The sequence below is a fragment of the Mycolicibacterium celeriflavum genome, from assembly GCF_010731795.1.
Lineage (GTDB): Bacteria > Actinomycetota > Actinomycetes > Mycobacteriales > Mycobacteriaceae > Mycobacterium > Mycobacterium celeriflavum.
Genome location: NZ_AP022591.1, coordinates 2103858 through 2159463 on the forward strand (window position 1 = coordinate 2103858; position 55606 = coordinate 2159463).

Annotated in this window: 58 protein-coding genes and 2 pseudogenes (2 of these 60 only partly in view); 32 read left to right on the forward strand and 28 right to left on the reverse strand. The window is 67.3% G+C overall.

What is annotated here, in order from left to right; genetic code table 11:
• Nucleotides 1-616, forward strand: partial view of a glycosyltransferase family 2 protein gene (locus G6N18_RS10305; protein WP_083006416.1) — the 3' portion only. It extends 269 nt beyond the left edge of the window; the window shows 616 of its 885 coding nt (coding positions 270-885); the start codon falls outside the window, past its left edge; the stop codon is at nucleotides 614-616.
• A gap of 5 nt (nucleotides 617-621) precedes the next feature.
• Here the strand turns inward: G6N18_RS10305 and G6N18_RS10310 are convergent, their stop codons facing one another.
• Both G6N18_RS10310 and G6N18_RS10315 read right to left on the reverse strand, forming a co-directional pair.
• Nucleotides 622-1848, reverse strand: coding sequence for a glycosyltransferase (locus G6N18_RS10310; RefSeq protein ID WP_083006418.1), 1227 nt, complete (start codon nucleotides 1846-1848; stop codon nucleotides 622-624).
• 23 nt (nucleotides 1849-1871) lie between these two features.
• Nucleotides 1872-2846, reverse strand: coding sequence for a glycosyltransferase (locus G6N18_RS10315; protein WP_083006421.1), 975 nt, complete (start codon nucleotides 2844-2846; stop codon nucleotides 1872-1874).
• 163 nt (nucleotides 2847-3009) lie between these two features.
• Here G6N18_RS10315 and G6N18_RS10320 point away from each other — a divergent pair, with 163 nt between their 5' ends.
• From G6N18_RS10320 to mbp1, 6 genes are all read left to right on the forward strand, one after another.
• Nucleotides 3010-3210, forward strand: a complete 201-nt coding sequence (locus G6N18_RS10320) for a hypothetical protein (RefSeq protein ID WP_083006422.1) — start codon at nucleotides 3010-3012, stop codon at nucleotides 3208-3210.
• The gene (locus G6N18_RS10325; RefSeq protein ID WP_234806250.1) at nucleotides 3207-3704 is read left to right on the forward strand and encodes a hypothetical protein; all 498 of its coding nucleotides are present in this window, start codon (nucleotides 3207-3209) and stop codon (nucleotides 3702-3704) included. Before G6N18_RS10320 ends, G6N18_RS10325 begins: the two co-directional genes overlap by 4 nt.
• Nucleotides 3704-4933, forward strand: coding sequence for an Nramp family divalent metal transporter (locus G6N18_RS10330; RefSeq protein WP_083006424.1), 1230 nt, complete (start codon nucleotides 3704-3706; stop codon nucleotides 4931-4933). Before G6N18_RS10325 ends, G6N18_RS10330 begins: the two co-directional genes overlap by 1 nt.
• On the forward strand, nucleotides 4930-5325 hold the full coding sequence (locus G6N18_RS10335; protein WP_083006427.1) for a hypothetical protein: 396 nt from the start codon (nucleotides 4930-4932) through the stop codon (nucleotides 5323-5325). The genes G6N18_RS10330 and G6N18_RS10335 overlap by 4 nt, the downstream gene beginning before the upstream one ends.
• Nucleotides 5312-5665: a PRC-barrel domain-containing protein gene (locus G6N18_RS10340; RefSeq protein ID WP_083006428.1), complete on the forward strand. Its 354-nt coding sequence runs from the start codon at nucleotides 5312-5314 to the stop codon at nucleotides 5663-5665. Before G6N18_RS10335 ends, G6N18_RS10340 begins: the two co-directional genes overlap by 14 nt.
• An 83-nt stretch (nucleotides 5666-5748) precedes the next feature.
• Entirely contained in the window at nucleotides 5749-5985 is a 237-nt protein-coding gene (gene mbp1, locus G6N18_RS10345; RefSeq protein ID WP_067214599.1) for a microaggregate-binding protein 1, read from the forward strand.
• Between the two features lie 63 nt (nucleotides 5986-6048).
• Here mbp1 and G6N18_RS10350 read toward each other — a convergent pair whose 3' ends face one another.
• On the reverse strand, nucleotides 6049-6237 hold the full coding sequence (locus tag G6N18_RS10350; protein ID WP_083006430.1) for a hypothetical protein: 189 nt from the start codon (nucleotides 6235-6237) through the stop codon (nucleotides 6049-6051).
• 249 nt (nucleotides 6238-6486) lie between these two features.
• Here G6N18_RS10350 and G6N18_RS10355 point away from each other — a divergent pair, with 249 nt between their 5' ends.
• Together G6N18_RS10355 and G6N18_RS10360 are read left to right on the forward strand one after the other, a co-directional pair.
• Nucleotides 6487-8064 carry a histidine phosphatase family protein gene (locus G6N18_RS10355; protein WP_234806251.1) on the forward strand — a complete coding sequence of 526 codons (1578 nt, stop codon included), beginning with the start codon at nucleotides 6487-6489 and terminating at the stop codon, nucleotides 8062-8064.
• A 159-nt stretch (nucleotides 8065-8223) separates the two neighbouring features.
• Nucleotides 8224-9081 (forward strand): IclR family transcriptional regulator, encoded by an 858-nt coding sequence (locus G6N18_RS10360; RefSeq protein ID WP_083006467.1) that lies wholly within the window; start codon nucleotides 8224-8226, stop codon nucleotides 9079-9081.
• A gap of 7 nt (nucleotides 9082-9088) precedes the next feature.
• Here the strand turns inward: G6N18_RS10360 and G6N18_RS10365 are convergent, their stop codons facing one another.
• On the reverse strand, nucleotides 9089-10195 hold the full coding sequence (locus tag G6N18_RS10365) for an acyl-CoA dehydrogenase family protein (RefSeq protein WP_083006432.1): 1107 nt from the start codon (nucleotides 10193-10195) through the stop codon (nucleotides 9089-9091).
• 60 nt (nucleotides 10196-10255) lie between these two features.
• On the opposite strand from G6N18_RS10365, the gene G6N18_RS10370 reads away from it, so the two are divergent.
• Together G6N18_RS10370 and G6N18_RS10375 are read left to right on the forward strand one after the other, a co-directional pair.
• On the forward strand, nucleotides 10256-11236 hold the full coding sequence (locus G6N18_RS10370) for an acyl-CoA dehydrogenase family protein (RefSeq protein WP_083006434.1): 981 nt from the start codon (nucleotides 10256-10258) through the stop codon (nucleotides 11234-11236).
• Nucleotides 11237-11644: 408 nt separating this feature from the next.
• Entirely contained in the window at nucleotides 11645-12325 is a 681-nt protein-coding gene (locus G6N18_RS10375; protein ID WP_407663579.1) for a cutinase family protein, read from the forward strand.
• Between the two features lie 35 nt (nucleotides 12326-12360).
• On the opposite strand, the gene usfY is transcribed toward G6N18_RS10375, so the two are convergent.
• From usfY to G6N18_RS10395, 4 genes are all read right to left on the reverse strand, one after another.
• Nucleotides 12361-12669 (reverse strand): protein UsfY, encoded by a 309-nt coding sequence (gene usfY / locus G6N18_RS10380; RefSeq protein WP_059099061.1) that lies wholly within the window; start codon nucleotides 12667-12669, stop codon nucleotides 12361-12363.
• 100 nt (nucleotides 12670-12769) lie between these two features.
• Nucleotides 12770-13402, reverse strand: a complete 633-nt coding sequence (locus G6N18_RS10385; RefSeq protein WP_067214585.1) for a flavodoxin family protein — start codon at nucleotides 13400-13402, stop codon at nucleotides 12770-12772.
• Complete coding sequence (locus G6N18_RS10390) at nucleotides 13399-13749, reverse strand: hypothetical protein (protein ID WP_234806252.1); 351 nt, start codon at nucleotides 13747-13749, stop codon at nucleotides 13399-13401. Before G6N18_RS10390 ends, G6N18_RS10385 begins: the two co-directional genes overlap by 4 nt.
• Before the next feature lie 104 nt (nucleotides 13750-13853).
• Nucleotides 13854-14534 carry a PAS and ANTAR domain-containing protein gene (locus G6N18_RS10395; protein WP_083006440.1) on the reverse strand — a complete coding sequence of 227 codons (681 nt, stop codon included), beginning with the start codon at nucleotides 14532-14534 and terminating at the stop codon, nucleotides 13854-13856.
• Nucleotides 14535-14667: 133 nt separating this feature from the next.
• Here G6N18_RS10395 and G6N18_RS10400 point away from each other — a divergent pair, with 133 nt between their 5' ends.
• Complete coding sequence (locus G6N18_RS10400; protein ID WP_083006442.1) at nucleotides 14668-15228, forward strand: restriction endonuclease; 561 nt, start codon at nucleotides 14668-14670, stop codon at nucleotides 15226-15228.
• A 146-nt stretch (nucleotides 15229-15374) separates the two neighbouring features.
• Nucleotides 15375-16214: a glucose 1-dehydrogenase gene (locus tag G6N18_RS10405; RefSeq protein WP_083006444.1), complete on the forward strand. Its 840-nt coding sequence runs from the start codon at nucleotides 15375-15377 to the stop codon at nucleotides 16212-16214.
• A gap of 17 nt (nucleotides 16215-16231) precedes the next feature.
• On the opposite strand, the gene G6N18_RS10410 is transcribed toward G6N18_RS10405, so the two are convergent.
• The gene (locus tag G6N18_RS10410) at nucleotides 16232-16651 is read right to left on the reverse strand and encodes a hypothetical protein (RefSeq protein ID WP_083006446.1); all 420 of its coding nucleotides are present in this window, start codon (nucleotides 16649-16651) and stop codon (nucleotides 16232-16234) included.
• A gap of 68 nt (nucleotides 16652-16719) precedes the next feature.
• Here G6N18_RS10410 and G6N18_RS10415 point away from each other — a divergent pair, with 68 nt between their 5' ends.
• The 5 genes and pseudogenes from G6N18_RS10415 to nei2 all read left to right on the forward strand — a co-directional run bounded on the left by G6N18_RS10415 (nucleotide 16720) and on the right by nei2 (nucleotide 24146).
• Nucleotides 16720-17370, forward strand: coding sequence for a TetR/AcrR family transcriptional regulator (locus tag G6N18_RS10415; RefSeq protein WP_083006448.1), 651 nt, complete (start codon nucleotides 16720-16722; stop codon nucleotides 17368-17370).
• Nucleotides 17371-17510: 140 nt separating this feature from the next.
• Nucleotides 17511-17771 (forward strand): annotated as a pseudogene (locus G6N18_RS24530) (helix-turn-helix domain-containing protein); the annotation flags it as partial.
• Between the two features lie 122 nt (nucleotides 17772-17893).
• A complete protein-coding gene (locus G6N18_RS10420) occupies nucleotides 17894-18682 on the forward strand; it encodes an integrase core domain-containing protein (RefSeq protein WP_244960079.1) in 789 nt (262 codons plus the stop codon).
• Between the two features lie 124 nt (nucleotides 18683-18806).
• Nucleotides 18807-23384 (forward strand): ATP-dependent helicase, encoded by a 4578-nt coding sequence (locus G6N18_RS10425; protein WP_083007384.1) that lies wholly within the window; start codon nucleotides 18807-18809, stop codon nucleotides 23382-23384.
• A 3-nt stretch (nucleotides 23385-23387) separates the two neighbouring features.
• The gene (gene nei2, locus G6N18_RS10430) at nucleotides 23388-24146 is read left to right on the forward strand and encodes an endonuclease VIII Nei2 (RefSeq protein WP_083007382.1); all 759 of its coding nucleotides are present in this window, start codon (nucleotides 23388-23390) and stop codon (nucleotides 24144-24146) included.
• 88 nt (nucleotides 24147-24234) lie between these two features.
• On the opposite strand, the gene G6N18_RS10435 is transcribed toward nei2, so the two are convergent.
• Together G6N18_RS10435 and G6N18_RS10440 are read right to left on the reverse strand one after the other, a co-directional pair.
• Nucleotides 24235-25338, reverse strand: a complete 1104-nt coding sequence (locus tag G6N18_RS10435; RefSeq protein ID WP_067214557.1) for a fatty acid desaturase family protein — start codon at nucleotides 25336-25338, stop codon at nucleotides 24235-24237.
• A 20-nt stretch (nucleotides 25339-25358) separates the two neighbouring features.
• Nucleotides 25359-26435, reverse strand: coding sequence for a ferredoxin reductase (locus G6N18_RS10440; protein ID WP_083007379.1), 1077 nt, complete (start codon nucleotides 26433-26435; stop codon nucleotides 25359-25361).
• 70 nt (nucleotides 26436-26505) lie between these two features.
• Between G6N18_RS10440 and G6N18_RS10445 the strand changes: the two genes are divergently transcribed.
• Nucleotides 26506-27195, forward strand: coding sequence for a TetR family transcriptional regulator (locus tag G6N18_RS10445; RefSeq protein WP_067214548.1), 690 nt, complete (start codon nucleotides 26506-26508; stop codon nucleotides 27193-27195).
• 26 nt (nucleotides 27196-27221) lie between these two features.
• A complete protein-coding gene (locus G6N18_RS10450; protein ID WP_067214694.1) occupies nucleotides 27222-28007 on the forward strand; it encodes an enoyl-CoA hydratase/isomerase family protein in 786 nt (261 codons plus the stop codon).
• Here the strand turns inward: G6N18_RS10450 and G6N18_RS10455 are convergent.
• Nucleotides 27976-28746 carry an SDR family NAD(P)-dependent oxidoreductase gene (locus tag G6N18_RS10455; RefSeq protein ID WP_067214546.1) on the reverse strand — a complete coding sequence of 257 codons (771 nt, stop codon included), beginning with the start codon at nucleotides 28744-28746 and terminating at the stop codon, nucleotides 27976-27978. The genes G6N18_RS10450 and G6N18_RS10455 overlap by 32 nt on opposite strands.
• Before the next feature lie 38 nt (nucleotides 28747-28784).
• Nucleotides 28785-29105, reverse strand: a complete 321-nt coding sequence (locus tag G6N18_RS10460; RefSeq protein ID WP_163689859.1) for an RNA-binding protein — start codon at nucleotides 29103-29105, stop codon at nucleotides 28785-28787.
• 651 nt (nucleotides 29106-29756) lie between these two features.
• On the opposite strand from G6N18_RS10460, the gene G6N18_RS10465 reads away from it, so the two are divergent.
• Nucleotides 29757-31670, forward strand: a complete 1914-nt coding sequence (locus tag G6N18_RS10465; RefSeq protein ID WP_067225227.1) for a glycoside hydrolase family 2 protein — start codon at nucleotides 29757-29759, stop codon at nucleotides 31668-31670.
• 1 nt (nucleotide 31671) lies between these two features.
• Here the strand turns inward: G6N18_RS10465 and G6N18_RS10470 are convergent, their stop codons facing one another.
• From G6N18_RS10470 to G6N18_RS10480, 3 genes are all read right to left on the reverse strand, one after another.
• Nucleotides 31672-32529 (reverse strand): pseudouridine synthase, encoded by an 858-nt coding sequence (locus tag G6N18_RS10470; RefSeq protein ID WP_109749346.1) that lies wholly within the window; start codon nucleotides 32527-32529, stop codon nucleotides 31672-31674.
• A 10-nt stretch (nucleotides 32530-32539) separates the two neighbouring features.
• On the reverse strand, nucleotides 32540-34279 hold the full coding sequence (locus tag G6N18_RS10475; RefSeq protein ID WP_067225216.1) for a glycerol-3-phosphate dehydrogenase/oxidase: 1740 nt from the start codon (nucleotides 34277-34279) through the stop codon (nucleotides 32540-32542).
• Nucleotides 34280-34348: 69 nt separating this feature from the next.
• Nucleotides 34349-35764, reverse strand: coding sequence for an NAD(P)H-quinone dehydrogenase (locus G6N18_RS10480; RefSeq protein ID WP_082999769.1), 1416 nt, complete (start codon nucleotides 35762-35764; stop codon nucleotides 34349-34351).
• A gap of 65 nt (nucleotides 35765-35829) precedes the next feature.
• Here G6N18_RS10480 and G6N18_RS10485 point away from each other — a divergent pair, with 65 nt between their 5' ends.
• Nucleotides 35830-36309, forward strand: a complete 480-nt coding sequence (locus G6N18_RS10485; RefSeq protein WP_067225214.1) for a gamma-glutamylcyclotransferase family protein — start codon at nucleotides 35830-35832, stop codon at nucleotides 36307-36309.
• Between the two features lie 63 nt (nucleotides 36310-36372).
• On the opposite strand, the gene G6N18_RS10490 is transcribed toward G6N18_RS10485, so the two are convergent.
• The 3 genes from G6N18_RS10490 to G6N18_RS10500 form a co-directional block, all read right to left on the reverse strand.
• Nucleotides 36373-37260, reverse strand: coding sequence for a type IV toxin-antitoxin system AbiEi family antitoxin (locus tag G6N18_RS10490; protein ID WP_082999994.1), 888 nt, complete (start codon nucleotides 37258-37260; stop codon nucleotides 36373-36375).
• A gap of 182 nt (nucleotides 37261-37442) precedes the next feature.
• Nucleotides 37443-38615, reverse strand: coding sequence for an amidohydrolase (locus G6N18_RS10495; RefSeq protein ID WP_067225213.1), 1173 nt, complete (start codon nucleotides 38613-38615; stop codon nucleotides 37443-37445).
• Nucleotides 38612-39793, reverse strand: a complete 1182-nt coding sequence (locus tag G6N18_RS10500) for a M20 family metallopeptidase (RefSeq protein ID WP_082999770.1) — start codon at nucleotides 39791-39793, stop codon at nucleotides 38612-38614. The genes G6N18_RS10495 and G6N18_RS10500 overlap by 4 nt, the downstream gene beginning before the upstream one ends.
• A gap of 56 nt (nucleotides 39794-39849) precedes the next feature.
• Here G6N18_RS10500 and G6N18_RS10505 point away from each other — a divergent pair, with 56 nt between their 5' ends.
• Together G6N18_RS10505 and G6N18_RS10510 are read left to right on the forward strand one after the other, a co-directional pair.
• A complete protein-coding gene (locus tag G6N18_RS10505) occupies nucleotides 39850-40644 on the forward strand; it encodes a purine-nucleoside phosphorylase (protein ID WP_082999771.1) in 795 nt (264 codons plus the stop codon).
• A gap of 53 nt (nucleotides 40645-40697) precedes the next feature.
• The gene (locus tag G6N18_RS10510; protein ID WP_082999772.1) at nucleotides 40698-42326 is read left to right on the forward strand and encodes a phospho-sugar mutase; all 1629 of its coding nucleotides are present in this window, start codon (nucleotides 40698-40700) and stop codon (nucleotides 42324-42326) included.
• Between the two features lie 5 nt (nucleotides 42327-42331).
• Here G6N18_RS10510 and upp read toward each other — a convergent pair whose 3' ends face one another.
• On the reverse strand, nucleotides 42332-42955 hold the full coding sequence (upp, locus tag G6N18_RS10515) for a uracil phosphoribosyltransferase (RefSeq protein WP_082999773.1): 624 nt from the start codon (nucleotides 42953-42955) through the stop codon (nucleotides 42332-42334).
• A 49-nt stretch (nucleotides 42956-43004) separates the two neighbouring features.
• Here upp and G6N18_RS10520 point away from each other — a divergent pair, with 49 nt between their 5' ends.
• The 3 genes from G6N18_RS10520 (at nucleotide 43005) to satS (ending at nucleotide 45801) form a co-directional block, all read left to right on the forward strand.
• Nucleotides 43005-43295, forward strand: a complete 291-nt coding sequence (locus G6N18_RS10520; protein ID WP_082999774.1) for a type VII secretion target — start codon at nucleotides 43005-43007, stop codon at nucleotides 43293-43295.
• 2 nt (nucleotides 43296-43297) lie between these two features.
• Nucleotides 43298-44443 carry a C40 family peptidase gene (locus tag G6N18_RS10525; RefSeq protein ID WP_067225207.1) on the forward strand — a complete coding sequence of 382 codons (1146 nt, stop codon included), beginning with the start codon at nucleotides 43298-43300 and terminating at the stop codon, nucleotides 44441-44443.
• 80 nt (nucleotides 44444-44523) lie between these two features.
• Nucleotides 44524-45801 (forward strand): protein export chaperone SatS, encoded by a 1278-nt coding sequence (gene satS / locus G6N18_RS10530; protein WP_082999775.1) that lies wholly within the window; start codon nucleotides 44524-44526, stop codon nucleotides 45799-45801.
• 2 nt (nucleotides 45802-45803) lie between these two features.
• Here the strand turns inward: satS and G6N18_RS10535 are convergent, their stop codons facing one another.
• Genes G6N18_RS10535 through G6N18_RS10550 form a run of 4 tightly spaced genes read right to left on the reverse strand, consistent with a single transcriptional unit; the run spans nucleotide 45804 to nucleotide 49007 of the window.
• Nucleotides 45804-46151 carry a VOC family protein gene (locus G6N18_RS10535; RefSeq protein WP_082999995.1) on the reverse strand — a complete coding sequence of 116 codons (348 nt, stop codon included), beginning with the start codon at nucleotides 46149-46151 and terminating at the stop codon, nucleotides 45804-45806.
• 25 nt (nucleotides 46152-46176) lie between these two features.
• Nucleotides 46177-47265: an adenosine deaminase gene (locus G6N18_RS10540; protein ID WP_082999776.1), complete on the reverse strand. Its 1089-nt coding sequence runs from the start codon at nucleotides 47263-47265 to the stop codon at nucleotides 46177-46179.
• Between the two features lie 12 nt (nucleotides 47266-47277).
• A complete protein-coding gene (locus G6N18_RS10545; RefSeq protein ID WP_082999777.1) occupies nucleotides 47278-48582 on the reverse strand; it encodes a thymidine phosphorylase in 1305 nt (434 codons plus the stop codon).
• Complete coding sequence (locus G6N18_RS10550) at nucleotides 48582-49007, reverse strand: cytidine deaminase (protein WP_082999778.1); 426 nt, start codon at nucleotides 49005-49007, stop codon at nucleotides 48582-48584. The genes G6N18_RS10545 and G6N18_RS10550 overlap by 1 nt, the downstream gene beginning before the upstream one ends.
• 242 nt (nucleotides 49008-49249) lie before the next feature.
• Between G6N18_RS10550 and sdhC the strand changes: the two genes are divergently transcribed.
• The 4 genes from sdhC (at nucleotide 49250) to G6N18_RS10570 (ending at nucleotide 52753) form a co-directional block, all read left to right on the forward strand.
• Nucleotides 49250-49690 carry a succinate dehydrogenase, cytochrome b556 subunit gene (gene sdhC / locus G6N18_RS10555; protein WP_082999779.1) on the forward strand — a complete coding sequence of 147 codons (441 nt, stop codon included), beginning with the start codon at nucleotides 49250-49252 and terminating at the stop codon, nucleotides 49688-49690.
• A gap of 95 nt (nucleotides 49691-49785) precedes the next feature.
• The gene (locus G6N18_RS10560; RefSeq protein ID WP_059164153.1) at nucleotides 49786-50205 is read left to right on the forward strand and encodes a succinate dehydrogenase hydrophobic membrane anchor subunit; all 420 of its coding nucleotides are present in this window, start codon (nucleotides 49786-49788) and stop codon (nucleotides 50203-50205) included.
• A gap of 14 nt (nucleotides 50206-50219) precedes the next feature.
• Complete coding sequence (sdhA, locus tag G6N18_RS10565; protein ID WP_082999780.1) at nucleotides 50220-51974, forward strand: succinate dehydrogenase flavoprotein subunit; 1755 nt, start codon at nucleotides 50220-50222, stop codon at nucleotides 51972-51974.
• The gene (locus G6N18_RS10570) at nucleotides 51974-52753 is read left to right on the forward strand and encodes a succinate dehydrogenase iron-sulfur subunit (protein WP_067225201.1); all 780 of its coding nucleotides are present in this window, start codon (nucleotides 51974-51976) and stop codon (nucleotides 52751-52753) included. Before sdhA ends, G6N18_RS10570 begins: the two co-directional genes overlap by 1 nt.
• Nucleotides 52754-52841: 88 nt before the next feature.
• Here G6N18_RS10570 and G6N18_RS10575 read toward each other — a convergent pair whose 3' ends face one another.
• From G6N18_RS10575 to G6N18_RS10580, 3 genes are all read right to left on the reverse strand, one after another.
• The gene (locus G6N18_RS10575; protein WP_244960080.1) at nucleotides 52842-53756 is read right to left on the reverse strand and encodes an integrase core domain-containing protein; all 915 of its coding nucleotides are present in this window, start codon (nucleotides 53754-53756) and stop codon (nucleotides 52842-52844) included.
• Nucleotides 53693-54013, reverse strand: coding sequence for a helix-turn-helix domain-containing protein (locus G6N18_RS24535; protein ID WP_244960081.1), 321 nt, complete (start codon nucleotides 54011-54013; stop codon nucleotides 53693-53695). The genes G6N18_RS10575 and G6N18_RS24535 overlap by 64 nt, the downstream gene beginning before the upstream one ends.
• 128 nt (nucleotides 54014-54141) lie before the next feature.
• On the reverse strand, nucleotides 54142-54537 hold the full coding sequence (locus G6N18_RS10580) for a hypothetical protein (RefSeq protein ID WP_083007289.1): 396 nt from the start codon (nucleotides 54535-54537) through the stop codon (nucleotides 54142-54144).
• A gap of 210 nt (nucleotides 54538-54747) precedes the next feature.
• Here G6N18_RS10580 and G6N18_RS10585 point away from each other — a divergent pair.
• A pseudogene (locus G6N18_RS10585) lies at nucleotides 54748-55347 on the forward strand (carboxymuconolactone decarboxylase family protein); the annotation flags it as partial.
• On the opposite strand, the gene G6N18_RS10590 reads toward G6N18_RS10585, so the two are convergent.
• Nucleotides 55325-55606, reverse strand: partial view of a PPOX class F420-dependent oxidoreductase gene (locus tag G6N18_RS10590; protein ID WP_109749598.1) — the 3' portion only. It continues 207 nt past the right edge of the window; only the last 282 of its 489 coding nucleotides appear in the window; the start codon falls outside the window, past its right edge — the gene reads right to left on this strand; the stop codon is at nucleotides 55325-55327. The pseudogene G6N18_RS10585 and the gene G6N18_RS10590 overlap by 23 nt on opposite strands.

A 55606-nucleotide genomic window follows, 5' to 3' on the forward strand; every position in this document is an offset into this window, starting at 1 on the left:
GTTCTGCGACGACGATTCGTGGTGGGCGCCCGAGGCGCCGGCGATCGGGGTCGAGGCCTTCGAACGGCATCCGTCGGTGGGGCTGTTGGCTGCCCGAACGATCGTGCTGCCGCAGCGCCGCGAGGACCCCTTCTCCACACTGCTGGCCGACAGCGCGCTGGGTCGCCGGCCGGATCTGCCCGGACCGTCCATTCTCGGCTTCATGAGCTGCGCGGCCATGGTGCGTAAGCGGGCGTTCGAGCAGGCCGGCGGCTTCAGCGACATCCTGCACTTCCGCGGCGAGGAGCAGCTGCTCGCGCTCGACCTCGCGGCGGCCGGCTGGGACCTGTGCTATTACCCCCGGCTGGTCGCGGTTCACCAACCGTCGTCGGTTCGCGCCACCACCGCGGCCCAGGCCGCCCGGGTGCTGCGCAACGATGTGCTGACCACATGGCTGCGTCGCCCGATCCGACAGTGCCTCAATGCAACCGGCCGACTGGCCGCGGCCGCGCTGCGTGACCGCGACCATGCCCGCGGTGCGGTGGAAGCCGTCGGCCGGCTGCCCGCGGTCATCGCCCGGCGGCGTCGACTTCCTCGCGCGGTCGAGCAGGCGGCGGCCTTGCTGGAGTCGAGTTGAGCCGGTCATCCGGACGACAGACTGGCCGCCGGTTCGGTGTGCGGGACCCGCACCGGTACCAGCCGGTCGTAGATCCGCTGGCTGTCGGCGGCGATCCGGTCCCATGAGTAGCGCGCCCGGGCGCGGTCACGCCCGGCGGCTCCCATGCTCTGCCGCAGGAAGTCGTCGTGCAGCAGATGGTTGATGGCCTTGGCGACCTCGTCGGGCCGCTTGGGTTTGACCAGCTGCCCGGTGACGTCGTGCACGATGGTGTCGAGCATTCCGCCGACCGCTGAGGCCACCACCGGCACACCGCACGCCATCGCCTCCAACGGCACGATGCCGAACGGCTCGTACCACGGAGTGCAGGCCACCACGTCGGCCGAGCGCAGAATCGCGGGCATGTCGTCGCGGGCGACCGAGCCGTACAGCCGCACCCGGTCGGCGACGCCCAATTCCTTTGCCAAGCCCATCAATCGGCGCGCTTCGGGATCGGAGTCGAGCCCCGACTCGTCCGGCCCGCCGACGATCACCAGTTCGGTGCCGGGCATATGCGGGAGCGCGCGGACGACCACATCGAAACCCTTGCGCGGGACGAACCGGCCGACGCTGACGATGCGGTGCAGGCCGCTGCGCGGCGCCACGGGACCGTCGGGGCTGAACAGGTCGAGGTTCACGCCGCAGGGCACCACTGAGATCCGGTCGCGGGAGCGCCCCAGCCGCATCAGCTCGAACACCTCGTCGGTGCAGGTGGCCGCGACCCACGTGGCGGTACGGGCGACCATCGCCTCCAAGCGCAGCCGATCCGGCGGACTGGTGTCCTTCACTCCCTGGTGGCGACGTTTGACCACCCCCAGTGCGTGAAATGTCTGCACCGCAGGCAGATCGAGGTGACGCGCCGCGAGTTGTGTTGCGATGCCGGACATCCAGAAATGGGCGTGCGCCACGTCCGGCCGGTCGGCAGCCCATTCGGCGTCGAGGAACTGCGCGAACGGGCCCATGTGGGGCAGTAATTCGTCCTTGGGTAACTGCGCAGCCGGTCCCGCCGGCACGTGCACGACGGTGTAGCCCTGCGGCGTTTCCACGCGGTCGGGCAAATCCGGATCGTCCCTGCGGGTGTATACGGTCACGTGATGGCCGCGTCTGGTCAGTGCCGCCGACAGTTCAGCGACGTGTACGTTCTGCCCGCCGGCATCGACCCCGCCGAGCGCAGCGAGTGGGCTGGCATGCTCGGACACCATCGCGATCTTCATCGCGGTCCTCCTTCCGTCCGTTCTCATCGGCAGCACTCGTCGACGAGGTCGTCCCATTCCGCGAGGAACCGTTCGAGACCGAACCGGGCCTTCGCGAAGTCGCGCGCCGCCTTCCCGGCCGCCGAGGCGGCCGCACCGTCTGCGATGAAGCTCTCCAATGCGCGGGTGAGGGTGTCGAGGTCGGCGCTCACCACGCCGGCCTCGGGCGGCACCACAAGCGGCGCCATCGTTGATGCCACGGCCACCACCGGCATCCCCAGGAACATCGCCTCGATCATCGAGAGGCCCAGGGACGTCCATCGGGCGGTGTGCAGGAATACCCGGCGGCGCGCCACTTCGGGCAGCAACCGCGCGCTGGGCAAGTCGCCTCGACCCTTCACCCGGGTGCTGGTGATGCATTCGCTCAGCACATCGGTGTCGATGCCCCACACGTCGATAGGGACGTGGTCGCCGAAGACCGTCAGCAAATCGGCGCCGACCGTGCGCCAGCGGCGGCACGGCTCGTTGATCATCGCGGCTGCGGCCGAGATCTCCCCGCTGTAGAGCAAACCCGGGTCGGCGATCCCGTGGGTGATGACGCGGGTCGGTGCGACGCCGTTGTTCCACATCAGCCGGTTGAAGTCGGTCACGTGCACGATCGGGATGTCGGCGCGGTCGGCAACCGGGTGCACGCTGTCCACCGCGAACGGTCGCGGTGCGTTGTGCTCGACGTAAACGGCGGGCACGTCGACACCAGGGCGACGTCCGAGCCATCGGGCCGCGAGGTCGATTTCCTCCGGGCGCTGCAACACCACCACGTCGACCGGCTCGTCGCGCAAGGCGTCTGACGAAACCTCCTGCGCACGTGGCCAATTCCGACCGCACAGACCGCGGCCGTTCGCATCTCTCTCGGGGTTCACCGGTATCAGATAGCGGTGGCCACCTGAAACCAGGGACTCCGTCCAGGACCCGTGCACATGCCAGAGCAGCACCGAACGCGGAGCCTGCAGGATCGACATGCGGTGCGCCTACCCGAGCACTTCGCAGGCAAAACGGTTCTCCGCTCGACTTTTCGCATAGCGGATAGCCGCCGATTCGCAAACTGGATTCCTCACTTCGCTACCCGGATGAGGGTCCGCCGCGGCACCGTTTCACCAGCGGTTCTCCGGGTACCCGACCGGCATGCCAGACAGCGAAGCCCTCCCCGACGACGTTCCCGCCGCCGACGCGCTGGAACAGCAGCGCGCTGTCAGCGAACCGAAACCGGATGAGGAGGCGTCCGCCGAGCCGGGACAGGATCCGCCTCTGGAGGCGCCGCCCGCCGACTGGCAGGAGCAGCTGGAAACCGTTGACCTCGACCCGGAGGACGATATGGTCGAGTGACGACGGCTCCACCAGCGGAGGTGAGCGGCGCGATGGCCGACTACCAGCGGCGGAATCGATACCGGACGTCACTTGTCCTCGTTGTCTTGTTCGTCGCGCTGGGCTTCCTATTGACGCGCTGCCCCGCCAATCGTGACGGGATGCCCGGCCAACTCGCCACCGCCATGGAGGAGACGACGTCGGCGGCGCGAAGTGGCGCCGCGGCACTGGACATGTGGTCGCAGCGGCGTTCGACGGCTGAGCTTGCCGCCGTACAACTTTCCGATGCCCGCGACCAGATCGTCGAGGCGTACCAGGGCATAGCGGAGCTACGGGCCGAGGATTCGGCCGACATCGCACGCCAGCGATTCCTCACCGACGCGATGACCGACCTCATCGGAACGCTCAACGCCGCCTCAGCGACGATCCGGCAGGTCAGCATCGAGCCGACCCCAGAGAAGGTGCGCGCCGAGCTGCTGGCTGCGGCCGACACCCTGGAAAGCCGCTACCGCTGATGAAGAAGGTCTTGGCGGTCGGACTCGGAATCCTCACCGCAATAGGCGGATTCGTCGACATCGGGGATCTTGTCACCAACGCCGTGGTGGGGTCGCGATTCGGGCTGGCGCTGGCGTGGGTGGTGGTCGTCGGCGTGGTCGGCATCTGCCTGTATGCAAACATGGCGGGCAGGGTGGCCGCGGTCAGCGGTCGCGCGACCTTCGAGATCATCCGTGAGCGGTTGGGTCCACGCACCGCAGCGGCCAACCTGGTGGCGTCCTTCTTCATCACGCTCATGACGCTTACCGCTGAGATCGGCGGCGTCGCGCTGGCACTGCAGTTGGCCACCGATGTGGGTCCGATGATGTGGTTTCCGGTCGCCGCATTCGCGGTCTGGGTCGTGGTGTGGCGGGTCAAGTTCTCGATAATGGAGAACGTCGCCGGCATACTGGGCTTGTTCCTCATCGTCTTCGTGGTGAGTGTGTTTCTGCTGCAACCCGATTGGGGTCAACTTATCGATCAAGTCGCGTCACCGGCCGTTCCGGAGGAGGAGTCCGCGGCCACCTACTGGTACTTCGCGATCGCGTTGTTCGGGGCCGCGATGACACCGTACGAGGTGTTCTTCTTCTCCTCCGGTGCCGTCGAAGGGCATTGGACAACACGGGATTTGACGACGGCGCGGCTCAACGTGCTGGTCGGATTCCCGTTGGGCGGCCTGCTTTCACTCGGCATCGCCGCCTCGGCCGCGATCGTCCTGCTACCCCAGCAGATCGAGGTGGCGTCGTTGTCGCAGACCGTCATGCCGGTCGTCGCCGCCGGCGGTAAACTGGCCCTCGCGTTCGTGCTCGTGGGCATCGTGGCGGCGACGTTCGGTGCGGCGCTTGAGACGGCGCTATCCAGCGGCTACATCATCGCGCAATTTCTCGGATGGCCGTGGGGCAAGTTCCGTCGTCCCGCCGAGGCCGCCCGGTTTCACGTCGTGATCTTCGTCGCTATCGTCGCGGGTACGGCCGTGCTGTTCACCGGCATCGACCCGATCATGGTCACCGAGTATTCGGTCGTCTTCTCGGCGATCGCACTGCCCTTGACCTATCTGCCAATCCTGATCGTGGCCAACGACTCTCAATACATGGGCGAGCGCGTCAACGGGAAGGTGACCAACATGTTCGCCTCGGTCTACCTCGTGATCATCCTGGTGGCCGCATTGGCGGCGATCCCGTTGATGATCGTGACGGGAGCGGGACAATGAGTGATCTCCCGGTGATACGACACCGCGGGCGGCTGTTGGACGCCCGGCTTCATCTGCTCGACCGCCAGATGTTGGACAGCCACGGCGATCCGATCGGCATCGTCGACGACATCGAACTGACTGGGCTCGAGATCGACGGGGACATCCCGGAGGACGCGCAGCCGCCACGGGTCAGCGGACTGCTGTCGGGGCAGGTGGTGACCACCCGGATCTTCGGCGGCACACCTCCGCGGTCGCGGTTGCAGGAGATCCCGTGGAAGTTGGTGGCCTCGGTCGATGTGGTGGTCACGCTCAAGCCCACGGAGATGACCTTCGATGTCGGATGGGTCGAACGGTGGCTTCGTGATCACATCGTGAAACACGTTCCGGGAGGCCGACATGCAGCTGAGTAGCCTGTTGGGCCTGCGCGTCGTCGACGCCGGCTCGCATCCGGTCGGCACCGTGGTCGACGTCCGCCTGGTCACGACCGGCGACCCCGCTGATGACCCGCCCGCCCCGCGAGTCCTCGGGCTTGTCGTCAGCCCCAAGACCCGGTCGTCGTATCTGGGCTTCGAGCGATCCGGCGCCACTGCCCCGGCGATGCTGGCCAGGCTCGCCCGATGGCGACATCGCGGCACCTTCCTCGCAGCGTGGGAGGACGTCGCGCGGGTGGGCCCCGATACCGTCCGGCTGAGGCCCCGCTACCGCTGCTATTCGGCCGCCCTCCGCGCCCCCACCGGCCGACACGTTTAGCCCCTCAGAGGGTCGGGAATTCTCTCGGGGAGCGGGGAAGTTCCCCGTGGTTGGACCAATCCACTGCACTGCGGAAGGTGAGCATGACCGAGAAGAACAGTGGCCCTGAAGAAGGCATCAAGGGCGTCGTCGAGGACGTCAAGGGCAAAGCCAAAGAAACGGTCGGCACCGTAACCGGTCGTGACGACATGGTCCGTGAAGGCAAGGCTCAGCAAGACAAGGCCGACGCCCAGCAGGACGCCGCACGGAAGGAAGCCGAGGCGGAATCGGCGCGGGCCGGCGCCAAATCTGCCGAGAAGCGTCAGGAATCCGAACAGTAAAAAAACAGCCCAGCATCACGCTGGACGGCGGCGGCGCGCTGAAAGGGCCGAGTTTCGGGTCGTTCAGACCTTGAGCACAAGCCCTGGAAGTGCGCCGCCTGCCGTTTGCAAGTAACGGCCGACGGCGTCGGCATCGAATTCGATCGGAATCGCCGTTGTGAGCGCGATCGCCGTACCCGCTCCCGCAGCACGTCGCAACTGATTCATCTCCCGTTCTTTCCGCAGGTCGCGTTCCAGGTGCTGGGAGATCACGGGTATCCGCCCGCCGCTTGTCGGCTGTCGAGACGATCCGTGCCCCAAACGTTTTCCGCCGGTCAGAAAAGCGAAGTCCCAGTGAATGAGACTGACGCTTGCCCGCCGTCCGTCGTCGGTTCACCGTGAGCGAACCATACCGACGGCGGGAGGAACTGCCCGATGAACGCTGCGTCTGAATGCGCCGTGCCAACGTATCCACCGGCTCGACGGAGATCATTTCTGTTCGGAGGTCGGCGCAGGGCGGCGGTGTGGCGCCTTCTGGGCATCACGATGACCGCACTGGCGCTTCTGGCAGCCGCAGCGATCCCGGCCGCGGCGGCCGAGTTGATGAGGGTGACGTTCGTGCGTCATGGCGAATCCGCCGGTAACGCCTCCGGTCTGATCGACACGTCGACACCGGGCCCCATTCTGACTGCCAAGGGACAGCAGCAAGCCCAAGCCGTGGTCGGCACGTTGGGCGTCAACAATTACGACGCCATCTACTCCTCCACAATGGTGCGGACACAGTTGACGGCGGGGCCCATGTCGCAATACCTGCGACTGCCCATCCAGGTGTTACCCGGCCTCCAGGAAATCGAGGCGGGTATCTTCGAGGGCACACCGGAGGCTGACGCCGCAAACGGATACGCGAGGTTTCCGCTTGCCTGGGCCTTCCAGGGCAACCGAGACCTTCGGATCCCAGGTTCGATCAACGGGCACGAGTTCGACGCCAGGGTGGACGGGGCGCTCGAGACCATCTACGACAACGGTGACCGTAATCCCGTGGTGTTCTCCCACGGCGGCACCATCATGTTCTGGACGATGATGAACGTCCAGAACCTCACCTTGGAGCAGAAGATCGAGCTGCTGCGAACCGCCCACTTGGACAACACCGATTACGTTGTCGTCGAAGGCAACCCCGAAGATGGCTGGACGTTGGTGAACTGGAATGGCCAGCAGTTCGCCCCCGAGCCCACGTTGGCCGCCGAGGTACAACTCCAGACGCGGACGCTGACCCGGCAACTCGCCGCGGCCACGCAGGAGGTCTTGAACGCATTCGCCACGGGCAACGTCGCGACGATCGTGGGCGCGATCGGTCGGGCAATCGACAATGCGGCCTACTCGATTGGTAAGTACACCCGCGCGGTAGCCGCCAAGATCGCCGACGATCTGAACAACCTCGTCACGCCGCCCGCCCCGGCACCGTCAGAAGGTGCGGAGGTCACGTCGACCACCGACGTCTCGGCCAGCGCCGACACGATGGACGCCGCCACCACAGCGAGGACCATGTCGCCTAGCGGCGAGGCCGACGCATCCGACGAGGTCGGCGATACCGACCGAGCCACAAGTGCGGCTTCGAACCGGCAGGCAGCCGAAACGCCGGCAGCAGCGCAACTGGCTGAGGTCTCGGCCGCCGAGAAGACCTCCGAGGAGGAAGGCGGCACGGGGAACGTGACGCAATCCGACGGTGAAACCGATCTGACTGCACGTCAGTCGGACGCCTCGACCGAGGATGGCAGCCACGAGAGCGAAACCTCTGAGAAGGATGCCGGCGATACGGGCACTGAGGCTGACTCCGACACGTCGGACACCAAGTCGGGCACATCCAGCACCAGGTCTGACGCCAACACATCAACCACCAAGTCCGGCACATCAACCACCAGGTCTGGTACGTCAACCACCAAATCAGGGACGTCAAGCACCAAGTCAGGCACCGCGACGTCAAGCACCAAGTCAGGCACCGCGACGTCAAGCACCAAGTCAGGCACCAAGGCTGGCACCGCCAACGGTGGAGGTGCTGGCAGCGGCGACGACGACGGCGGCCAGCAGAGCGACGCCGCGTGAACGATGGCCGCGGCACTAGCCGCTGAGCCCGGTTGGCCCTTTCCGCTCAGGTGGAAGGGGCCAACTCTCTTCGATCGAGGCGAAACTACGGCTATGAATGTGTCCGCTTCCCTACAGTGAGATCGTTTCGATCGGCTCGATGTCCAAGTGGAGGTGGTCGTGCCGCGGACGGCGAGCAGCAACTCCTCTGACGCGCCGACGTCGATGGTGGCCCGAGTCGCGCTGATCATCAATTCGTTCGACCAAGCCGGCAAGCATATGAGCCTCGACGAAGTGGTCACCGATACCGGACTACCCCGGTCCTCGGCTCACCGAATACTCACCCAACTGCATATCGCCGGCCTGCTCACGCACGGGCCAGGCGGATATCGGCTCGCATCTTCCTCCCTCCCCTTGACCCGCATGACCGACCATTCACAGCTACGCGGCGTGGCCTCTGGCGTGCTGGAGCGGCTCCATGCCGACACTGCACTGGTGGTACATCTCGGAGCACTGCTTTCAGCGGATGTCGTTTACCTTGACAAGGTCGGCGGCAGTGGCGGTGTCGCGGTGCCGACCCGCGTCACCGGTCGCACGCCGGCACATGCGAGCGCCTTGGGCAAGGCGATGCTCGCGAAGTTGCCGGCCGAGGAAGTAGACGCAACGCTGGCCGGTCCGCTTCGCAAGTGCACTCCGGCGACCATCGCCGACCTTCCCACCTTGCATCAGGAGCTGGCACTGATCCGATCCCGCCATGGGTTGGCTTACGACGTCGGGGAACTCGCGGTCGGCCTGTCCAGTATCGCGGCGCCGATCGAGATGGGAGGCGGCGAGTTGGCGGGTCTGTCACTCACCGGCGCAACGCCGGCACGATGGCTGAAGCGGATGGCCCCGTTCCTCACCCGCGCCGCGCGTGGAATATCGGAGCGCCTCGGCGCCACAACGGCCGCAACGGCACACGCGGACAACTCCATGACTGTCACGGACGACATGCTCTCCCGGGTACTTCGCACATTGTCGTCCGACGACTGGGTGTGACGGACACTCACCAGATGAGGTCATCGACGTTGAGGCCCACCGCAAAACGACCCGCCACCGACAGCACCTGCTCGACATTGCTCGAGACATGTGTCCGGGCCGTGTGTGCATCGCGCCATAGCCGTTCCATCAGTTCCTCTTCGATGCCTGGCCCCGGGTCCTGCATGACCGCACGGATCGCGCCCACCGCGCGCTCGGAGGCCATCACCTGATCCCGGCGCGCGCGAAGCACCAACTCGGCGTCCGGGACACCGCCTGCGCGAACGCATTCCATGAGCTCGGCCATGTTGCGCCGGATCTGAAGCACCGACAACTCAACATCGGCGTTCGCCATGGCGATCGGCCCCAGCGGCGTCCCCGCATCAGGCTGGCGTGCCGCCAGCATGCGTTGCGCAGCGCCCAACAGCGGAATGGTTCCGGCCAAGGTGTACAGCGTCGGCTGCGGAAGGCGGTCCAGCGGCGTGACTGTCACGTTCGGATCGAAATTCAGCCAGCTGAAGGCGCGATACCCGGGCACGAACGCTCCGGAGATGACGACATCGTCTGCGCCGATTCCGCGGAGTCCCAACCCTTTCCACGTCGGCTCGACAGCATAGTCCGTCCGCGGCACCAGCACCGCCATGAAATCCTGAGCGGCACCATCCGGTCCGACCCGTAATGCCGCAGCGCTCAGCCATGACGCGTGGCGGGCTCCCGTGCACCGGGTCCATCGACCCGACAGTCGAAAGCCCCCCGAAACGGACTCCAGCCGTCCAGTCGGAGCGTACGACGAACACAACAGCGTGCGTCGATCAGATCCCCAGATGTCCTGCAGGACCCGCTCGTCGCGCACGGAGAGTCCCCAGCTGTTGACCGCGAGCCACCCAGCCAGCCAGCCTGTGGACATGCACGCCGACGAGAGCTCGCGGGTCGCGGTCAGGTAGTCGTCGGGCTCGGCTCCAAGTCCGCCGAACGCCTCGGGCTGCAGCAGGGAAAAGTACCCCGCGTCGTGCAGGCGCGCGACCGTCTGCGTGTTCACTGCGCCGGCTCGGTCGACGTCGGCCGCAGCGGCCGTGATCTCGGGAAGTAAAGCTCTGACCGAACTCAAGACCGACTGCGCGGATGTCTGCGTCACCGCTGCGTTCCATCTGCCACGATCATCAATACCATCGTGTCGCCGGACCGGAGGGCAAGTATGGGTGAGCCGATCGCCGCACACCCGGCCCTGCGCGGAATTCTCGACCAATTGGCAACCGAATCAGGCGCGGTGCCGCTGCGTGCTTCGCTAGCCGGTCTGGCACTCCGACCGGTCCGATACGGCGGGCTTGGGAAGCAACCCGACGAACTCATCTCGGAAATCTACGAGCTCTCTGCATTCGACGGGTCGCTGGGCTGGCTCGCCGCGATGTTCAACGCCGCCGCCGACGAAGTGGCGAGGCTGCCCGAGCCGGCGGCGGACGTGGTGTGGCGTTGCGCCCCGGATGCCTTGATTGTGAGCGGTTACCGAGGCGAGGGAGTTCTGTCGACCGATCGGCGACTGACCGGGCATTGGGAGTCCGTCATCGGAGCCCGATATGCGGACTGGTTGCTGCTTTCCGCGGACAACGGCGCTGCCTGTCGCGTTCTGCTGCCGCGCAGCGCTGCGCGCATCGAACCGGGCGACCACTCCGATCTGCGCACAGCCGGCGTCAGTGACGTGACTGTCTCCGGTGTGACGGTCGACGAAACGCAGGTCTTCATTGCCGATCCCGCCTCGGTGATCGCCGAAGCCGGCGCAGCAGCCGCTGTCGTGGGTTCGGCCGACGGTGCCTGGCGACAACACGTGGACCAGGTGCGGGCGCGGCTGTCCACCTCGCACGGCGGTGACGAGGTCAGCGACGCCTCATGTGCGCAGGTCGCCTGGGCCGCGTCCGACATCGACGCCGCCAAGCTCCAGATAACCGCATCCCTCCAGCTGTCGGATACAGCCGCTCGCCGGCGGGCTCACCAACAAGCCGTCGCGCGGGCGCGGGGAGCGGCCGACCGGGTGCTCGCAAGCAGCCGACATGCCCTCGATGCGGCAGATCCGGTGACCCGGATGTGGCGCGACGTGCAGGCGGGCGGCCGGCTGGCTGTTCGGCTGTTCGAACGCAGGCATCCGGCCGACGACTCCACTGAGTATCCGAACTTCAGCTGAGTGACAACCAGTTTGGGCTATTTACCAACCAGATGTCACTGGTTATGCTTGTGCCTGCTGAGGCGCAGCGCGGAAGCTGACACCGGAGGTGTGTCCTTACGCAACAGCGAAGGCTCCAATCACCAGCTTGCGCGCAAAGGTTAAGAAGATCGCCGGCACGCCTCTGTTGCGTTGACTTCAGTGGTGAGACAAAGCGAATCAAGCTGTAGGCCTGCCAGCCGGCGAATCGTTTTCAAGGATCGCCTCACAGTCTGTCAGCGATGACGGGCGGGCCAGCGGTTTCCTTTGTCGCGGCTCATCACTGCGGGTCCTGTCAAGACGAAATAGCAGGGATCTAGCAGAGGATACGGAAATATGCGTGTACCTTTGGTCGCTTTCATTGGTGTTGCGCTCGCGGCGATCTGGGCGATGCCCGGTGCCTTCGTTCCAGACGCTTCCGCGCAGCCTTGCCCGGACGTTGAGGTGGTATTCGCCCGCGGTACCGGTGAGCCTCCTGGTGTTGGCCCGACGGGACAGGCGTTCGTCGACTCGCTGCGTTCACGTGTCGGTGAAAGATCTTTTGAGGTTTATCCCGTCAACTACCCTGCGACCGACCAGTGGGGCACGGGTGTCGACGGTGTCAGGGACGCGGGATCACACGTCCTTGAGACGGTAAGGGACTGTCCGGCAACCCAGTTGGTGCTCGGCGGTTACTCGCAGGGAGCGGCCGTGATGGGCTTTGTCACCTCCCCTGAAGTGCCCGCTGGAGTCGATCCTGCGACCGTACCCAAGCCGTTGCAGCCCGAGGTCGCTGACCACGTCGCCGCGGTTGTTCTCTTCGGTATGCCCAACGTCCGGGCAATGAATTTCCTCGGCGAACCGCCGGTCGTCATTGGCCCGCTGTATGAGGCGAAGACGATCAAGGTGTGCGCCCCCGAGGACGCGGTGTGCTCTGACGGGCTGAATTTCGCCGCACACACGTCCTACGCATACGACGGCATGATCGAAAAAGGGGTGGCCTTTGCCGCCGATCGACTCGGCCCAAGTCCTGGCCAGGGCTTACCGCCGCCAGGCGGGGACGCGCCGCCGCCCGGTGACTGGGACCAGTAACCCGCTGCGCCGTAAATACCGCATTCGCTGCCGCGTCAGCTGCTGGGTCGTTGCCGTTCGGCGTCGGGATGCTCGCTGTACCAACGCTCCTCGATCTTGCGCACGCGCAGATGCTCGACGAGCAGCCAGCCGCCGCCGATGATGAACAGCGCGGCCGATCCGCTGCCCAGGCCGATGCCCACGCTGTGATGGCCTGCGCCATGCGCGGCCAGCGCCGAGACGAACAGCACCAGGGCCACGCCGATGAGAACGAGCCCTGGCATGTTCTTGGTGTCCTTCATCGACTCCCCCGCGTGCGGACGCGTGGTCCTCGCGTGGTCGACGGGATCCTTCGGGCTTTTCATCGGTACTCCTCTCTCGGCATACCTCCGCCCGGTGGTGGGCTACTGACAACGGTAGAACTACCCGACTGCGCTGAGGCAGAAACGGGCGGAGGGCGGAACATCACTGGTAGGGCGGATACTGACCGGCCTGCAGGGCTCTTGCGAGATGAGCAGCGTTGCGGGCCAGCGCGGCGGTCGTCGACGCGACCGGTTCGGGCACCTCGTCGAGTTCCTTGTAGTCCTTGCTGTGCATCGCCTCACCCGTCCAGTAGGTGCCGCCCTGGGCCGGGATGCTGTAGCCGATGTCGTTGAGCCCTTGGAAGCAGTCGGCGATCACCTTGTGCGCCCCGTCCTCGTTGCCGACGACGCCGACGACGGCGACCTTGCCCAGCATGACCGGCCGGCCCGCATCGTCGGTGTTCGACAGTTCGGCGTCGAGGCGCTCGAGTACCCGCTGGGTGACGCTGCTGGGATGGCCGAGCCAGATCGGCGTGGACAACACCAGGATGTCGGCGCGCAGCAGTTTGTCGCGGATCTGCGGCCACTCGTCGCCGTCGCCCATGTCGGCCTCGACGCCGGGCGCGATCGCATGGTCGACGCACCGAACCGACTCCGTCTTGACGCCCGCTTGGCGCAGGTTGTCGCAGATGTGCTCGGCCATCAGCGCGCTGCTCGACTCGGCCGGGCTGGGCTTGAGGCTGCACACCAGCGCGACGGCGGTGAGCGGGCGGTCGGACTTGGCCGGCGTGCTCATCCGCCGAACACCGCGGTTCCGGCGAGGACGGGCGTGCTGGTCGTCACGACCAGCAGCATCGCCGTCAGCAGCAACCAACCCGCGGCGAGCCAGGACCACGACATCTCGCACCGGCGCCAGGTTTGATGGCTGCGCAATAACCCGCGCAGTCCACCGGCCAACAGGACGGCGGGAGCCGCGAGCGCCAGCACCGTCCGCTGCGGCGCCCCGCAGGCCACACTGTCGGCTGTCGCACCCTGGCACGTGCTGACCCAGACCACGGCGGCGAAAAGCAGGACTGCGCCTGCGACCAAAATGCCGATCGCGAACCGCACCGCGTCGCGGGTCCCGGTTTCGGCACTCCTCAACTCAGTAGGACCGTGATACACGACAGAACTCTCCCCGGATTTGCTGCTGGGCCAGCGTTGATGTGTTGTGGCGCAGAATTCCCGGCCGGCTCGCTCGATAAACCTCAGGTTCGAACGCGGTTGTGTGCGGTCAGCAGCAACCTGTCGTAGGTGGAGCGCGGCGGCAACTCCTCTTCGTAGGTCAGCCCGAGGAAGTCCTGGGCGATTTGCTCGGCCAGCAGCCGCAGTTTGGTGTTGGTCTCTTGTGACCGCCACCTGAGCAGTTCGAACGCCGATTCGGCGGAGATCCGGTAGATCAGCATCAGCATGCCCTTGGTCTGCTCGATCGGGCCGCGGGCCTCGGCGATCTCGGTGACCGCCGCGCTGAGGATCTTGTTCTGGTTATCGAGCGTCGACGGAGTGACGTCGACATAGAACCCGTGGGTGCCGACCACCCGGTCGCTTTCGTCGAAAAGCTGGTCGCCGACCACCACGACATGGTGCACCTCGCCCTGGGTGTCGATGATCCGGTGCCGGGTGGAGAACGCACCCGACGTGCGGCGGATCTCGTCCAAAGTCGCGGCCACCTGGCGATAGTCCTCGGGGTGCTTGTGGGACAGCACGAGTTCGGTCGTCGGTTCGACGGTGCCCGGCTCGTAGCCGTGCATCCTCTCGACTTGCGGTGACCACTCCCACCGTTCGTCGGCGAAGTAGAACCGGAACCAGCCGACGCGGTGCGGATCACCGCCGGCAAGAGCTTGCTCGACGGGTGTCTGGCCGCCGGAATCAACCAGCTCATCGGTCATGATCGAAGGTTAGCTCGGCTTAACCTGCCGGTGTGTCGCGGCACGTCGAGCCTTCGTTTTTCGGACGACACTGGATTCGAGGCAACGCGTGGGCCGAGCGATGTCGCAGGATCGTCCTACCATCCATCGCGTGATGCGCAAGGTCTACCTGGCGGCGGCGACGACGGCGGGCCTCGGTGCGTGGCTCCTCGGGGCCGCCCCGGAGTGGAGTACGGCGCTGGGTTTGCTCGCGCCGCTCCTGCTCGTCGCCGCCCCACGCTTTCTCGCAGGAACGCTCGCCGGTGCCATGACACCCGGACCACGGGAAGACGTCACCGCGGCGATGTCGGGCGCCGAGTTCGAGGACTACGTCGCACGGGTGGCCCGATCCTGCGGGGCGCCGGTGATGATGACCGCGATCACCGGCGACTGGGGCGTCGACATCATCGTCGGCAAGCGCCCCAATCGCATTGCCATTCAGTGCAAACGCCAGTCCCGGCCGGTCGGGGCGAGCGCCGTGCAGGAAGTGGTGGCGGGTGCGCCGATGCAGGACTGCACCGTGACGATGGTCGTCACAAACCACGGATTCACAACCGCCGCACGCAAACTCGCGGAGCTGCACGGATGTGAGCTGGTCGGCGGCGCCGACCTCACGCGGTTGCGATCGACGATCCGGCGGCTGCTCGAGCCCTCGGTGCCGCCGAAGGTCGGCTGAGCGTCGCGCACCGCCCGGGGTTACCTCCCCACGTCGAGCTGTTTCGGTGGCTCACATCCGATACCCGCGCACACCGCGCGAGGTAAGCCGGCGTGAGATTCGTATACGTGGGTAATTGAAGCCTGGACACAGGAGAGGAACGACCCATGGGTTTCCCGGAACAGCAGCAGAAAATGCCCGGCGTACAGGCGCAGATGAACCCCGTTCCCGATTGCGGTGAGAACAGCTATCGCGGTTCGGGAAAGTTGACCGGTAAGCGAGCGGTCATCACAGGAGGTGACAGCGGCATCGGCCGCGCCGTCGCTATCGCGTTCGCCCGCGAGGGTGCGGACGTCCTCATCGCATACCTCAACGAAGACGAGGATGCCCAAGCGGTCGGGCGGATCGTCGAGGAAGCCGGGCGCAGATGCGTGTTGGTATCCGGCGATCTCTCCGACCAGGAGCATTGCCGATCGGTGATCGACCGGGCCGTCGAAGAATTCGGCGGCATAGACGTGTTGGTGAACAATGCCGCGTATCAGATGACCCACCAGAGCCTCGACGAAATCAGCGAAGAGGAGTGGGATTACACCTTCAAGCTCAACATCGGCGCCTACTTCCATCTGGCCAAGGCGGCCGTGCCCCACATGGGTCCCGGTTCGTCGATCATTGGCAGCTCGTCGGTGAATTCCGACATGCCCAATCCGACCTTGGCGCCGTACGCAGCCACCAAGGCGGCGATCGCCAACTTCTCGGCCAGCCTCGCGGAATTGTTGGGTGACAAAGGAATCCGAGTCAACAGCGTGGCTCCCGGACCCATATGGACTCCGCTGATCCCGTCAAGCATGCCGGCAGAAAAGGTGGCGTCGTTCGGGGAGAACACACCGCTGGGACGTGCCGGGCAGCCGGCCGAACTCGCACCAGTTTATGTTCTGCTCGCCTCCGACGACGGCAGTTATGTCTCGGGGGCGCGAATCGCGGTTACCGGCGGCCGGCCCATCCTCTGAGCGGCGACGTGCCGACGTCACCCCACCGATTCATGTTCGCGAGCGGTCGACGGCTGTGACGGCGCAAGGCGCAACGCCACCAGGCCCAAGATCGCGACGGTCAGCGCCGGGGCCCCGAACAGCACGATGGCCAGGAGAAGACCGGTGACCGATCCGCTCAGCGCGGTGGCGAAGGTAAACGCGGCGACAACCAAGCTCACGACGCAGGTGACCACCGCGATGACCGTGCCGATCGCGAGGCTGCGCGCCAATCCGTAGTAACGGAAGCTGGTGGCAACCAACACCCCGATCGTCGGAACGCCCAGGGTGGCCGCGGCCAACCAGAGCCCCTCCGACGTGCCCAGCTGACGGGACGCCGGCATCACCAGTACGGCGGCCAGCACCGCGGCGGCCAGCACACCCGCAACCGCGATACGGCGTGAATTCGTCTGTCGCATAGTGGATGGGTTCCCAACGAGCTCGAAGAAAAACCGGCTGTTAGACATGTGTTCACTAGGATGGGGTCATGGCCGAGCCCCGCCGGCGCCTCTCGCCCGCCGACCGACGCAAGGAGCTGCTGACGCTCGGCGCCGAGGTGTTCGGACAGCGGCCCTATGACGAGGTCCGCGTCGACGAGATCGCGGAGCGGGCCGGGGTGTCACGGGCGCTGATGTACCACTACTTTCCCGACAAACGCGCGTTCTTCGCCGCTGTGGTGCGGGCAGAGGGTGAGCGACTGTTCGAAGCCACCAACACGCCGCCGCGGCCGGGTCAGAGCCTGTTCGACCAGTTGCGCGAGGGCGTGCTGGCCTATCTGCGCTACGACGAGGAATACCCCCACGGCGCGTGGGCGGCGTACGTGGGTATGGGCCGCTCGGACCCGGTGCTGCGCGGCATCGAGGACATCGACACCGACCGCCAGGCCGACCGGATCCTCGCGCGGATCCACGCCGCGACCGGCCACGAGCTGGACTCCAAGGTGGATCGCGACCTGCGAATCACCGTCTACGGCTGGTTGGCGTTCACCTTCGAGATGTGCAGGCAGCGGCTGATCGACCCGTCGATCGATGCCGGCCAGGTCGCCGACGCGTGCGCGCACGGCCTGCTCGACGCGATCGGCCGCGTCCCGGGCATCCCTCCTGAGCTGCACGAAGCGGTGTCGCCGGACCGCCGCTGAACAGTGATTTCGGTGCGCTACTGATCGCTCAGCGATATGTCCTGTTTCGGGACATCGCTGACAGGTGTATGTCTCGGGACATCGCTGACACCTGAGTAAGGGCCTGGCCAGGATGGTTCATGGCCCAGAAGGTGACGGCGATGGACATTCTTGTTGCGACGGCATTTGGACAGATCCGCAACGTGTCGCAGTTCTGCCGCGATCAGCAGATCAGCCGGCAGACGTTCTACAAGTGGCGCCGCCGCTTCGGTGAGGACGGTCTGGACGGGCTCGAGGAGCGCTCGCGCCGGCCCATATCCTCGCCGGGTCAGACCGCGGCCGAGGTCGAAGAAGCGGTGCTGCGCAAACGCAAACAGCTGCTCGAAGCTGGTCTTGATCACGGTCCACAGTCGATCGTGTGGACCCTGCAACGCGAAAAGCACCCACAGGTGCCGTCGCGGGCGACGGTGTGGCGGATTCTGACCCGCCATGGGGTGATCGTCGCTCAGCCCCAGAAGCGGCCCAAATCGGCGACAAAACGGTTTTGCTTCACCCGGCCAACGACTGCTGGCAGTCCGACTGGACACAATGGATGCTCGCCGATGGCACCGCTGTGGCTATCGCTGGCACCCTGGACGACCATTCCCGGTACCTGCCCGCGCTGGCGGCCGACATCGGGCACGGCACCGCCGAGTTGGTGTGGTCGACGATGTTGGCCGGTATCACCGAATGTGGTGTCCCAGCAATGTCATTGACCGATAACGGGATCGTCTACACCGGCCGACGCAAAGGATATGAGGCGTCGTTCGAGGCTAACCTTCGCGCTCTGGGGACACGCACCATCAACTCAACCCCGTTTCATCCGCAGACCTGCGGCAAGATCGAACGGTTCTGGCAGACGCTGAAGAAATGGCTACGCGCGCGCCCTGCCCCGGCCACCATCGACGAGCTCAACGAGCTGCTCAACCAGTTCCGCGAGTTCTACAACTACCACCGCCCCCACCGCGCCCTGCGCGGGGCCACACCGGCCCAAGCGTTCAACGCCACCGCCAAAGCCCACCCCGCCCAACACGCGATGCCAGCACCGGTCTTCGTCAGCCGCCACAGCGTTGATGAACAGTCCGGCAACCTCCACGTCAAGCCTTACCGCATCGGAATCGGTCTGCGCTGGGCCGGACACAGCTGCGACGTCATCCGACAAGGCGATCACATCGCCATCTTCAGCGGCACCACCCTGATCCGAGAACTCACCGCCGACCCCACCCGCTACCACCAGCGGTGCGCACCCAACACACGGACCTACCGCACCCGCGAACCAAAACCGTCATCATGAGTGTCAGCGATGTCCCGAGACATATCTGTCAGCGATGTCCCGAGACACCACACATCGCTCAGCGATACCTAGCGCGCCCAAATCGCAAAATAGTTGTCGGTGCCGGGGTGCACCATTGATGTCGATGAGCACATCTCCCCTCGCCCGGTTCAGTGACCTGACCCGGGAGTGGTTCACCGGCACGTTCGCCGAGCCGACGCCTGCGCAGGCGCAGGCCTGGTCGGCGATCGCCGACGGCGACAACACGCTGGTCATCGCGCCGACGGGGTCGGGCAAGACGCTGGCGGCGTTCCTGTGGGCGATCGATCAGTTGGCCGACGGCGAACCGCGGCCCGCCGGAGCAGGCAGCCGGGTGCTCTATGTCTCGCCGCTCAAGGCGCTGGCCGTCGACGTCGAGCGCAACCTGCGTACACCGCTGACCGGCATCGCGCGCATAGCCGAACGGCGCGGGGTAGCCGCTCCGCAGATCAGCGTCGGCGTGCGCTCGGGCGACACGTCACCCGCTCAGCGCCGCGACCTGATCGCCCGGCCGCCCGACATCCTGATCACCACGCCGGAGTCGCTGTTTCTGATGCTGACGTCCGCGGCGCGCGACACCCTGACCGATGTCCAGACCGTCATCGTCGACGAGGTGCACGCCGTCGCGGCCACCAAGCGCGGCGCCCACCTCGCGCTGTCGCTCGAGCGCCTCGACCAACTCCGCGACACGCCTGCCCAGCGAATCGGGCTGTCGGCGACCGTGCGCCCGCCCGAAGAGGTGGCGCGGTTCCTGTCGGGGCAGGCCCGCACGACGATCGTGGCGCCGCCGGCAGCCAAGACGTTCGACCTGTCGGTCCAGGTGCCGGTGCCCGACATGGCGAACCTCGAGAACAACACCATCTGGCCGGACGTCGAGGAACGCATCGTCGATCTGATCGAGTCACACAACTCGTCGATCGTGTTCGCCAACTCCCGGCGGCTCGCGGAACGACTGACGTCGCGGCTCAACGAAATCCACGCCGAGCGCAGCGGGGTCGACCTGGAGACCGGCCCCAACCCGCAAGTCGGAGGCGGAGCGCCGGCCCAGCTGATGGCCAGCGGTGCCGCCTTGGGTGCGCCGACGTTGTTGGCCCGCGCGCACCACGGTTCGGTCAGCAAGGAGCAGCGCGCCATCGTCGAGGACGACCTCAAGAGCGGCAGGCTCAAGGCCGTCGTCGCGACGTCGAGCCTGGAGTTGGGCATTGACATGGGGGCCGTCGATCTGGTCATCCAGGTCGAGGCGCCGCCCTCGGTGGCCAGCGGTCTGCAACGCATCGGCCGCGCCGGCCACCAAGTCGGCGAGATCTCGCAGGGCGTGCTGTTCCCCAAGCACCGCACCGACCTGATCGGCTGCGCGGTGACCGTCAAACGCATGCTGTCCGGCGAGATCGAAACGATGCGGGTGCCCGCCAATCCGCTCGACGTGCTGGCACAGCACACGGTCGCGGCGTGTGCGCTGGAACCGCTGGACGCCGACCGCTGGTTCGACGCGGTGCGGCGCAGTGCCCCCTTCGCCACCCTACCGCGCAGCGCGTTCGAGGCGACGCTGGATCTGCTGTCGGGCAAGTACCCGTCGACCGAGTTCGCCGAGTTGCGGCCCCGCCTGGTGTACGACCGCGACACGGGCACACTGACCGCCCGGCCCGGTGCCCAGCGCCTTGCGGTCACCAGTGGCGGCGCAATCCCCGACCGCGGCCTGTTCACCGTGTACCTGGCCACCGAATCCGAAAAACCGTCCCGCGTAGGTGAACTCGACGAGGAGATGGTCTACGAGTCGCGGCCCGGCGACGTGATCTCGCTGGGCGCGACGAGCTGGCGGATCACCGAGATCACCCACGACCGCGTACTGGTGATCCCGGCGCCCGGACAGCCGGCCCGGCTGCCGTTCTGGCGCGGCGACAGTGTCGGCCGACCGGCCGAACTCGGCGCGGCGGTCGGCGCCTACACCGGTGAACTTGCCCGCCTGGACAAGGACGCATTCGACGACCGCTGCCGCGCAATGGGTTTCGACGCGTTCGCCGCGGACAACCTGTGGCAGCTGATCGACGACCAGCGCCAGGCGACCGGCGTCGTTCCGTCGGACACCACGTTCGTCGTCGAACGGTTCCGCGATGAACTCGGCGACTGGCGCGTCATCCTGCACTCGCCCTACGGCCTGCGGGTGCACGGCCCGCTCGCGTTGGCGGTGTCGCGACGGCTGCGGGAGCGCTACGGCATCGAGGAGAAGCCCACCGCATCCGACGACGGCATCATCGTGCGGCTGCCCGACACCGAAGACGCCGCGCCCGGCGCAGATCTGTTCGTGTTCGACGCCGACGAGATCGAGCCGATCGTCACCGCCGAGGTGGGCGGCTCGGCCCTGTTCGCGTCGCGGTTCCGCGAATGCGCTGCCCGCGCGTTGCTGCTTCCGCGCCGCCATCCCGGCAAGCGGTCACCGCTGTGGCACCAGCGTCAGCGCGCTGCCCAGCTGTTGGACGTCGCGCGCAAGTATCCCGACTTCCCGATCGTGCTGGAGGCGGTGCGGGAATGCCTGCAGGACGTCTACGACGTGCCCGCCCTGACCGAGCTGATGCACCGGGTCGCACAGCGCAGGCTGCGCATCGTCGAGGTCGAGACCGCCACGCCGTCCCCGTTCGCCGCGTCGCTGCTGTTCGGCTACGTCGGCGCGTTCATGTACGAGGGCGACAGCCCGCTCGCCGAACGACGGGCCGCGGCGCTGTCGCTGGACAGCGTGCTGCTCGCCGAGTTGCTGGGTCGGGTGGAGCTGCGCGAACTGCTCGAACCGCAGGTCATCACGAGCACGACCCGGCAACTGCAGCACCTCAGCGACGACCGCCGGGCCCGTGACGCCGAAGGCGTCGCCGATCTGCTGCGGTTGTTGGGCCCGCTGACCGAAGCCGAGATCGTCGAGCGCTGCACGACTTCCGATGTGGGCGGCTGGCTCGACGGGCTGCGGGCCGCCAAGCGCGCGCTGACCGTCTCGTTCGCCGACCAGACGTGGTGGGTGGCGATCGAGGACATCGGCCTGCTGCGTGACGGGGTGGGGGTCGCCGTGCCGGTGGGGGTGCCGACGGCGTTCACCGAATCGGTCGACGATCCACTCGGCGAGCTGATCGGGCGCTACGCCCGCACCCGCGGACCTTTCTCCACGCACGACGCGGCTGCCCGGTTCGGCCTCGGCCTGCGCGTCACCGCCGACGTGCTGGGCCGAATGGCGGTCGACGGCAAGCTGATTCGCGGCGAGTTCACCGATGCCCCCGTCTCCGACCCGGTGGGCGGCGAGCAGTGGTGCGACTCCGAGGTGCTGAAGATCCTTCGGCGCCGTTCGCTCGCCGCGCTGCGCTCGCAGATCGAGCCGGTCAGCACCGCGGCCTACGGCCGGTTCCTGCCGGCGTGGCAGCTGGTCGGGTCGACGCAGAACACGGGCGTCGACGGTCTCGCCGCGGTGATCGATCAGCTTGCGGGCGTGCCGATTCCGGCGTCGGCCGTCGAGCCGCTGGTGTTCGGTCAACGTGTCCGCGACTACCAGCCCGCACTGCTGGACGAACTGCTGGCCTCCGGCGAGGTGACGTGGTCGGGTGCGGGGCAGATCGGCAGCGGCGACGGCTGGATCGCATTCCATCCGGCCGAATCGGCGCCGTTGACGTTGAGCGCCCCCACCGAGATCGAGTTCACCGACATCCATCGGGCGATTCTCGACACGCTGGGCTCATCCGGTCAGGGTGGCGGGGCGTACTTTTTTCGTCAGCTCGCTGACACCTTCTCCCGCCGCCTGGCCGACCATCCCGGCGAGGAGCACAAAACCGCGCTCTGGGAACTGATCTGGGCGGGCTGGGTCACCGGCGACACGTTCGCGCCCGTGCGCGCGATGCTGATGGGCACCCGCGGCGCGCACGGTCGGCGAAGCGCACCCGCGCACCGGCAGCGGCAACGGGCGCCGCGGTTGAGCCGATACAGCGTCGCGCACGCCCAGACCCGCAACTCCGACCCGACGGTGGCCGGCCGGTGGTCGGCGCTACCTGCGGCCGAACCGGAGTCGACCGTGCGCGCACACTTTCAGGCCGAGCTGCTGCTCGGCCGGCACGGCGTGCTGACCAAGGGCGCGGTCGGCGCGGAGGGGGTGCCTGGCGGCTTCGCGATGCTCTACAAGGTGCTGACCGCGTTCGAGGACGCCGGCCGTTGTCAGCGCGGCTATTTCGTCGAGTCGCTGGGCGGAGCGCAGTTCGCGGCGGCCTCGACCGTCGACCGGTTGCGCACCTACCTGGACGAAGTGGACCGCGACCATCGGGAGTATCGCGCGGTGGTGCTGGCGGCGGCCGATCCGGCCAACCCCTACGGTTCCGCGCTGCCGTGGCCGGCGAAGCGCTCGGACGACGACGTCACCCACCGTCCCGGCCGAAAGGCGGGAGCACTGGTCGCTCTCGTGGACGGCGAACTCGTGTGGTTTCTGGAACGCGGCGGCCGCTCGCTGCTGAGTTTCACCGGTGACACCGACGCGCACATCGCCGCCGCGGCAGCCCTGGCCGATCTCGTCGGCAGCGGCCGGGTGGGGTCGTTGCTCGTCGAGAAGGTCAACGGGGTACCGGTGCTCGAACCGGGCGCCACCGGCGAGAGGGCTAGCGTGCACGACGCACTGCTCGGCGCGGGCTTCGCCCGCACACCACGAGGCCTGCGGTTACGCTGACGCATGCCCGAAGGCGACACGGTTTACCGCACCGCCACCAAGCTGCGTGAGGCGCTGCAAGGCAAGGAACTGACCCGCTGCGACGTTCGGGTGCCGAAGTTCGCGACGGTCGACCTGACGGGCTGTGTCGTCGACGAGGTGCGCAGCCGCGGCAAGCACCTGTTCATCCGCGTCGGCGACGCCAGCATCCATTCGCACCTCAAGATGGAAGGCGCCTGGCTGGTCGGCGGCCAGATTCGTCGCGTCCCCGGGCACAAGATTCGGATCCTGCTGCACACCAACGACTCTCGCGTCGCAGGCGTCGACCTCGGTGTGCTGGAGATTCTGGACCGCGAGCACGACATGGAGGCCGTCGCTCATCTCGGGCCGGACCTGCTCGGCGACGACTGGGAACCGCGCGTCGCCAGGGCCAATCTCGTCAAGGATCCGGACCGGCCACTGGGCGAGGCGTTGTTGGATCAACGGGTGATGGCCGGTGTCGGCAACGTCTACGCCAACGAACTGTGCTTCGTCACCGGTTACCTGCCCACCACCCCGGTAAGCGAGGTCAAGGACCCGCTGCGGATGGTGCAACGGGCCCGAGACATGCTGTGGTTGAACAGGTCCCGCGTCAACCGCACCACGACCGGCGACACCCGCGGCGGCCGCGACCTGTGGGTCTACGGCCGTCGTGGTCGGCCGTGTCGGCGGTGCGGCACGCCGATCGACTCCGACAGCAGCGCTGACCGCGTCTCGTACTGGTGCCCGGTCTGCCAGACCTGAGCCGCCAGACACCGCGCCGAGACTACGGTTTGTGACGGATTCCGGCCGCTTTTCATCAGAAACCGTAGTCTCGCGGCACTGGGGAGCGTTACGGCAGCGCCAACCGGACGATCTTGCGGACCACCGTTGCGAACTGCCGCGGTAGCGACCCCTTGTTGTAGGGAATGCCGTAGCGCTCGCAGATGTCTTTGACCTCCGCGGAGATCTCGGCAAGGCGGTGCGCCGGGATGTCGGGGAACAGATGGTGCTCGATCTGGAACGACAGGTTGCCGCTCAGGATGTGAAACAGCTTGCCCCCGGTCAGGTTTGCCGACCCGAGGACCTGTCGGAAGTACCACTGCCCGCGGGTCTCGGCCTTGGTCTCCTCGATCGTGAACTCCTGGACGTCATCGGGAAAGTGGCCGCAGAAGATGATCATGTAGGACCAGACGTTGCGGATTAGGTTCGCGGTGAGATTGCCCGCGAAGACCCACGGCGCGAACGGCCCGGCCAGCAGTGGGAAGGCGACGTAGTCCTTGAGCGTCTGGCGTTTGGTCTTGCGCCAGATGCCCTCGAGGATCTCGCGCTTGTCGGAGATGGTGATCTCACCGGCGCGGATGCGTTCGGTCTCCAGTTCGTGCAGTGCGACGCCGTACTGGAACAACACCATCAGCAGGAAGGCATAGACGGGGTTGCCGAGGAAGTACGGCGTCCACTTCTGGTCGTTGCTCATCCGCAGGATGCCGTAGCCGACATCGCGGTCCATGCCGACGATGTTGGTGTAGGTGTGATGCATGTAGTTGTGCGAGTGCCGCCACTGCTCGCCCGGGCAGGCGGTGTCCCACTCGAATCCCCTGCTGGATATTGCCGGGTCGCCCATCCAGTCGTACTGGCCGTGCATGACGTTGTGGCCGATCTCCATGTTGTCGAGGATCTTCGACAGGCCCAGCATCGCGGTGCCTGCCAGCCAGAACGGTGGAAACACACCGCCGAACAGCAGGGCGCGGCCGCCGAGCTCGAAACCACGCTGCGCCTTGATGACTCGGCGGATATAGGTGGCGTCGCGCTCGCCGAGGTCGGCGATGACCCGGTCTTTGAGCGCGTCGAGTTCGCGGCCGAACGCCTCGGCCTGTTCTGGCGTCAGACTGACCGTCTTGCCTGCGACGGTCTTCTCGATGGTGCCCGGTTGCGCGGTGGTCGTGGTGGTGGTCATGGTGTGGCTCCTTCTCGGTCTCAGAGCGCGATGTCGACGTCACCGACGGGCGCGGACACGCACAACTGCACGTCCTCCTCGTCGGCGCTCGACACCGCACCAGTGATCAGGTTCTTGACTGCGCCGCGGGTCTTGCGACGAGTACAGCTGTGGCAGATGCCCATTCGGCATCCGCTCTCGGGATTGAGTCCGGCCGCTTCGGCCTGCTCCAGCAGCGGGCGCCCGTCGTCGGCCACTGCGACGCTGCTGGCGGTGAAGGCGACCAGGCCGCCGGACGCCTCGGCCGACGCCAACTTCGGCGGCACGAAGCTCTCCGAGGTGACGTTCGGGCAGTGCGCCCGCACGGCGTCCACGAGTTCTGGCGGACCGCACACGAACACCGCGTCGGGGTCGGGCATGGCGGCCGCCAGATGGGCGGGGCCGAACCGGCCGTCGAGATCAGACCCGGCCGTCTCGCGGGTGTAGCCGTGCAGGACCCGCACGTCACGCATCGCGTCGAGTTCGGCGCGATAGCACGCCTCCTGAGCTGACCGTGCGTAGTGGACGAACGCCAGCTCGCCATCGAAGCGCGCCGCGCGCAGTGTCCGCAGCATCGACATGACCGGGGTGATGCCGCTGCCGCCCGACACGAACAGGATGCGGCGCGGCCGGGTGCCGGACGGGCCGCCCGGGAGAGTGAAGTCGCCCCCGACCGAGTCGAGTCCGACGACCATGCCGGGTCGGGCGTGCTCGTTGAGGTGAGTCGAGACCAGGCCGCCGTCGTGACGACCGATGGTCAGCTCGAGGTAGGCAGCGCCCTCGGGGTTGGCCGGCGAGTACGGGCGGGTGCGACGGCGGCCGTCGATCTCGACCGTGAGGTTGATGTGCTGACCGGCGCGATGACCGGTGAACGCCTGATTCGGCTTGAGGGTCAGGGTGACGCTTCGCGGCGTCTCGCGGCGCACTGCGACCACCTCGGCACGGGCATCCGCCCGGGTCCAGGTCGGGGCGACAAGCTCGGTGTATCGGTCCACGCCATGCGGGCCGGTGAGCAGGTCGGCCAGCGGCGACCGCAGCGCCCTGCCCCACAGCCCCTGCGTCAATGTTTGAGTAAACATATGTACACCTTGCGTGCTCGATGGGTCATCCGTCAATGATTTCCGCGCTGGTTGTGGTACCTTTCACATAGTGAACGGTCGTACGCCTAGCTCACGAACGAGCCGGTCGAACCGATCGGGTAAGTCCCGCTCCCGCGATTCAGCGACGTTGACGCGTGAAGAGCGCAAGGAAGCCACCCGCCGCGCGATCGTCGCTGCGGCGCTCAAGTTGCTCGAGGACCGCAGCTTCTCCGCGCTGAGCCTGCGCGAAGTCACCCGCGAGGCGGGCATCGTGCCCGCGGCGTTCTACCGGCACTTCGAGTCGATGGAAGCCCTCGGGCTGGTCCTCATCGACGAGTCGTTCCGCAGCCTCAGAGAAATGCTGCGCGGGGCGCGGGCGGGCAAACTCGACCCCAAGCGCGTCATCGAGTCGAGCGTCGACATCCTCATCGACGGGGTGAACCAGCGACGCGAGCACTGGCGGTTCATCGGTCGCGAACGCAACAGCGGAGTCACCGTGCTGAGGTACGCGATCCGCACCGAGATCCGGCTGATCACCTCGGAGTTGGCGATCGACCTGGCGCGCTTTCCCGGCCTGAACACCTGGAGCAGTGAGGACCTCAACATCCTGGCCAGCCTGTTCGTCAACGCGATGATCGTGATCGCCGAGGCCATCGAGGACGCCCACGACCCGGCCGCGCTCGACGAGATCAAACGGGTGGCCGTCAAACAACTGCGAATGATCGCGGTCGGCGTCGCGGGCTGGCGCAGCAGCGTCTGAGGGCGGCCACGCTTTAGCGTGTGGGCATGCCGAATCTGGAACTGAACCACCCTCGTCCCGACATCGCCGTGCTGACACTGAACCGGCCCGAGAAGCTCAACGCGCTGTCCTACGACCTCGTCGAGGACCTGCACGCAACCCTCGAACGGATCGGCGCGGACAACGACTGCCGGGTCGTCGTCCTCACCGGGGCCGGGCGCGGTTTCTGCTCCGGCCTGGACCTGACCGACCCGAACCCCGACAAGGCCGGCGCAGGAACGGAGTTTCCGCGGTCGGGCATGCGGTGGCAGGAGCGCATCGCCGATCTGACCGCGCGGATCCACCGGCTGCGCCAACCCGTGATCGCCGCGGTCAACGGTGTGGCGTACGGCGGCGGGATGGGGATCGCGCTGGCCTGCGACATCCGCATCGCCGCCGAATCCGCCCGGTTCTGCACGCAGTTCATCAAACTCGGCCTGGGTGGCTGCGACATCGGGGTCAGCTACACGCTGCCGCGGATCATCGGCGCCGGCCCCGCGTTCGACCTCATTCTCACCGCGCGGGCGGTCGACGCAGCCGAAGCGCTGCGGCTCGGCCTGGTGTCGCGGCTGTCGACCGACGGATCGGTCGTCGAGGACGCCATCGCGATCGCCGAAACGCTCTGCGAGTACGGCAAGTTCGGAGTCGAGTCCACCAAGCAGGTGCTGTGGGCGAACCTCGAGGCGTCGAGCCTGGAAGCGGCGCTGCACCTGGAGAACCGCAGCCAGATCCTGTCCTCGACCAGCGGCGAGATGCGCGAAGCTAGCGAGGCGTTCCGCCACCGTCCACGATGACGACCGTGCCCGTGATGTAGCTGCCCGCGTCGGAGGCCAACAGCAGTGCGGTGCCGACCATCTCGTCCGGTGAGGCCAGACGCTTGAGCAAGGTGCTGCGGGCCATCCCGTCGATAGCCTCTTGCGGGTTGTTGCGCATCATGTCGGTGTCGACGGGCCCGGGCGCGATCGCGTTGACCCGGATACCCGACGGTGCGAACTCGGCGGCCATCGACCGGGTGAACGACATCAACGCCGCCTTGTTGGAGGAGTAGATCGAGGTCATCGCCGAGAAGTTGAACGCGCCCACCGAAACCATGTTGATCACAGAGGCTTTCGTGCTGGCCTTCAGATAGGGCAACGCCGCCTGCACGAGAAACACCGGACCGCGGAGGTTGACCTCGTAGGACTTCGTCAACGCCTCGGCGGTCATCTCGCCGAGTGGCTCCGCCAGGGCATTCGCGGCGTTGTTGACCACCACGTCGATGCCGCCGTACTCGTCGACGGTCCGCGCTACGAGCGCCTCGAGGCCGTCGATGTCGCCGAGGTGGGTCGGCACACCGATGGCCTGGCCGCCGAGCCCGCGTAGATGCTGCGCGGCCTGCTCGCAGGCGTCGGGCTTGCGGCTGGCCACCACGACACGGGCGCCCGCGAGCGCGAAACCCTCGGCGAGCGCGAGGCCGATGCCCCTGGTCCCGCCCGTGACGATCACGGTGCGGTCGGTCATGTCGAAGAGACGGTCGAATGAAGTGCGGTCCACGGCCGTCAGTCAATCAGAGCGCCGAGGAGAACCCGCCGTCAGATACAACCGCCGACGCTGATCCGTCGCCCGACGTTCGCGCACACATTGACGTTGGGCGCCGGCGGGACATACACCGGCGGGGGCGGCGGGGGCGGCGGTGGAGGCGGAGGCGGCGCACCGGGCGGAGGCGGTGGCGGCGGCGGAGGTGGCGGCGGTGGCAACTCGTTGAGATACGAGAGCGGATCAGCACACCCGGTGACGTCGACGAACCTGCCGCCGACGGAACCGCAGAGTGTCGCCTCGGCGGACGGCGGGCTGACGTTCACCAGGCCACCTGCGAAAAGGGCCGCGGCCGCGCACAGCCATACCTTGCGCACATCTCCTCCTTCAGGCAACGCGCCGAGAGGCCATCACCGACCCGATTGTGTCAGCCGCCGAGTCCGCCCGGGGCCGAACGAGCGGGATCGACAAAGCGGCCGTAACGAACCGGCTCGGCGCATCGATGTCCTGTGCGATGCCTGAACCATCACGACCTGTACGGTGGCCGCATCCGCCGCCGAACGGATGCTTTGACCAGCTGCTGAGCCCGTCTACTCGACGTTTGCTATCAACCGGCGTGCGGACCCGTCACCGAGCCGTATCATTGCTGCCGAGCAAGGCGGCGCATCGGTGAGCCGGCTCTGTCCGCGGGTGGCCTTCGACATAACGAGATGCTAGGCTCGGCGCGCATCCTGACTTCGCAGGTCCGCTGTGTCACAACAGCAATCGTGCATCCAAGCGATCTCGACCCATGTCTGTGTCAGCTCGCGGTCGCGTGAACACTCACGTTCGCCCAGCGCGCTGATGCGAAGTGTAGGGAAACACGTGATTCTTCCATGGTTCACCGCCCACTAGGTTTGCCACGGGGGAACGGTGCACTGCACCACAACCGCATTTCGTCAATGGGTTTCCAGCAGGGGGGACTAGTCGTGGCCGCGAACACAGAGCCGTCGACCAAACGGCACCGCGTGCGCAAGGCGCTGCGCCGGATGGCCGCCGTGCCCGTCGCCCTGGTGGCGGGCATCGCGATCTTGAGTGCGCCGGCCAACGCGGCCGAGGCATGGCAGCGGCAGAGCCCGGCCCTGTCGACTCCCTGGTCGCATCTGGTCGGACCGAACAACGCGCTGCCGGAGTACCCCCGGCCGCAGATGGCGCGGGCACGTTGGCTGAACCTCAACGGCGTGTGGGCGTACACCGGGCGGTCCGGCGACACGGCGGTGACCACACCTCCCTCGGCCGACGACTACGACGAGAAAATCCTGGTGCCCTACCCGACGGAGTCGGCGCTGTCCGGGGTCAAGCGGCACGACGATCAGATGTGGTACCGGAAGGTCTTCGAAGTGCCGGGCACCTGGCGGGGGCAGCGCGTGCTGCTGCACTTCGGCGCGGTCGATCAGACCGCCACCGTCTGGGTGAACAACCGGCGCGTGGCCCATCACGAGGGCGGTTTCGCCGCGTTCAGCGCGGACATCACCGATGCGCTGAAATGGGCCGGGACGCAGGAGATCGTCGTGCGCGCCGAGGACCGCAATGAAGACGGCCCGTTCGCCGTCGGCAAGCAGCGCAACGATCCCGAAGGTCTGTTCTACACCGGCGCGTCGGGCATCTGGCAGACCGTGTGGATGGAACCGGTACGTGCCGCGCACATCGAAAAGCTCGACATCACACCGGATTTGACCGGCTTCACCGTCACACCGCGAGTTTCCGGAACAACCGATGAGCAGGCCGAGGTGATCGTGTCCGCCGCGGACGGTGCAACACTGACCCGCTCGTCGGCCGAACCCGGTGAGCCGGTGCGGGTGCGGGTGCCAGAACCGCGCTTGTGGACGCCCGACGACCCTTACCTGTACGACCTGGAGGTCCGGCTGGTCAGCCCGACGGGAAAGGTCGTCGACGAGGTCGCCAGCTACGGTGGCCTGCGCACGATCAGCACAGTGCGCGATCCGCAGGGCCGACCGCGAATCGCGTTGAACAACAAGATCACTTTCCTGCATGGGCCGCTGGATCAGGGCTATTGGCCCGACGGCATCTACACCGCGCCCACCGACGACGCGCTGAAGTTCGACCTCGAGCGCACCAAGGCTCTCGGCATGAACTTCGTGCGTAAGCACGCCAAGGTCGAACCGGCGCGCTGGTACCACTGGGCGGACAAACTCGGCCTGCTGGTGTGGCAGGACATGCCGTCGCTGAACGTGTCCCTCGACGTTCCGGTCGGCCCGGCGCCGGATCCGTCGCCGGAGGCGAAAGCCAACTTCGAACGCGAGCTCGTCGCGATGATCGACCAGTTGCGCAGCGTCACCTCGATCGTCGGCTGGGTTACGTTCAACGAGGGCTGGGGCGAGTTCGACACCGCCAGAATCGCCCACGTGGCCAAGACCGCGGACCCCACGCGGATGGTCAACGCCAACAGCGGGGTGAACTGCTGTAAGTCCCGATCCGACAGCAGGGCCGGCGACGTCTACGACGACCACACCTATGTCGGGCCGGGCCGCCCGGTCCTGCACGACAATCCGGCGACCCCACGCGACGAGCGAACGATGCTCGGCGATCGTCCGGTGCCGCTCGAACACCGGGTTGTGGTCGACGGTGAGTACGGCGGCCTCGGGTTGGTGCCCGACGGCAACCGCTGGCCGGGCAAGCCGCAGGCCTACGAAATGGCCGACAGCCGAGCACGTTTGACCCAGCGCTACGTCGAGGTGAGCCGCGACCTCGAAGAGGCGGTCCGCAGGGGTGGTCTGTCCGGCGCGATCTACACCCAGACCACCGATGTCGAGAACGAGGTCAACGGCTTCATGACCTATGACCGGTGGTTGGTGAAGATGACGCTGCGAACGGTCGCCGAACGCAACCGCGCGGTGATCGCGGCGGGCGCACAGGTCGCGCCCCCAGACCCGCGGCGCTGAGTCACAGCGCGCGACGGCTGGTGAACTCGTATGATCGCCCGATCCCCGGATGCACGAACTCGATGCTGTGTGCGAGCAGCTGCAATGGCCGCGAGAAGTCGTCGGGCGCAACGTCGATCACTGCTGGATACAGCGGGTCGTTGATGATCGGGATTCCCAGCGACGCCATGTGTACTCGTAGCTGATGCGTCCGTCCGGTACGCGGGGTCAGTCGATACAGCCCGGCGCCAAGGCGCTCGACGTATGTTTCGGCGTTCGGCTCGCCCGACTCTTCGGCTGCCTGTAATTGCCCACGCCGCTTGATGATCCGACTGTGCACTGTCACGGGAGAGTCAACACCCGGATCCGCGTCCGCCCGCGCCAGATATGTCTTGCGCACCTCGCCGCGGGCGAACATCGTCTGATACGCCCCCCGCGCCTCGCGCCGCGTCGTGAACAGCAACACGCCCGCCGTCAACCGGTCCAACCGATGCGCGGGCGACAACTCCGGCAGGTCGAGTTCTCGCCGCAACCGCACCAGCGCCGTCTGCGCCACATGGCGACCGCGCGGCATCGTCGCCAGGAAATGTGGCTTGTCGACCACCACGATGTCGTCGTCGCGATACAGCACCGGGATGTCGAACGACACCGGCACCTCGTCGCGCAACTCCCGATACAGGTATACCGACGCACCCGGCGGCAGCACCGTACCCGCCGTGACGACGTCGCCGGCAGCCGTAACGACCTCGCCTGCAAGGACTTTGGTCGCGGCTGCCTCGCCGAACCGAGACGCCAATTCGACCAGCACCGCCCCGCCGCGCAGTCGCACCCGCGCCGGCCCCAGGCCGTCACGCACCGGCAACGGCGCCGGGCGCCTCACGGCTCGCACCTCAATTCAGCGGGACCGGTTCGAGGATCTCCGCGCGCGCCTCCGGCGCTGCCGCCCGCAACGCGTCGGCCGACTCGTCGTCGGGTTCCTGCTGTGAGCGGACCTCCGCCTCGACCCGCGCCTGATACGTCGCCACTTCGCGGTCGACGTCCTCGGCGCTCCAACCCAGCACCGGCGCAACGACTTCGGCGACCTCGCGGGCGCAGTCCACTCCGCGGTGCGGATACTCGATCGAGATTCTCATCCGCCGCGCCAGGATGTCCTCCAGATGCAGCGCACCCTCGGCTGCGGCGGCGTACCACGCCTCGACCTTGAGGTACACCGGCGCTTCGGTGATCGGCGTCAGCAACTCCGGTCGACCCACCGCCATCTGCAGTACCTCGCCGATCAGCGAGCCGTACCGGTCCAGCAGGTGACGCACCCGGTACGGGTGTAGATCGTAATGCGCGCCGACGCTTTCCGTCTGGTTGATCAGCGCGAAGTATCCGTCGGCGCCCATCAACGGCACCTTCTCGGTGATCGACCGCGCCACACGCGCCGGAATGTATTCCGCAGCAGCGTCGACCGCGTCCTCGCCCATCACTCGGTACGTCGTGTACTTTCCGCCGGCGATCGCCACCAGGCCGGGCGCGGGCACCGCGACGGCATGTTCGCGCGAGAGCTTGGACGTCTCCTCGCTCTCCCCTGCCAGCAGCGGCCGCAACCCGGCGTAGACGCCGTCGATGTCGTTATGCGTCAGCGGCGTCGCGAGCACCTTGTTGACGTTCTCGAGGATGTAGTCGATGTCGACCTTGGTCGCCGCAGGGTGTGCCAGGTCGAGGTTCCAGTCGGTGTCGGTCGTTCCGATGATCCAGTGCGTGCCCCACGGAATGACGAACAGCACCGATTTGTCGGTACGTAGGATGATCGCGACCTCGCTGACGATCCGGTCGCGGGGCACCACGATGTGCACGCCCTTGGAGGCCCGCACCCGAAACCGCCCGCGCTGCTTCGACAATGCCTGGATCTCATCGGTCCAGACGCCGGTGGCGTTGACCACGACGTGCCCGTGCACCTCGGTCACCGCACCGTTCTCGGAATCGCGGACCTCCACGCCGGTGACGCGGTCGCCTTCCCGGAGCAATGCCACCACCTGCGTCGAGGTCCGCACCACCGCCCCGTAGTGCGCGGCCGTGCGGGCCACGGTCATGGTGTGGCGCGCGTCGTCGACCACGGTGTCGTAGTAGCGGATTCCACCGATCAGCGACGACCGCTTGAGTCCCGGCGCCAGCCGGAGCGCTCCGGACTTCGTCAGATGCTTCTGCGCCGGAACGGATTTCGCACCACCCAACTGGTCGTAGAGGAAGATCCCCGCCGCCACGTACGGCCGCTCCCACCACCTGTTGGTCAGTGGAAACAGGAACGGCAGCGGTTTGACCAGATGCGGCGCCAACGTCGTCAGCGACAGTTCCCGCTCGTGCAGCGCCTCGCGCACCAGACCGAACTCCAGCTGCTCCAGATAGCGCAGGCCACCGTGAAACATCTTCGACGACCGGCTCGACGTGCCCGACGCGAAGTCACGGGCCTCGACGAGCGCGACCTTGAGTCCCCGCGTCGCCGCATCCAATGCGGCGCCCGCCCCGACGACGCCCCCGCCGATCACCACGACGTCGAACTGCTCGCTGCCGAGCCGCTCCCAGGCCTCGGCCCGCTGCTCGGGGCCCAGAAGCGTCTGCCCGTTGGCCGGGATCGGATCGCTCACCGGAATGGACTCCTAGTTACTCGTCTAGTTACTCGTCGCCTACGTTCGCCCGTCCCAGGCTACGTGCGATCAGTCGAGATCGTCGTGTGCCATCAACCGCCGACCCGCCTCGGTGATCGAACCCGACAGCGACGGATACACCGAGAACGTCTGCGCCAGATCCTCGACGTCGTTGCCGTTCTGCACCGCTAGAGCGATCGGCATTATCAGCTCCGACGCGATCGGCGCCACCACCACCCCGCCGATCACCACCCCGGTCGCCGGGCGGCAGAAGATCTTGACGAAGCCGCGCCGCAGGCTCGACATCTTGGCCCTGGCGTTGGTGTTCAGCGGCAACGTGATCGTGCGTGCGGCCACCGACCCGTCGTCGATCTTGGATTGGGGCACCCCGACCGCGGCGATCTCAGGCCGGGTGAACACCGCGGCGGCCACGGTGCGCAGCCGGATCGGTTCGAGCCCTTCGCCGAGCACGTGGTACATCGCGATGCGGCCCTGCATGGCGGCCACCGAGGCCAGCAACATCAGCCCGGTGCAGTCCCCCGCGGCGTAGATGCCCGGCACGGTGGTCCGGGACACCCGGTCGACCTTCAGATAGTCGCCCGGCCCGAGGTCGATGCCGACCCGCTCGAGGCCGAGACCGGCGGTGTTGGGCACCGAGCCGACCGTCATCAACGCATGGCTGGCCTCGACGCATCGACCGTCGGTCATCCTGACCACGACGCCGTCGTCGGTACGGCTCACCTGCTCGGCGCGGGCGTTCTTGACCAGCGTCACCCCGCGCGACCCCAGCGCGTCCTCCAGCACCGCGGCGGCGTCGGAGTCCTCGTGGGGCAGGATCTGGTCGCGGCTGGCCACCACCGTCACCTTGACCCCGAGCTCGGTGTAGGCGTTGACGAACTCCGCGCCGGTAACACCGGAGCCGACGACCACGAGATGCTCGGGCAGCTCGTCGAGGTCGTAGAGCTGGCGCCAGTTCAGGATGTGTTCGCCGTCGGGTTCGGCGCCGGGCAGCACCCGGGGGCTGGCTCCGGTGGCGATCAGCACGACGTCGGCGTTGATGGTGCTGACCGTGCCGTCGTGCGCGGTGACCTTGACGGTGTGCCTGGCCATGCCCGGCATGTCGTCGACCAGCTCGCCGCGGCCGGCGATCAGCGTCACGCCGTCGTTGCGCAACCGCTCGGCGATGTCGGCGGACTGGGCGGCGGCCAGCCGCTTCACCCGCTCGTTGATCTGCCGCAGCGAGATCTTGGCGTCCTCGAACTCGAGCGCATAACCCAGATCCGGCGCACGGCGCAGTTCGGTGCGCACCCCCGTCGACGCGATGAACGTCTTGGACGGGACGCAGTCCCACAGCACGCACGCCCCACCGATGCCGTCCGAGTCGACGACGGTGACCTCGGCAACTTCGGGTCCGCGCGCCGCGGCGACCAATGCGGCCTCATAGCCGGCGGGCCCGCCGCCGATGATCACGATGCGGGTTGCCACGACCCCAACCTAACGAAGCCGGTGGTTGATCGCGCATCCGATACGCGAACCCTTAGTCTTTCCTGGTGCCGCTCTACGCCGCGTACGGATCGAACATGGATCCGGAGCAGATGTTGCAGCGCGCACCCCATTCCCCGATGGCGGGGACGGGGTGGCTGCACGGCTGGCGTCTGACGTTCGGCGGGGAGGACATCGGCTGGGAGGGCGCGCTCGCCACGGTCGTCGAGGATCCGACGTCGAAGGTGTTCGTCGTGCTCTACGACGTGACCAAGGAGGACGAGGAGAACCTCGACCGCTGGGAAGGCTCGGAGCTGGGTTTTCACAAGAAGATCCGCTGCCGGGTGCACCGCATCTCGTCGGACACCAGTTTCGAGCCGGTGCTGGCCTGGCTGTACGTGGTCGACGCGTGGGAGGGTGGTCTGCCGTCGGCGCGCTATCTCGGCGTGGTGGCCGACGCCGCCGAAGTCGCCGGTGCCCCACCGGAATACGTGCACGACCTACGGACTCGACCGGCGCGCAACATCGGTCCCGGTACGCCGGGCTGAATCTCCGCGAGCGACCGTGTTTGCGCACCGACACGCCGTGGTCCGCGGACATCTTCCGGTCGCTCACGCGGCGCGAGAGTGACGTAGCTGCCTGTCGATGCGAGCGACGAACTCCGACGACCGGTACCGAACATCCTCGAAGACGATCGCGATGACTACCCATCCGACGTCGAGGAGTGCAGCCGTTCGCCTGCGGTCGCGCCGCATCGCCTCGGCGCCGCTGTGCCAATCGATACCGTCGTACTCGACGGCCACCCGGTGGGCGGGCCAGGCGAAATCGACGCGACGAAGCTCCCCGTTTCCGTCGACGATCTCGTATTGCAGCTGCGGAGTCGGCAGACCACCGTCGATCATCGCCAACCGCGCTTCGCTCTCCATCGGCGATTCCGAGCGGGCATCGGCCAGCGTGATCAGGTCACGAACCGCGATGATGCCGCGCCGTCCGGCCTGCTCACATGCGGCACGCCACAGCTCGGTCCGATCGACCGAACCGCTGCGCAGAGCGGCGTCCAACGTGGCCAATGCCCTCGGTCGACGCTGCGTGCGTGCCACCTCCACGGCGGTCCACGCCGGCGCAGTGGCCGGTCTGCCGTTGACGACAGCGAGCGGCGCACGCTCGCGTCGATGGACCTTCAGCCCATCGGTCGACCGCAACCGTGAACCCGGCGGGCTGAGTACGTGGAGATCGGCGGGCTCCTCGGTATCGAAGCCGTACATCGCCGCCGCAGTGTGGAGGCACGCAGCAATCTGGCTGCCGCAGCGAAGATCGAGCCCGCGCAGTCGCGTCGCGTCGTCCGCTTCGCCGAGGCAATAGATACCCGGCCAAAGCCGTTGCAAGGGGCCAGCTTCGAGTGCTGATTCGAAACCACGTCTCGTCATGTGTTGCAGGATCTGGCCGCTCGTGGCGAGTCCGTCCTGCGCATCGAAAACTCGTATCAACTCTGGGTTCACAGCCCGATCGTCAGCGACGAGCAACCACACCGGTAGGCCGTCTGGCCAACCTGTGAATGAACGGCAAATTGTGGATGATCAACTCCAGCGAGCGGCCGCCGAGTGCTCGCTAGAACCGGCGTGTCTGCGTACAAACACGGTCGTCCCCGGCTTCGCGTGGGCCCACGCGAGAGGGAGAAGAGTTAGAACTGAGCGGCCTGGTCGACGATGTTGACCAACACCCGTACCCCCACCGCCAGGGCCCGCTCGTCGAGATCGAAAGTCGGCTGATGGAGGTCCAACTGCGGGCCGCGGCCGGTCCACACGCCCAGGCGCGCCATCCCCCCCGGCACCTCCTCCAGGTACCACGAGAAGTCCTCGCCGCCACCGGACTGTCGGGTGTCGGCCAGCACGTCGGGTCCGATCGCTTCGATCGCATGGGTCAGGATGCGCGTCGAGATCTCCTCGTTGACCACCGGCGGCACCCCGCGGCGATACTGCAGGCTGTACTCGATACCGAGCGGCGCCAGTAATGACGAAACAGACTCGCGCACAATGGATTCCAACGTGTCCCAGGTGTCGCGGCTGGCGGTGCGGATGGTCCCGGCCAGCGTGCCGGTCTGCGGGATCGCGTTGGCGGCGACGCCCGCGTTCACCGCACCCCACACCATCACGGTGCTGTTGCGGGGGTCGATGCGGCGCGACAACACCCCTGGCACGCCCGTGATCAGGGTGCCCAGCCCATAGACCAGGTCACCGGTGAGGTGCGGTCGCGAAGTGTGACCGCCCGGCGAGTGCAGCGTCACCTCGAGCTGGTCGGCGGCCGACGTGATGGGTCCGGCCCGCATCGCGACCTTGCCGACGGCCAGCCGCGGATCGCAGTGCAGCGCGAAGATCCGTGACACCCCGGTCAGTGCGCCCGCGGCGATCGCGTCGATCGCCCCGCCGGGCATCAGCTCCTCGGCGGCCTGGAAGATCAGCCGCACCCCGACCGGCAGTTCGGGCACCGACGTCAACGCCAGCGCGGCGCCCAGCAGGATCGCGGTGTGCGCGTCATGCCCGCAGGCGTGCGACACGTTCGGCACAAGCGACGCGTACGGCGCGCCGGTGCGGTCGGCCATCGGTAACGCATCCATGTCGGCCCGCAGGGCGATCTTCGGACCGTGCTCGGGACCGAAGTCGCACGTCAAGCCCGTGCCGCCGGGCAGCACCTTGGGGTTCAGGCCCGCGTCGGCCAGTCGCGACGCGACAAACTGCGTCGTCGCGAACTCCTGGCGTCCCAGCTCGGGGTGCATGTGAATGTGGCGGCGCCACTCGACGAGGTCGTCGTAGTGGGCCGAGAGCCACCGTGCGGCGGCGTGGGGCAGCACGCTCACGACGCCCGCCTCGCGTGTGACTCCATCACCCGGTCGCGCTCGTGCGGCGTTTCGGCCAACCGCACGGCGGTGCGGGCCAGCATGATCGCGCCCTCGACGACCGCCTTGTCGGCGCTGGGCCCCGCGGCGGCCGTAGCGAATGCGGGCTGGTGCACCGACGCGCCGCCCGCATCGATGCCGACGATCGGATGGATGCCGGGCATCACCTGGGTGACGTTGCCCATGTCGGTGCTGCCCAGCGGCAGCGCGGCCTCGACGTCGGCGCCCACCGGTTCGCGGCCCAGCCGCTGCATCTCCTCGCGAAACGTCTCGGCAAGCCAATTGTCCGGGGTCAGTTCGTGGTAGCTGGGTTCGGTCTCGGCGACCTCGTGGCTGCAACCGGTCGCCACGGCGCCGGCGAGGAAGCAGGCCGCCATCCGTTGTTCGAGTTCACGCAGCGAGGCGGCGTCGTTGGCGCGCATCGTGAACTGCATCTCGGCGCGCGCGGGGATGACGTTGGTGGCCTGGCCGCCGTCGGTGACGATGCCGTGGGCCATCTGGCCCGGCGCCATCTGCTGGCGCAGCAGCCCGATCGCCACTTGCGCGACCGTGATCGCGTCGACGGCGTTCAGGCCGAGGTACGGCGCGACCGCGGCATGCGCTTCCCTGCCCTCGTACCGGATGGCGACCTGCGAGAGCGCCAGTGAGCGCGCGCGGGCGATGTCGAGCGGGCCGGGGTGCAGCATCACCGACGCGGCGATGTCATCGAATGCGCCGGCGTTGAGCATCAGCACCTTTCCTCCGCCGGCCTCCTCGGCCGGGGTGCCGAGCAGCACGACGGTCAGCCCCAACTGGTCGGCCACCTCCGCCAGCGCCAGCGCGGTGCCGACTGCGGAGGCGGCGATGATGTTGTGTCCGCAGGCGTGCCCGATGCCCGGCAGCGCGTCGTACTCGGCGCACACACCGATGACGAGCGGCCCGCTGCCGTAGACGGCTCGGAACGCCGTCTGCAGCCCGCCGGGCGCCTGCGCGACGGCGAACCCGTACTCGGCGACCAGGGCCTGCGTCTTGGCGCAGCTGCGGTGTTCGGCGAACGCGAGTTCGGGCTCGGCGTGGATGGAGTGCGACAGTTCGACCAGATCGCCACGGCGTCGGTTGACTGCGTCTTCGACGGCGTCCGACGCGGTGAGTGCTGGCATCTTGGCAGTATCTCACTGCGGCCGCGCGCCGGAGCCGACAGATAAGCTCCCGCACTGTGACCGATGCGCAGGCCTTGGCTGCCGAATCGGCGGCCGCCATCGGCGAACGCACCGGCGTCGACCGCCACGACGTCGCGGTCGTCCTCGGTTCGGGCTGGGCACCGGCGGTCGAACCGCTGGGTGACCCGGTGGCTGTCGTGCCGGTCGCCGAGCTGCCGGGGTTCACGCCGCCCGCGGCGGAGGGACACGGCGGCCAGTTGTTGTCGATGCGCATCGCCGACCACCGGGTGCTGGTGTACGTGGGCCGCATCCACGCCTACGAGGGGCACGACCTGCGCCACGTCGTGCATCCGGTGCGCGCCGCCTGCGCGAGCGGCGTGCACACGGTGGTGCTGACCAACGCCGCCGGCGGCCTGCGCGAGGAGTTCGCGGTGGGCCAACCGGTGCTGATCAGCGACCACCTCAACCTGACGGGCCGCTCGCCGCTGGTGGGGCCGCGGTTCGTCGACATGGTCGACGCGTACTCGCCGCGGCTGCGCGGCATCGCCCGCGAGATCGACCCTGCGCTGGCCGACGGCGTCTACGCCGGGCTGGCGGGGCCGCAGTACGAGACACCTGCGGAGATCCGGATGTTGCGCACGCTGGGTGCGGATCTGGTCGGCATGTCGACCGTGCACGAGACCATCGCCGCGCGGGAGGCCGGCGCTCAGGTGCTCGGAGTGTCGCTGGTGACCAACCTCGCTGCGGGGATGACGGGCCGACCGCTGAACCACGAAGAGGTCTTGGAGGCGGGCCGTCGGTCGGCGACGCGGATGGGCGCGCTGCTTGCCGCGGTCGTCGCGCGGCTCTGACACCGACGCGCGTCGCTGGAATATGCCGACGGGAAAGTGGGCACACTAGCGCCATGACTGCGTCGCCGGCGACAAGTACCGCGCAGGAGTGGATCTCTCACGATCCCGATCCCCAGACCGCCGCCGAGCTCTCGGAGTGTTCCCAAGAAGAGCTCGAAAAGCGATTCGCACACCCGCTGACGTTCGGCACCGCTGGTCTGCGCGGACCACTGCGCGGCGGCCCCAGCGGCATGAACCTGGCCGTCGTGCTGCGCGCCAGCTGGGCGGTCGGCAAGGTGCTTCAGGACCGGGGCTTGGGCGGCCAGGACGTCATCGTGGGCCGCGACGCCCGGCACGGGTCCGACGGATTCGCGCTTGCCGCCGCCGAAGTGCTTGCCGCGCAAGGGTTTCCCGTCACGCTCTTCTTCACCGCCGTGCCCACTCCGATCGTCGCATTCGCCGTGCGCCACCGGCCCGCCGCCGCGGGCATCCAGATCACCGCCTCGCACAACCCCCCGTCCGACAACGGCTTCAAGGTGTTCTTCGGCGGCGGCTTCCCGATCATCACGCCGACCGACCGCGAGATCGAGCAGGCCATGGCCGAGGCGCCGCACGCCGACGAGATTGCGCGGCAGGCAGTCGAGCGGGGCGGCGTCGACGAAGTGCAGCGCTACGTCGAACGCGCGGCGAACGTCCGGCACACCCACGGGTCGGTGCGGGTGGCGTTCACCCCATTGCACGGGGTGGGCGGGGAGTTCGCCCTCGACGCGTTCGTGCGAGCCGGCTTTCCCGACGTGCATGTCGTGGAAGACCAGTTCGCGCCGGACGCCGACTTCCCCACGGTGACCTCGGCGAATCCGGAGGAACCCGAGGCCGTCGAAGCGGTGCTGAAACTGGCCGCCGACGTCGACGCCGAGGTTGCGATCGCGTTGGATCCCGACGCCGATCGGTGCGCGGTCGGCGTGCCGACGCCGGACGGTTGGCGCATGCTCTCCGGCGACGAAACCGGTTGGCTGCTGGGCGATTACATCTTGTCACAGGTTGAGCCCGGGGCGGTGACCGAAGCTACGGTGGTGGCCAGTTCGCTGGTTTCGTCGCGCATGCTGTCGGCGATCGCGCGGGCGCAGGGGGCACGCCACGTCGAAACGCCCACCGGGTTCAAGTGGCTGTCGCGCGCCGACGTCGACCTGCCGGGTTGCACGTTGGTGTACGCGTACGAGGAGGCGATCGGACACTGCGTCGATCCGTCCGCCGTGCGCGACAAGGACGGCATCAGCGCGGCGGTGTTGGTCTGCGATCTGATATCGGCGCTGCGCGACCGCGGGCACACCCTGCTCGACGCGCTCGACGACCTGGCCAGCCGACACGGCGTGCACACCACGACCGCGGTCACTCGACCCGTCGAGGACAGGCAGGAGGCGAACGCGGTGATGACGCACCTGCGTGAGACGCCACCCGAGCGCCTCGGCGGATACGAGGTCGCCGTCACCGATCTGGCACCCGATGACGGCACCGACGCCCTGCTCCTCACCGGCGGTGACGACGACATCGCGGTGCGGGTGGTGGTGCGCCCGTCGGGTACCGAACCGAAGGTCAAGTCCTACATCGAGGTGCGCTGCAGCGACGTCGCGGATCTGGCAGCCGCGCGGGAGCGGGCGCGGCGGGTGCAGGACGAGGTGGCCGCCGTCTGCTCGCGGTTCTAGCGGTTCTAGCGCGGGCCGAACTGCCGGTCCCCCGCGTCGCCGAGGCCGGGCACGATGTAGGCGATGTCGTTGAGGCATTCGTCGATGGTCGCGGTGATCAGCCGGATGTTCGGTGCCGCCTTCTCCACCGCGGCCAGGCCTTCCGGGGCGACGACGACGCAGATCGCCGTGATGTCGACGGCGTTGCGCGCATGCAGCAACTCGACCGTGTGCAGCATCGAACCGCCGGTCGCCAGCATCGGGTCGAGCACGAACACCGGCTGGGTGCTCAGGTCGTCGGGCAGCGACTCCAGATACGGCGTCGGTTGATGGGTTTCCTCGTTGCGGGCGACACCGACGAAGCCGACGCGTGCCTCGGGGATCAGCACGTGGGCCTGGTCGACCATGCCCAGGCCGGCACGCAGCACCGGGACGAGCAACGGCGGGTTGGCCAGTCGGCATCCGGTGGTTTCGGCCAGCGGGGTGCGCACCGGAACGGTCTCGACGGCGGCGTCCCGGGTCGCCTCGTAGACCAGCATCAGCGTGAGGTCGCGCAAGGCCGCACGGAAGACGGCGTTGTCCGTCGTGGCGTCGCGCAAAGTCGTCAGTCGTGCGGCCGCGAGCGGGTGGTCGACGACGCGCACATCCATTGGGCGACCTTAACGGGAACCGAGGCCGGTCGCGGCGCGTCCTAACGACATGCACGCCGATACCGACGCCATCCGCACCCTGGCCGCAGCGAACTCCACGCACGCCGACGAACTCGCCGCCATCGCTTCGAAACTGGCGAGCGCCCCCACGCCTGCGGCGGCGTTCGGTCCGATCGGCGAGCCGTTCCTCGCGGCGCTGGCCGAAGCCGTCGCGCACGGGGCCCGCGAAGTCGCCGTGTTGCAGGACCGGGTATCGGCGAGCGGTGACGCCGCATACCGGACGGCGCTCGCCTACGACGACGCCGACGATCGCGCGGGCGCACGGGTCAGCGGCGTCTGACGATGCCGAGTGCGTTGGTGGCCGCGCTGACGGCGCCCCTGCGGGAGCTTCAGTCGCTGGTCGGGCCCGGCTCGGGGGCCGAGCTGGCGACCGCTCTGCACGATGTGCGCAACGCGCTGCATGAGGTCTCGGCGTCGACGAGCCAGGCCTGGCGACGCGCGGCCCCGCACTGGACCGGCTTTGGCGCCGACGCGGCCGAGCGCGTCGTCACAGCGACCGCCGCGCAGACAGAAGAACTCGCGGGACGGGTAGGGCGCCTCGGCGAGTCGGCGGATGCCGCCGATGCGGCGGTGGCGCGCGCTCATCAGCGCCTACGCGACATCGTGGGCGCCTTCGAGGCCCGAGCGGCCGCGCTGGAGCCGTACCTCGACTCGCCTGGCGTGACCGAGGAGCTGATGGCCGAGGCACGGCGGTCGCTGGCCGAGGCCGCCGCGGTTGTCGACCAGTTGCGGGCCGAGCTAGACGGACACGCCGCCGGGATCGTCGCGGGCGCGCCGGCTCCAGCGTCGACGACCCCGGCCGGCGCCGTCGGAACCGCACCGTCGGGCTTTGGTGCGCCCATGAGTCCGATGGGAAGCGCAGGTGGGCTCGGCTCCAGCGCCGGCGGCCTGGGCTCCAGCGCAGGTGGGCTCGGCACGAATGCGGGCGGCCTGAGCTCCAGCGCAGGTGGGCTCGGTTCTCTGGTGCGCGACATCGCCGAACTCTCCCGACCGGAAGCTCCTGTCCCGACGCCGGATGCCGCGACCTTCGGGGATGGTGTCGCGGTGCGGCTCCCGGACGGCAGCACGGCGACGGCGCCGAACGCGGTGGCGGCGAGCGCTGTTCGGCATGCCCTGACGCAGTTGGGAGTGCCGTACGACTGGGGCGGCACCATGCCAGGGGTCGGCCTCGATTGCAGCGGTCTCACCCAGTGGGCGTATTCGGAAGCGGGACTGAATCTTCCGCGGCTCGCGCAGGAGCAGGACATCGGCGCGCCGGTCGCGGCGGGCGATTTGCGGCCGGGCGACCTCGCGGTGTGGGACGGTCACGTCGCGATGGTCGTCGGAAACGGCCAGATGATCGAGGCGGGTGACCCGGTTCAACTGTCATCGATCCGGACCAGCAACGCTGGACAGGGGTTTCAGGGGTTCTGGCGTCCGACGGCGTAGGCGGTACCTCAGCCAGATCGCCCTACTCCTCCAGCGACTCGACCGCAGTCAGTTGTTCGACACGCTTTAGGCTGTCCGCCATGGCTGCTGACATCGTGCCGATCCGGCTCGGCTTGACCAAGGGCGACCTGTACACGTTATGGGCTCCACGCTGGCGCGATGGCGCCGACGAGTGGGAGGCCTTCCTCGGCAAGGACGAGGATCTGTACGGGCTCGAGTCGGTCGCCGACCTGGTCGCATTCGTCAGGACCAACAAGGACAACGACCTCGTCGACCACCCAGCATGGGACAAGGTCACCGAAGCCAATGCCCACCGGCTCGATCCGGCCGAGGAACACCAGTACGACGTCGTCGGCGTGCCGGACATCGTCTCCGAGAAGGCCACCGAAGAGTCGGTGCGGCAATTGCACCGGACCCTGGCGGTCGTCTCGGCGCTCGGATCGGTGTGTGAGCTGCCGGCGGTCGCCAAATTCTTCAACGGCAACCCGGTGCTGGGCACGCTCGGTGGTGGAATCGACACATTCTCCGGACGCCGGGGGCGCAAACAGTGGGCCGCGATCGAGGCCGTGATCGCCAGAGGTTGGGACAACGTCGTCGACGCGCTCGACGAAGTGATCACCACACCGGACGTCGACGCGGACGCCGTGAAGAAGGCGGAGGCGGAGTTGGCCGAGCCGGCGCCGGAGCCGGAACCGGAGGAAGAGTCGGTCGACGAGGTCGACGCCACTGAGGACGCCGAAGGTGAAGAGGACCGCACGGACGAACCCGACGCGCTGGCCGCCCAGGCGCAGAGCCAGGTGCTGGGCAGCGACGAGGACTTCTGGCTCAAGGTCGGCATCGACCCGGTGCGGTTGATGACGAGCGCGGGCACCTATTACACGCTGCGCTGCTATCTGGAGGACCGGCCGGTCTTCCTCGGTCGCAACGGCCGCATCAGCGTCTTCGGCTCGGAGCGGGCGCTGGCGCGCTATCTGGCCGACGAGCACGATCACGACCTGTCCGGTCTGGCCACCTATGACGACATCCGCACGGCTGCCACCGACGGCTCGCTGCAGGTCGACATCACCGACGACAACGTCTATGTACTCACCGGCATCGTCGACGACCTCGCCGAGGGACCCGATGCGCTGGACCGCGACCAGTTGGAACTCGCCGTCGAACTGCTCAGGGACGTCGGCGACTACTCCGAGGACTCGACGGTCGACCAGGCACTCGACCCCGATCAGCCGCTGGGCCGGCTCGTCGCCCATGTTCTGGAGACCGACAAGGTCCGCGCGCCGAAGCCGCCGTACGCCAAGGCCGTCGAGCAGTGGGAGGCATTGGAGGCGTTTGTCGAGTCCCGGCTCCGCCCCGAGTAGCGTTACAGCTCAGTTGCTTTCGGGTGGCGTGGCTCATACAGACCGAGCTCTCCGCCGCCGGGCAGTGCGATGGTGGTCAACAGGCCCCAGCCCTGGTCAGTGACCGGTCCGCAGGCGATCCCCTTGTCCGACAGTCGTTCGACGGTGGCGGTGACGTCGTCGCACATCAGATACAACTTGTGCGCGCTCGCTTCCTCGGCCGGGTGAACGGCGACCTCTGCGGGCGGCAGCTTGAAGATCAACCAGCCTCCGCCGGCGTCGACGTTCGGATACTCGAGCACGTCGCGGAAGAACGCCCGGTCCGCTTCGGCGTCGCGGCTGTAGACGATGACGTGGGCCCCGGTGATCATGCGGCTACCGTACGCCGAGTGCACCTCAGCCGATGAGCACGGCGTAGCGCGGCTTGATCACGTCGTCGATGATCGACAGGCGCTCGTCGAACGAGATGAACGCCGACTTCATCGCGTTGATGGTGAACCGCTGCAGGTCGCTCCAGCCGTAGCCGAAAGTCTCGACCAGCCGCAGCATCTCCTGGCTCATCGTGGTGTCGCTCATCAGCCGGTTGTCGGTGTTGACCGTGACGCGGAACCGCAGCCGCGCCAGCAGATCGAACGGATGCTCGCCGATGCTGGCGACCGCGCCGGTCTGCACGTTCGACGACGGGCACATCTCGAACGGAACCCGCTTGTCGCGCAACAGCGCTGCGAGCCTGCCCAGTTGCGCGGTGCCGTCGGGTGCGACGGTGATGTCGTCGACGATTCGCACGCCGTGGCCCAGGCGGTCGGCTCCGCAGAACGCGATCGCCTCGTGGATTGACGGCAGCCCGAACGCCTCGCCCGCGTGGATCGTGAAGCGCGCGTTGTTGTTTCGCATGTACTCGAACGCGTCGAGGTGCCGCGTCGGCGGGTAGCCGGCTTCCGCGCCGGCGATGTCGAAGCCGACGACACCCTTGTCGCGGAACCGGATTGCGAGTTCGGCGATCTCGAGTGAGCGGGCCGCGTGCCGCATCGCCGTCACCAGGCAGCGTACGGTGATGGCCCGCCCTTCGGCGCTGGCCGCCTTCTCGCCTTCGGCGAACCCGGCCATCACCGCGTCGACCACCGCGTCCAATGACAGGCCCGCGTCGATGTGCAGTTCCGGCGCGAACCGGATCTCCGCGTACACGACGTTGTCGGCGGCGAGGTCCTCGACGCACTCGTAGGCCACCCGGTGCAGGGCCTCCGGAGTCTGCATGACGCCGACGGTGTGCGCGAACGGCTCCAGGTAGCGCACCAGCGACCCGCTGTGTGCAGCGGTGCGGAAGAACGTTGCGAGTTCATCGACGTCGGACGCGGGCAGGTCGCCGTAACCCGTCGCCTCGGCCAGTTCCAGGACGGTGGCCGGTCGCAGGCCGCCGTCCAGGTGGTCATGCAGCAGCGCCTTGGGCGCTTGCCTGATCGAGTCCATCGTCAGCGGCGTCGTCATGTCGCTCTCCGGTCAGTCTCCGCTCGTGATTCGGTCGATGATCAGTGGGCGCGCCGGCGGTGCGGCATCGCCGACGCTCCATGCGCCGTCCAATTCGGCGATCGCGGCCTCGAAGCGTTCCGGCGTCTCGGTGCTCAAGGTGAATAGCGCTTGACCCGCGCTGACCGGCTCGCCGGGACGCCGGTGAATGAGCAATCCGGCACCGGACTGCACCCGCTCACCAGGAACCGAGCGGCCCGCACCGAGTCGCCACACCGCCAGACCCACCGCCATCGCGTCGATGTCCCCCATCGTGCCATTGCGAGGTGCCGTGATGGTTTCGACAGAGGTACGGAGCCGCAACGGCTGGCTCAGATTGCCGCCCTGCGCCGCGACCAGGGCGCGGAACCTGTCCATCGCCGAGCCGTCCCGCAGCGTCTGGGCCGGATCCACGCCGTCGATGCCCGCGGCGTCGAGCATCTCGGCGGCCAGCGCCAAGGTGAGCTCCACGACGTCGCTCGGCCCGCCGCCGGCGAGCACATCCATCGATTCGGTCACCTCCACCAGGTTGCCGACAGCGCGGCCCAGCGGCGTCGACATGTCGGTCAGCAGCGCGCTGGTCGTCAGGCCGTGCGAGGTCCCCAGCTCGACCATCGTGCGGGCCAGCTCCCGCGATTCCTTCTCGGTCTTGAGGAACGCGCCCGAACCCACCTTGGTGTCGAGCACCAGCGCCCGGGTGCCCTCGGCGATCTTCTTGCTCATCACCGAACTGGCGATGAGCGGCAGCGACTCGGTGGTGGCGGTGATGTCGCGCAGCGCATAGATCTTGCGGTCCGCAGGGGCCAGCTCACCTGCCGCGAAGATCGCGGCGCCGAGATCGCAAAGTTGTTGCCGAATCTGGCTTTTGGAGATCTCGGCGGTGAACCCGGGGATGGACTCGAGCTTGTCGAGGGTGCCGCCGGTGTGGCCGAGCCCACGCCCCGCGGCCTGTGGCACCGCACCGCCGCAGGCCATCACCACCGGTACCAACGGAATGGTGATCTTGTCGCCCACTCCACCGGTTGAGTGCTTGTCCACCAACGCGAGTGGCTTGCCACCGCGACGAAGATCGGTGAAGTCCAACCGTTCGCCGGAGTTCACCATGGCCGCAGTCCACTGGGCGATCTCGGCCGGAGTCATCCCCCGCAGGAATATCGCCATCAACAGCGCCGACATCTGCTCGTCGGCCACCCGGCCATGGGTGTATGCGTCGATGACCCAGTCGATCGCCGCATCCGGGAGCGTCCCGCCGTCGCGCTTCATCCGGATCACCGTCGGCGCGTCAAATGTGAACTGCATCACGGAGTTTCCCCGCCCGAACCGCGACCCGGCCGGGCGAGATCCTGCGGTCCGAACGCGTCGGGCAGCAGGTCGCCCAGCGGCCGCGGGCCCTGCGGATGGTCGATGAGCATTTCCGGCCCGCCGTGCTCCAGCAGCACTTGGCGGCATCGCCCGCACGGCATCAGCACCTGGCCCGCCGTGTCGACACACGACAGCGCGACAAGCCGTCCGCCCCCGCTGGAATGCAGGTTGCAGACCACCGCGCACTCGGCACAGAGACCTAGACCATATGAGACATTTTCCACATTGCAGCCGGCGACCACGCGACCGTCATCGACCAACGCCGCCGCGCCCACGGGGAAGCCCGAATACGGCGCATAGGCGGTCCTTGTGACTTCAATTGCCTTGTGCTGCAGTATCTTCCAGTCAATATCAGTCGTCATGCCACCCCCGCCGGGCCGATTCTGAATGCATTCCGAAGTCCCGCGTCCGAAGCCGGGACCCTACATAGGTAACCCTAACTTCGGCGTTTTTCAGGACATCGACGGCTAAACCGTAGTTCGTTTAGCAGTACAACTGGGTTTAGAGTCGCCCCGAGGTTTGGGTGAAGTGCGCGAACCGGACCGAACTCGCCGCCCGGTGCAGCTCGAAAGCCCAATCGTCCACCGAAGGCGTTGGAGGCCAGATGAGTACTCAAACTTCCGGGCTGGCACCCGGAGGCCCGGCGGTGCCGGCTCCACGATCGCGCCCGCCGCGCAGGCGCACCCTTTACCGCGGCGATCCCGCGATGTGGTCCTGGGTCCTTCACCGCATCACTGGCGCGACGATCTTCTTCTTCCTGTTCGTCCACGTGCTCGACACCGCGCTGGTGCGCGTGAGCCCGCAGGCCTACAACGAGGTCATCGAGACCTACAAGACCCCGCTGATCGGGCTGATGGAGATCGGCCTCGTCGTCGCAGTCCTCTATCACGCCCTCAACGGGATCCGGGTCATCCTGATCGACTTCTGGCAGCACGGTGCGCGCTACCAGCGGGTGATGCTGTGGATCGTCATCGGCGTCTTTCTGGCGGTCTTCATCCCGTCGCTCGGTGTGATCGGGATGCACATGGCGGAGCGGTTCCTGTGAGCGCGCCGACGGGCGGGGCGACCGAAAAGTCGCCCGCAAAGGCGGCGGAGAAGGCCTGGACTCCGCACCACCGCGAGGGACGCATCGCACCGGTGATGGAGAAGGAGCACGACCGGCCGGCCGGCCTGGACCACCCACGGGCGCCACGGCGACCCCGCGGCATTCCGTACTTCGAGAAGTACGCCTGGCTGTTCATGCGTTTTTCGGGTGTCGCTCTGGTCTTTCTCGCGCTCGGCCACCTGTTCGTGATGCTGATGTGGGAGGACGGGGTCTACCGCATCGACTTCAACTACGTCGCCGAGCGCTGGGCCTCGCCGTTCTGGCAGATCTGGGACATGGCGCTACTGTGGCTGGCCCAACTGCACGGCGCCAACGGCCTGCGCACCATCATCGGCGACTACGCGCGCAAGAACACCACGAAGTTCTGGCTGAACTCGCTGCTGCTGTTGGCCACCGGGTTCACCCTGGTGCTGGGCAGCTACGTACTGGTCACCTTCGATGCGAACATCTCATGAGGGCGAGTCTGTAAATGATTGTTGAACATCGCTACGACGTCGTGATCGTCGGCGCGGGCGGGGCCGGCATGCGCGCCGCGGTCGAGGCCGGCCCGCGGGCCCGCACGGCGGTGCTGACCAAGCTGTACCCGACCCGCAGCCACACCGGTGCGGCGCAGGGTGGCATGTGCGCGGCGCTGGCCAACGTCGAAGAGGACAACTGGGAGTGGCACACGTTCGACACCGTCAAGGGCGGCGACTACCTCGCCGACCAGGATGCGGTCGAGATCATGTGCCGTGAGGCCATCGACGCGGTGCTCGACCTCGAGAAGATGGGGATGCCGTTCAACCGAACCCCCGAGGGCCGCATCGACCAGCGCCGGTTCGGCGGGCACACCCGCGACCACGGTAAGGCTCCGGTGCGCCGGGCCTGCTATGCCGCCGACCGCACCGGCCACATGATCCTGCAGACGCTGTACCAGAACTGCGTCAAGCACGACGTCGAGTTCTTCAACGAGTTCTACGCGCTGGACATCGCGATCACCGAGACGAACTCCGGACCCGTCGCCACCGGCGTGATCGCGTATGAATTGGCGACCGGCGACATCCACATCTTCCACGCCAAGGCGATCGTGTTCGCCACCGGCGGGTCGGGCCGGATGTACAAGACCACCTCAAACGCCCACACCCTCACCGGCGACGGCCTCGGCATCGTGTTCCGCAAGGGACTTCCGTTGGAGGACATGGAGTTTCACCAGTTCCACCCGACGGGGCTGGCCGGTCTGGGCATCCTGATCTCCGAGGCCGTGCGCGGTGAGGGCGGCCGACTGCTCAACGGCGAGGGCGAGCGGTTCATGGAGCGCTACGCGCCGACCATCGTCGACCTCGCGCCCCGCGACATCGTCGCCCGGTCGATGGTGCTCGAGGTGCTCGAGGGCCGCGGCGCGGGTCCGAACAAGGACTATGTCTACATCGACGTACGCCACCTCGGCGAGGACGTGCTCGAGGCGAAACTGCCCGACATCACCGAGTTCGCCCGCACCTACCTCGGCGTCGACCCGGTCAAGGAACTGGTGCCGGTCTATCCGACGTGCCACTACGTCATGGGTGGCATCCCGACGACGGTCAACGGCCAGGTGCTGCGGGACAACACGACGATCATCCCTGGCCTGTACGCCGCCGGCGAATGCGCGTGCGTATCCGTTCACGGCGCCAACCGACTGGGCACCAACTCGCTGCTGGACATCAACGTGTTCGGCCGTCGCGCGGGTATCGCCGCGGCCAATTACGCGCTGGGCCACGATCACGTCGACATGCCGGACAACCCGGCGGGCATGGTGGTCGACTGGGTCGGCGACATCCTGTCCGAACACGGCAACGAGCGCGTCGCCGACATCCGCGGCGCGCTGCAGCAGTCGATGGACAACAACGCCGCGGTGTTCCGCACCGAGGAGACGCTCAAGCAGGCGCTGACCGACATCCATGCGCTCAAGGAGCGTTACGCGCGGATCACGGTGCAGGACAAGGGAAAGCGTTACAACAGCGATCTGCTCGAGGCGATCGAGCTGGGCTTCCTGCTGGAGCTCGCCGAGGTCACCGTCGTCGGGGCGCTGAACCGCAAGGAGTCCCGCGGCGGGCACGCCCGCGAGGACTACCCCAACCGCGACGACACCAACTACATGCGCCACACCATGGCGTACAAGCAGGGCACGGACCTGCTGTCCGACATCCGGTTGGACTACAAGCCGGTGGTGCAGACCCGGTATGAGCCGATGGAACGGAAGTACTGATGACGATCACGCCCGACGTCGAAAAGGCTGAGGCATCAACCCCTCCCGTGCCGGAGGGCGCGGTGATGGTGACGCTGAAGATCGCCCGGTTCAACCCCGAGGACCCGGATTCAGCCGGCTGGCAGAGCTTCCGGGTGCCGTCCCTGCCCACCGACCGGCTGCTCAACCTGCTGCACTACGTCAAGTGGTATCTGGACGGCACGTTGACGTTCCGGCGGTCGTGCGCGCACGGCGTGTGCGGCTCGGACGCGATGCGGATCAACGGCGTCAACCGGCTGGCGTGCAAGGTGCTGATGCGCGACATGCTGCCGAAGAATCCGAAAAAGCAGCTCACCATCACAATCGAGCCGATCCGCGGACTGCCCGTGGAAAAGGACCTCGTGGTCGACATGGAGCCGTTCTTCGACGCCTATCGCGCGATCAAGCCCTACCTGATCACCAGCGGCAACCCGCCGACTCGCGAGCGCATCCAGAGCCAGACCGACCGCGCCCGCTACGACGACACCACCAAGTGCATCCTGTGCGCGTGCTGCACCACCAGCTGCCCGATCTACTGGAGCGAAGGCAGCTACTTCGGTCCCGCCGCGATCGTCAACGCACACCGGTTCATCTTCGACAGCCGCGACGAGGCCGCCGCCGAGCGACTCGACATCCTCAACGAGGTCGACGGCGTGTGGCGCTGTCGCACCACGTTCAACTGCACCGAGTCGTGTCCGCGCGGTATCCAGGTCACCCAGGCGATCCAGGAGGTCAAGCGCGCGCTGATGTTCGCCCGCTAGTCGTGATTTCGGCGCGCTGGTGATCGCTGATCGACTTGTGGTGTCTCGGGACATCGCTGACAGTTATGTCTCGGGTCATCGCTGACACTCATGATGCCGGTTTTGGTTCGCGGGTGCGGTAGGTCCGGGTGTTGGGTGCGCACCGCTGGTGGTAGCGGGTGGCGTCGGCGGTGAGTTCTCGGATCAGGGTGGTGCCGCTGAAGATGGCGATGTGGTCGCCTTGTCGGATGACGTCGCAGCTGTGTCCGGCCCAGCGCAGACCGATTCCGATGCGGTAGGGCTTGACGTGGAGGTTGCCGGACTGTTCATCGACGCTATGGCGGCTGACGAAGACCGGTGCTGGCAGCGGGTGTTGGGCGGGGTGGGCTTTGGCGGTGGCGTTGAACGCTTTGGCCGGTGTGGCCCCGCGTAGGGCGCGGTGGGGGCGGTGGTGGTTGTAGAAGTCGCGGAACTGGTTGAGCAGTCCGTTGAGTTCGTCGGTGGTGGCCGGGGCAGGGCGCGCGCATAGCCATTTCTTCAGCGTCTGCCAGAACCGTTCGATCTTGCCGCAGGTCTGGGGGTGAAATGGGGTTGAGTTGATGGTGCGTGTCCCCAGTGCGCGAAGGTTGGCCTCGAACGACGCCTCATATCCTTTGCGTCGGCCGGTGTAGACGATGCCGTTATCGGTCAATGACATTGCCGGGACACCACATTCGGTGATACCGGCCAACATCGTCGACCATACCAACTCGGCGGTGCCGTGCCCGGTGCCGGCCTGCAGCGCGGGCAGGTACCGGGAATGGTCATCCAGGGTGCCGGCGATAGCCACGGCGGCGCCATCGGCGAGCATCCATTGTGTCCAGTCGGACTGCCAGCACTCGTTGGGCCGGGTGAAGCAGAACCGTTTGGTCGCCGATTTGGGCCGCTTCTGCGGCTGGGGAACGATCACCCCGTGGCGGGTCAGAATCCGCCACACCGTCGACCGCGACGGCACCTGTGGGTGTTTTCGCGTTGCAGGGTCCACACGATCGACTGTGGACCGTGATCAAGCCCGGCTTCGAGCAGCTGTTTGCGTTTGCGCAGCACCGCTTCTTCGACCTCGGCCGCGGTCTGACCGGGCGAGGATATGGGCCGGCGCGAACGCTGTTCGAGCCCGTCCAGACCGTCCTCACCGAAGCGGCGGCGCCACTTGTAGAACGTCTGCCGGCTGATCTGCTGATCGCGGCAGAACTGCGACACGTTGTGAATCTGTCCGAATGCCGTCGCGACAAGAATGTCCATCGCCGTCACCTTCTGGGCCATGAACCATCCTGGCCAGGCCCTACTCAGGTGTCAGCGATGTCCCGAGACATACACCTGTCAGCGATGTCCCGAAACAGGACAGATCGACTGGTAGCGCGCCGAAATCGCTACAGAATGATCACCGGGACGAAGACTCCGAAGAGCCAGAAGCCGAACGCCTTGAAGCCCGGATCCCAAACCGGATGCACGCGGTAGCCCCAGTAGTCGATCCACTGCGGCGGATGACCGCGCCAATGCACGGCGGGCGGACGACCCCAGCCCCACGGCGGGCGGTCGTCGTTGCGCCACTTGTTGACCTTCCACCACTTGTCCCAGTCGTGGTCGTTCCACCGGTTCCACTGCCAGTCACGATCGCGGTACTGCCAGTCGCGGTCGACCCACTCGTCGTTGTCGCGGTCGTGCCGGTCCGGATCGGCGCTCGCGGGTACCGCGACGGCACCCATGGCAGCGCCGCCGAGGACGACGGCGACAGCACCCTGTGCGATGACTTTCTTGACGTCCATGTGTGACTCCTCGTCTCCCCGACCTGATCAGGAAAATGAGAAGGACAACCCCGACCGTCCGCCAAGTCCGGCCTGGACAGACTTGATCGATCTCACTGATTTATCGGGCCATGGCCCGCCCGGCGTTACGTCGCCGGCGAGCGCGCGCGTCCCCGCCGAGCGGAAACTCCGGTGTCACACATCCGGCGGCTGTCTCGTCATATGGGTATGACCGACAAAACACAGAAAACCCGCATCGAACCCCTGCCCCCGCAGCGCGCCTCCCTGCTCACCAAGGTCTTCTACCGGGTCGCCAAGCGCCGGTTCGGCGAGGTGCCAGAGCCGTTCGCGGTCGCGGCCCATCACCCCCGGCTGATGATCGCCAACATCGTCCACGAAGGCATGCTCGGCTCGGCGTCGAAGAAGCTGCCCAAGAGCGTGCGCGAGCTGGCGGTGTTCTGGACCGCCCGCACGGTCGGCTGCTCGTGGTGCGTCGACTTCGGCTCGATGCTCCAACGCCTCGACGGTCTCGACGTCGACCGGCTCAAGCACATCGACGACTACGCCACTTCCCCGCTGTTCTCCGACGACGAGCGCGCCGCGATCGCCTACGCCGACGCGGTGACGACCGACCCGCACACCATCACCGACGAGCAGGTCGAGGATCTCAGGCGGCGGTTCGGCGACGACGGCGTCATCGAGCTCACCTACCAGATCGGCGTGGAGAACATGCGGGCCCGGATGTACTCCGCCCTGGGCATCACCGAGCAGGGCTTCAGTGCCGGTGACGCGTGCCGAGTGCCCTGGGCTACGCCTGAGGCGCAGGCGTGACCTCGATGTAGGCCATGTCCATGCCGACCGCGGCGGAGCCTTTGTCGAGACCGCGTTCGAACAGCTTCATCGGCAGGCTCCAGTTCGCCGCGATGGCCCGCTCGGCGTGTGCGTGTTCGGCCTCGGGCAGGATCCGCGCGATCCCGGCAACCGGTTGCCCCTTGGGCTTTCCGCGCAAGTTGCACGGCACCACGACAACTCGCGGATTGTTCCGCAGCCGCTTGACCTTACCGGTGGACGGGTCGGTCCGAACGTAGAG

Bases quoted from the DNA above. Each gene is read 5' to 3' on its own strand.
- nei2 (WP_083007382.1), top strand. From the start codon at position 23,388: ATGCCCGAAGGCGACACGGTTTACCGCACCGCCACCAAGCTGCGTGAG.
- G6N18_RS10510 (WP_082999772.1), top strand. From the start codon at position 40,698: ATGACTGCGTCGCCGGCGACAAGTACCGCGCAGGAGTGGATCTCTCAC.
- upp (WP_082999773.1), bottom strand. From the start codon at position 42,955: ATGGATGTGCGCGTCGTCGACCACCCGCTCGCGGCCGCACGACTGACG.
- mbp1 (WP_067214599.1), top strand. From the start codon at position 5,749: ATGACCGAGAAGAACAGTGGCCCTGAAGAAGGCATCAAGGGCGTCGTC.
- G6N18_RS10560 (WP_059164153.1), top strand. From the start codon at position 49,786: ATGGAGAAGGAGCACGACCGGCCGGCCGGCCTGGACCACCCACGGGCG.
- G6N18_RS10340 (WP_083006428.1), top strand. From the start codon at position 5,312: ATGCAGCTGAGTAGCCTGTTGGGCCTGCGCGTCGTCGACGCCGGCTCG.
- G6N18_RS10335 (WP_083006427.1), top strand. From the start codon at position 4,930: ATGAGTGATCTCCCGGTGATACGACACCGCGGGCGGCTGTTGGACGCC.
- G6N18_RS10385 (WP_067214585.1), bottom strand. From the start codon at position 13,402: ATGAGCACGCCGGCCAAGTCCGACCGCCCGCTCACCGCCGTCGCGCTG.
- G6N18_RS10550 (WP_082999778.1), bottom strand. From the start codon at position 49,007: ATGACGACTGATATTGACTGGAAGATACTGCAGCACAAGGCAATTGAA.
- sdhC (WP_082999779.1), top strand. From the start codon at position 49,250: ATGAGTACTCAAACTTCCGGGCTGGCACCCGGAGGCCCGGCGGTGCCG.
- G6N18_RS10425 (WP_083007384.1), top strand. From the start codon at position 18,807: ATGAGCACATCTCCCCTCGCCCGGTTCAGTGACCTGACCCGGGAGTGG.
- G6N18_RS10410 (WP_083006446.1), bottom strand. From the start codon at position 16,651: ATGCGACAGACGAATTCACGCCGTATCGCGGTTGCGGGTGTGCTGGCC.
- G6N18_RS10415 (WP_083006448.1), top strand. From the start codon at position 16,720: ATGGCCGAGCCCCGCCGGCGCCTCTCGCCCGCCGACCGACGCAAGGAG.
- G6N18_RS10465 (WP_067225227.1), top strand. From the start codon at position 29,757: ATGGCCGCCGTGCCCGTCGCCCTGGTGGCGGGCATCGCGATCTTGAGT.
- G6N18_RS10450 (WP_067214694.1), top strand. From the start codon at position 27,222: ATGCCGAATCTGGAACTGAACCACCCTCGTCCCGACATCGCCGTGCTG.
- G6N18_RS10375 (WP_407663579.1), top strand. From the start codon at position 11,645: ATGCCCGGTGCCTTCGTTCCAGACGCTTCCGCGCAGCCTTGCCCGGAC.
- G6N18_RS10320 (WP_083006422.1), top strand. From the start codon at position 3,010: ATGCCAGACAGCGAAGCCCTCCCCGACGACGTTCCCGCCGCCGACGCG.
- G6N18_RS10315 (WP_083006421.1), bottom strand. From the start codon at position 2,846: ATGTCGATCCTGCAGGCTCCGCGTTCGGTGCTGCTCTGGCATGTGCAC.
- G6N18_RS10400 (WP_083006442.1), top strand. From the start codon at position 14,668: ATGCGCAAGGTCTACCTGGCGGCGGCGACGACGGCGGGCCTCGGTGCG.
- G6N18_RS10520 (WP_082999774.1), top strand. From the start codon at position 43,005: ATGCACGCCGATACCGACGCCATCCGCACCCTGGCCGCAGCGAACTCC.
- G6N18_RS10310 (WP_083006418.1), bottom strand. From the start codon at position 1,848: ATGAAGATCGCGATGGTGTCCGAGCATGCCAGCCCACTCGCTGCGCTC.
- G6N18_RS10395 (WP_083006440.1), bottom strand. From the start codon at position 14,534: ATGACCGATGAGCTGGTTGATTCCGGCGGCCAGACACCCGTCGAGCAA.
- G6N18_RS10540 (WP_082999776.1), bottom strand. From the start codon at position 47,265: ATGACGACGCCGCTGACGATGGACTCGATCAGGCAAGCGCCCAAGGCG.
- G6N18_RS10330 (WP_083006424.1), top strand. From the start codon at position 3,704: ATGAAGAAGGTCTTGGCGGTCGGACTCGGAATCCTCACCGCAATAGGC.
- sdhA (WP_082999780.1), top strand. From the start codon at position 50,220: ATGATTGTTGAACATCGCTACGACGTCGTGATCGTCGGCGCGGGCGGG.
- G6N18_RS10440 (WP_083007379.1), bottom strand. From the start codon at position 26,435: ATGTTTACTCAAACATTGACGCAGGGGCTGTGGGGCAGGGCGCTGCGG.
- G6N18_RS10405 (WP_083006444.1), top strand. From the start codon at position 15,375: ATGGGTTTCCCGGAACAGCAGCAGAAAATGCCCGGCGTACAGGCGCAG.
- G6N18_RS10580 (WP_083007289.1), bottom strand. From the start codon at position 54,537: ATGGACGTCAAGAAAGTCATCGCACAGGGTGCTGTCGCCGTCGTCCTC.
- G6N18_RS10535 (WP_082999995.1), bottom strand. From the start codon at position 46,151: ATGATCACCGGGGCCCACGTCATCGTCTACAGCCGCGACGCCGAAGCG.
- G6N18_RS10370 (WP_083006434.1), top strand. From the start codon at position 10,256: ATGGGTGAGCCGATCGCCGCACACCCGGCCCTGCGCGGAATTCTCGAC.
- G6N18_RS10500 (WP_082999770.1), bottom strand. From the start codon at position 39,793: ATGCCAGCACTCACCGCGTCGGACGCCGTCGAAGACGCAGTCAACCGA.
- G6N18_RS10525 (WP_067225207.1), top strand. From the start codon at position 43,298: ATGCCGAGTGCGTTGGTGGCCGCGCTGACGGCGCCCCTGCGGGAGCTT.
- G6N18_RS10435 (WP_067214557.1), bottom strand. From the start codon at position 25,338: ATGACCACCACCACGACCACCGCGCAACCGGGCACCATCGAGAAGACC.
- satS (WP_082999775.1), top strand. From the start codon at position 44,524: ATGGCTGCTGACATCGTGCCGATCCGGCTCGGCTTGACCAAGGGCGAC.
- G6N18_RS10545 (WP_082999777.1), bottom strand. From the start codon at position 48,582: ATGCAGTTCACATTTGACGCGCCGACGGTGATCCGGATGAAGCGCGAC.
- G6N18_RS24535 (WP_244960081.1), bottom strand. From the start codon at position 54,013: ATGGACATTCTTGTCGCGACGGCATTCGGACAGATTCACAACGTGTCG.
- G6N18_RS10570 (WP_067225201.1), top strand. From the start codon at position 51,974: ATGACGATCACGCCCGACGTCGAAAAGGCTGAGGCATCAACCCCTCCC.
- usfY (WP_059099061.1), bottom strand. From the start codon at position 12,669: ATGAAAAGCCCGAAGGATCCCGTCGACCACGCGAGGACCACGCGTCCG.